The 57,671-nt window shown below is 74.2% G+C and carries 49 protein-coding genes and 1 tRNA gene (2 of these 50 cut by a window edge); 34 read left to right on the plus strand and 16 right to left on the minus strand.

The genetic code is table 11. The annotated features are described in order from the left end of the window. The 3 genes in view from KKR89_RS00515 to hrpA are tightly spaced (at most 56 nt apart) and all read right to left on the minus strand, a layout consistent with a single transcriptional unit that may run on beyond the window. On the minus strand, nt 1-140 hold the 5' end (the start) of the coding sequence (locus KKR89_RS00515; protein WP_208196768.1) for a DUF3090 domain-containing protein. It extends 418 nt beyond the left edge of the window; 140 of the gene's 558 nt are visible here — the first part of the coding sequence; it begins with the start codon at nt 138-140; its stop codon lies beyond the left edge, outside the window. Between the two features lie 19 nt (nt 141-159). Then, nucleotides 160-864, minus strand: a complete 705-nt coding sequence (locus KKR89_RS00520; protein ID WP_208196769.1) for an MSMEG_4193 family putative phosphomutase — start codon at nt 862-864, stop codon at nt 160-162. A gap of 56 nt (nt 865-920) precedes the next feature. Then, the gene (gene hrpA / locus KKR89_RS00525; RefSeq protein WP_208196770.1) at nt 921-5,450 is read right to left on the minus strand and encodes an ATP-dependent RNA helicase HrpA; all 4,530 of its coding nucleotides are present in this window, start codon (nt 5,448-5,450) and stop codon (nt 921-923) included. 113 nt (nt 5,451-5,563) lie between these two features. On the opposite strand from hrpA, the gene KKR89_RS00530 reads away from it, so the two are divergent. Continuing rightward, complete coding sequence (locus KKR89_RS00530; protein ID WP_208196771.1) at nt 5,564-6,046, plus strand: hypothetical protein; 483 nt, start codon at nt 5,564-5,566, stop codon at nt 6,044-6,046. A gap of 331 nt (nt 6,047-6,377) precedes the next feature. Here the strand turns inward: KKR89_RS00530 and KKR89_RS00535 are convergent, their stop codons facing one another. Further along, nucleotides 6,378-7,106, minus strand: coding sequence for a DUF1361 domain-containing protein (locus KKR89_RS00535; protein ID WP_208196772.1), 729 nt, complete (start codon nt 7,104-7,106; stop codon nt 6,378-6,380). A 389-nt stretch (nt 7,107-7,495) separates the two neighbouring features. Between KKR89_RS00535 and KKR89_RS00540 the strand changes: the two genes are divergently transcribed. From KKR89_RS00540 to KKR89_RS00560, 5 genes are all read left to right on the plus strand, one after another. Beyond that, nucleotides 7,496-8,008, plus strand: a complete 513-nt coding sequence (locus tag KKR89_RS00540; protein WP_208196773.1) for a hypothetical protein — start codon at nt 7,496-7,498, stop codon at nt 8,006-8,008. Nucleotides 8,009-8,125: 117 nt separating this feature from the next. After that, nucleotides 8,126-8,599 carry an aminoacyl-tRNA deacylase gene (locus KKR89_RS00545; protein WP_208197269.1) on the plus strand — a complete coding sequence of 158 codons (474 nt, stop codon included), beginning with the start codon at nt 8,126-8,128 and terminating at the stop codon, nt 8,597-8,599. A gap of 153 nt (nt 8,600-8,752) precedes the next feature. Further along, nucleotides 8,753-9,100 carry an STAS domain-containing protein gene (locus KKR89_RS00550; RefSeq protein WP_208196774.1) on the plus strand — a complete coding sequence of 116 codons (348 nt, stop codon included), beginning with the start codon at nt 8,753-8,755 and terminating at the stop codon, nt 9,098-9,100. Between the two features lie 55 nt (nt 9,101-9,155). After that, nucleotides 9,156-10,325: an exonuclease SbcCD subunit D gene (locus KKR89_RS00555; RefSeq protein ID WP_208196775.1), complete on the plus strand. Its 1,170-nt coding sequence runs from the start codon at nt 9,156-9,158 to the stop codon at nt 10,323-10,325. Continuing rightward, nucleotides 10,325-13,474, plus strand: a complete 3,150-nt coding sequence (locus tag KKR89_RS00560) for an AAA family ATPase (RefSeq protein ID WP_208196776.1) — start codon at nt 10,325-10,327, stop codon at nt 13,472-13,474. Before KKR89_RS00555 ends, KKR89_RS00560 begins: the two co-directional genes overlap by 1 nt. Nucleotides 13,475-13,498: 24 nt before the next feature. Here KKR89_RS00560 and KKR89_RS00565 read toward each other — a convergent pair whose 3' ends face one another. After that, nucleotides 13,499-13,915 (minus strand): hypothetical protein, encoded by a 417-nt coding sequence (locus tag KKR89_RS00565; RefSeq protein WP_208196777.1) that lies wholly within the window; start codon nt 13,913-13,915, stop codon nt 13,499-13,501. Nucleotides 13,916-14,066: 151 nt separating this feature from the next. Between KKR89_RS00565 and KKR89_RS00570 the strand changes: the two genes are divergently transcribed. The 3 genes from KKR89_RS00570 (at nt 14,067) to KKR89_RS00580 (ending at nt 16,505) form a co-directional block, all read left to right on the plus strand. Then, nucleotides 14,067-14,750 (plus strand): LmeA family phospholipid-binding protein, encoded by a 684-nt coding sequence (locus tag KKR89_RS00570; protein ID WP_243882977.1) that lies wholly within the window; start codon nt 14,067-14,069, stop codon nt 14,748-14,750. Further along, complete coding sequence (locus KKR89_RS00575; RefSeq protein WP_307802222.1) at nt 14,747-15,541, plus strand: M50 family metallopeptidase; 795 nt, start codon at nt 14,747-14,749, stop codon at nt 15,539-15,541. Before KKR89_RS00570 ends, KKR89_RS00575 begins: the two co-directional genes overlap by 4 nt. Before the next feature lie 109 nt (nt 15,542-15,650). Further along, nucleotides 15,651-16,505 (plus strand): IclR family transcriptional regulator, encoded by an 855-nt coding sequence (locus KKR89_RS00580; protein ID WP_208196778.1) that lies wholly within the window; start codon nt 15,651-15,653, stop codon nt 16,503-16,505. A 1-nt stretch (nt 16,506) separates the two neighbouring features. On the opposite strand, the gene KKR89_RS00585 is transcribed toward KKR89_RS00580, so the two are convergent. Both KKR89_RS00585 and KKR89_RS00590 read right to left on the minus strand, forming a co-directional pair. Next, complete coding sequence (locus tag KKR89_RS00585) at nt 16,507-17,247, minus strand: HNH endonuclease family protein (RefSeq protein ID WP_251140953.1); 741 nt, start codon at nt 17,245-17,247, stop codon at nt 16,507-16,509. A 97-nt stretch (nt 17,248-17,344) separates the two neighbouring features. Further along, on the minus strand, nt 17,345-17,860 hold the full coding sequence (locus KKR89_RS00590) for a hypothetical protein (RefSeq protein ID WP_208196779.1): 516 nt from the start codon (nt 17,858-17,860) through the stop codon (nt 17,345-17,347). 147 nt (nt 17,861-18,007) lie between these two features. Here KKR89_RS00590 and KKR89_RS00595 point away from each other — a divergent pair, with 147 nt between their 5' ends. The 3 genes from KKR89_RS00595 to KKR89_RS00605 all read left to right on the plus strand — a co-directional run bounded on the left by KKR89_RS00595 (nt 18,008) and on the right by KKR89_RS00605 (nt 21,677). Then, nucleotides 18,008-19,546, plus strand: coding sequence for an amino acid permease (locus tag KKR89_RS00595; protein ID WP_208196780.1), 1,539 nt, complete (start codon nt 18,008-18,010; stop codon nt 19,544-19,546). Nucleotides 19,547-19,623: 77 nt separating this feature from the next. Beyond that, on the plus strand, nt 19,624-20,091 hold the full coding sequence (locus tag KKR89_RS00600) for an NfeD family protein (protein WP_208196781.1): 468 nt from the start codon (nt 19,624-19,626) through the stop codon (nt 20,089-20,091). Between the two features lie 122 nt (nt 20,092-20,213). Further along, a complete protein-coding gene (locus KKR89_RS00605; protein ID WP_208196782.1) occupies nt 20,214-21,677 on the plus strand; it encodes a flotillin family protein in 1,464 nt (487 codons plus the stop codon). A 97-nt stretch (nt 21,678-21,774) separates the two neighbouring features. On the opposite strand, the gene KKR89_RS00610 is transcribed toward KKR89_RS00605, so the two are convergent. Beyond that, nucleotides 21,775-22,215 carry a nitroreductase family deazaflavin-dependent oxidoreductase gene (locus tag KKR89_RS00610; RefSeq protein WP_208196783.1) on the minus strand — a complete coding sequence of 147 codons (441 nt, stop codon included), beginning with the start codon at nt 22,213-22,215 and terminating at the stop codon, nt 21,775-21,777. Nucleotides 22,216-22,317: 102 nt separating this feature from the next. On the opposite strand from KKR89_RS00610, the gene KKR89_RS00615 reads away from it, so the two are divergent. Together KKR89_RS00615 and KKR89_RS00620 are read left to right on the plus strand one after the other, a co-directional pair. After that, nucleotides 22,318-24,714: a glycoside hydrolase family 31 protein gene (locus KKR89_RS00615; protein WP_208196784.1), complete on the plus strand. Its 2,397-nt coding sequence runs from the start codon at nt 22,318-22,320 to the stop codon at nt 24,712-24,714. A gap of 240 nt (nt 24,715-24,954) precedes the next feature. Next, nucleotides 24,955-26,670, plus strand: coding sequence for an OmpA family protein (locus KKR89_RS00620; protein WP_208196785.1), 1,716 nt, complete (start codon nt 24,955-24,957; stop codon nt 26,668-26,670). A 133-nt stretch (nt 26,671-26,803) separates the two neighbouring features. On the opposite strand, the gene KKR89_RS18455 is transcribed toward KKR89_RS00620, so the two are convergent. Next, nucleotides 26,804-26,938, minus strand: coding sequence for a hypothetical protein (locus tag KKR89_RS18455; RefSeq protein ID WP_255540148.1), 135 nt, complete (start codon nt 26,936-26,938; stop codon nt 26,804-26,806). Between the two features lie 415 nt (nt 26,939-27,353). Here KKR89_RS18455 and KKR89_RS00625 point away from each other — a divergent pair, with 415 nt between their 5' ends. Beyond that, nucleotides 27,354-28,928 carry a M20/M25/M40 family metallo-hydrolase gene (locus KKR89_RS00625; RefSeq protein ID WP_208196786.1) on the plus strand — a complete coding sequence of 525 codons (1,575 nt, stop codon included), beginning with the start codon at nt 27,354-27,356 and terminating at the stop codon, nt 28,926-28,928. A 420-nt stretch (nt 28,929-29,348) separates the two neighbouring features. Here the strand turns inward: KKR89_RS00625 and KKR89_RS00630 are convergent, their stop codons facing one another. From KKR89_RS00630 to KKR89_RS00645, 4 genes are all read right to left on the minus strand, one after another. Next, complete coding sequence (locus tag KKR89_RS00630; protein ID WP_208196787.1) at nt 29,349-29,561, minus strand: helix-turn-helix transcriptional regulator; 213 nt, start codon at nt 29,559-29,561, stop codon at nt 29,349-29,351. A 43-nt stretch (nt 29,562-29,604) separates the two neighbouring features. Next, on the minus strand, nt 29,605-30,495 hold the full coding sequence (locus tag KKR89_RS00635) for an ABC transporter permease (protein ID WP_208196788.1): 891 nt from the start codon (nt 30,493-30,495) through the stop codon (nt 29,605-29,607). Continuing rightward, a complete protein-coding gene (locus KKR89_RS00640) occupies nt 30,492-31,403 on the minus strand; it encodes an ABC transporter ATP-binding protein (RefSeq protein WP_208196789.1) in 912 nt (303 codons plus the stop codon). The genes KKR89_RS00635 and KKR89_RS00640 overlap by 4 nt, the downstream gene beginning before the upstream one ends. An 80-nt stretch (nt 31,404-31,483) precedes the next feature. Beyond that, nucleotides 31,484-31,912 carry a VOC family protein gene (locus tag KKR89_RS00645; protein ID WP_208196790.1) on the minus strand — a complete coding sequence of 143 codons (429 nt, stop codon included), beginning with the start codon at nt 31,910-31,912 and terminating at the stop codon, nt 31,484-31,486. 288 nt (nt 31,913-32,200) lie between these two features. On the opposite strand from KKR89_RS00645, the gene KKR89_RS00650 reads away from it, so the two are divergent. Next, nucleotides 32,201-34,315, plus strand: coding sequence for a S9 family peptidase (locus KKR89_RS00650; protein WP_208196791.1), 2,115 nt, complete (start codon nt 32,201-32,203; stop codon nt 34,313-34,315). A gap of 118 nt (nt 34,316-34,433) precedes the next feature. Here KKR89_RS00650 and KKR89_RS00655 read toward each other — a convergent pair whose 3' ends face one another. Both KKR89_RS00655 and dcd read right to left on the minus strand, forming a co-directional pair. Next, nucleotides 34,434-35,582, minus strand: coding sequence for a hypothetical protein (locus tag KKR89_RS00655; RefSeq protein WP_208196792.1), 1,149 nt, complete (start codon nt 35,580-35,582; stop codon nt 34,434-34,436). Then, nucleotides 35,582-36,157 carry a dCTP deaminase gene (gene dcd, locus KKR89_RS00660; protein ID WP_208196793.1) on the minus strand — a complete coding sequence of 192 codons (576 nt, stop codon included), beginning with the start codon at nt 36,155-36,157 and terminating at the stop codon, nt 35,582-35,584. The genes KKR89_RS00655 and dcd overlap by 1 nt, the downstream gene beginning before the upstream one ends. 361 nt (nt 36,158-36,518) lie before the next feature. On the opposite strand from dcd, the gene KKR89_RS00665 reads away from it, so the two are divergent. Continuing rightward, on the plus strand, nt 36,519-38,987 hold the full coding sequence (locus tag KKR89_RS00665) for a GH36-type glycosyl hydrolase domain-containing protein (RefSeq protein ID WP_208196794.1): 2,469 nt from the start codon (nt 36,519-36,521) through the stop codon (nt 38,985-38,987). A gap of 46 nt (nt 38,988-39,033) precedes the next feature. Then, on the plus strand, nt 39,034-40,041 hold the full coding sequence (locus KKR89_RS00670) for an aldose epimerase family protein (RefSeq protein WP_208196795.1): 1,008 nt from the start codon (nt 39,034-39,036) through the stop codon (nt 40,039-40,041). 87 nt (nt 40,042-40,128) lie between these two features. Here KKR89_RS00670 and KKR89_RS00675 read toward each other — a convergent pair whose 3' ends face one another. Beyond that, nucleotides 40,129-40,728 (minus strand): GNAT family N-acetyltransferase, encoded by a 600-nt coding sequence (locus KKR89_RS00675; protein ID WP_208196796.1) that lies wholly within the window; start codon nt 40,726-40,728, stop codon nt 40,129-40,131. Between the two features lie 124 nt (nt 40,729-40,852). Between KKR89_RS00675 and KKR89_RS00680 the strand changes: the two genes are divergently transcribed. The 16 genes from KKR89_RS00680 to KKR89_RS00755 form a co-directional block, all read left to right on the plus strand. Continuing rightward, nucleotides 40,853-40,923 (plus strand) — tRNA-Gly (locus tag KKR89_RS00680). Between the two features lie 297 nt (nt 40,924-41,220). Then, complete coding sequence (locus KKR89_RS00685) at nt 41,221-42,714, plus strand: vWA domain-containing protein (RefSeq protein WP_208196797.1); 1,494 nt, start codon at nt 41,221-41,223, stop codon at nt 42,712-42,714. A gap of 248 nt (nt 42,715-42,962) precedes the next feature. After that, entirely contained in the window at nt 42,963-44,156 is a 1,194-nt protein-coding gene (locus KKR89_RS00690) for a multidrug effflux MFS transporter (RefSeq protein ID WP_208196798.1), read from the plus strand. A 17-nt stretch (nt 44,157-44,173) separates the two neighbouring features. After that, nucleotides 44,174-45,664, plus strand: a complete 1,491-nt coding sequence (locus tag KKR89_RS00695; RefSeq protein ID WP_208196799.1) for an MFS transporter — start codon at nt 44,174-44,176, stop codon at nt 45,662-45,664. Further along, nucleotides 45,583-46,869: an NtaA/DmoA family FMN-dependent monooxygenase gene (locus KKR89_RS00700; RefSeq protein ID WP_208196800.1), complete on the plus strand. Its 1,287-nt coding sequence runs from the start codon at nt 45,583-45,585 to the stop codon at nt 46,867-46,869. Before KKR89_RS00695 ends, KKR89_RS00700 begins: the two co-directional genes overlap by 82 nt. Nucleotides 46,870-46,981: 112 nt before the next feature. Further along, nucleotides 46,982-48,280 carry an NtaA/DmoA family FMN-dependent monooxygenase gene (locus KKR89_RS00705; RefSeq protein WP_191783603.1) on the plus strand — a complete coding sequence of 433 codons (1,299 nt, stop codon included), beginning with the start codon at nt 46,982-46,984 and terminating at the stop codon, nt 48,278-48,280. 55 nt (nt 48,281-48,335) lie between these two features. After that, nucleotides 48,336-49,628: an NtaA/DmoA family FMN-dependent monooxygenase gene (locus tag KKR89_RS00710; protein WP_208196801.1), complete on the plus strand. Its 1,293-nt coding sequence runs from the start codon at nt 48,336-48,338 to the stop codon at nt 49,626-49,628. A 113-nt stretch (nt 49,629-49,741) separates the two neighbouring features. Further along, nucleotides 49,742-50,587, plus strand: a complete 846-nt coding sequence (locus KKR89_RS00715) for a GntR family transcriptional regulator (protein WP_208196802.1) — start codon at nt 49,742-49,744, stop codon at nt 50,585-50,587. Nucleotides 50,588-50,780: 193 nt separating this feature from the next. Then, nucleotides 50,781-51,761 (plus strand): ABC transporter ATP-binding protein, encoded by a 981-nt coding sequence (locus KKR89_RS00720; protein ID WP_208196803.1) that lies wholly within the window; start codon nt 50,781-50,783, stop codon nt 51,759-51,761. Beyond that, nucleotides 51,758-52,567 (plus strand): ABC transporter ATP-binding protein, encoded by an 810-nt coding sequence (locus tag KKR89_RS00725; RefSeq protein ID WP_191783607.1) that lies wholly within the window; start codon nt 51,758-51,760, stop codon nt 52,565-52,567. The genes KKR89_RS00720 and KKR89_RS00725 overlap by 4 nt, the downstream gene beginning before the upstream one ends. After that, complete coding sequence (locus KKR89_RS00730) at nt 52,564-53,607, plus strand: ABC transporter permease (protein ID WP_208196804.1); 1,044 nt, start codon at nt 52,564-52,566, stop codon at nt 53,605-53,607. The genes KKR89_RS00725 and KKR89_RS00730 overlap by 4 nt, the downstream gene beginning before the upstream one ends. Next, entirely contained in the window at nt 53,604-54,467 is an 864-nt protein-coding gene (locus KKR89_RS00735) for an ABC transporter permease (protein WP_208196805.1), read from the plus strand. Before KKR89_RS00730 ends, KKR89_RS00735 begins: the two co-directional genes overlap by 4 nt. Before the next feature lie 88 nt (nt 54,468-54,555). Then, nucleotides 54,556-56,244, plus strand: coding sequence for an ABC transporter substrate-binding protein (locus tag KKR89_RS00740; RefSeq protein WP_208196806.1), 1,689 nt, complete (start codon nt 54,556-54,558; stop codon nt 56,242-56,244). Nucleotides 56,245-56,374: 130 nt separating this feature from the next. Further along, complete coding sequence (locus KKR89_RS00745; RefSeq protein ID WP_208196807.1) at nt 56,375-56,935, plus strand: UTRA domain-containing protein; 561 nt, start codon at nt 56,375-56,377, stop codon at nt 56,933-56,935. A gap of 103 nt (nt 56,936-57,038) precedes the next feature. Continuing rightward, nucleotides 57,039-57,548 carry an NADPH-dependent FMN reductase gene (locus tag KKR89_RS00750; RefSeq protein WP_208196808.1) on the plus strand — a complete coding sequence of 170 codons (510 nt, stop codon included), beginning with the start codon at nt 57,039-57,041 and terminating at the stop codon, nt 57,546-57,548. Then, on the plus strand, nt 57,545-57,671 hold the 5' end (the start) of the coding sequence (locus KKR89_RS00755) for a flavin reductase family protein (RefSeq protein ID WP_208196809.1). 416 nt of this gene lie beyond the right edge of the window; 127 of the gene's 543 nt are visible here — the first part of the coding sequence; its start codon is at nt 57,545-57,547; the stop codon falls past the right edge of the window. Before KKR89_RS00750 ends, KKR89_RS00755 begins: the two co-directional genes overlap by 4 nt.

Consider the following 57,671-nt stretch of genomic DNA (forward strand, 5'->3'; position numbering starts at 1 on the left):
GACTGCTGCTTCTCCAGCACGACGCTCGAGGACCGTGCGCCCATGCGGACCTGCAGGTAGAACGTGCGCTCGCCGGGGCGGCCCACGGTGCCCACGACGACGCGGTCCGGCCAGTCGAACTCGTGGACGAGAGCGGTCATGCGTCGAGTGTACGAAGGGTCATGCGGTCCCACCGGTCGCGTCGTGCCCGGCGCCGCCGCCGAGCGGCGCGTCGTCCGCCGGTCGCGCCCCAGCGAGCCACGCGAGGTCGCCACCCTGGGTGTTCAGGGCGATCACGTGCGGTCGCAGGGGCCCGTAGCGGACCAGCGAGACCGACGCGGGGCCGACGTCGAGCCGCTGGAACAGGTCCAGGTGCATGCCGAGCGCGTCGGCCAGGACCGCCTTGATCACGTCGCCGTGGCTCACCGCGGCCCAGACGGCCCCGGGGCCGTGGCGCTCCTCGAACACGGCGTCGTGCCGCCGCACCGCCGCCACGGCCCGGGCCTGCACGGCCGCCAGCGACTCGCCCCCGGGGAAGGTCACGGCCGCGGGGTACGCCTGGACCGTCGACCACAGGGCCTCGCGCGCCAGCTCGGCCAGGGACCGGCCCTGCCAGGCCCCGTAGTCGCACTCGGTCAGTCCGTCGTCGACCGTCAGGCCCGGTGCGCTGCCCTGCCGCGCACGCAGCAGCTCCGACGTCTCGCGGCACCGCTCCAGCGGGCTCGTGACCACGCCGACCAGCGGCACCACGGCCAGACGCTCGGCGGTGCGCTCGGCCTGCCCGCGTCCGACGTCGTCGAGGCGCACCCCGGCGGCGCGCCCCGCCAGGACGCCCTGGACGTTGGCGTCGGTGCGGCCGTGGCGGACGAGCAGGACGGTGGCCATGCCCGCAGCCTAGGCAGCCGCACGGCGGGTCCCCGCCGTGCCGTCACCCGGCGTCGTCAGCCGAGCGCCGCCAGCGCCTTGCGGATCCGCGTCGGCGACACCGGCACCGGCGTGCCCAGCTGCTGCGCGAACAGGCTGACGCGCAGCTCCTCCAGCAGCCAGCGGACGTCGTCGAGCGCGGCGTCGCGGGCCGGGTCGGGCGACGCGGTCGCGGCGCGCTCGCGGGCCGCGGTGTAGAGCTGCTCGACGTCGTGCACCTGCCACGCGAGGTCCGCGTCGCGGGTCGGGTTGTCCGCCGCCTTGGCCAGCCGGTGCTGCGCCGCGCGCAGGTAGCGGACCAGCTGCGGCAGCCGGTCCGCGCCGACGTCCGCCACGAACCCGTCGTGCACGAGCGTCGCGGCCTGCTCGCGGACGTCCTGCGCCGTGGCCAGCAGCGCGAGGCTGCTGGTCCCGCGCACGTCGCCGTCGAGCTCGCGCCACGCCGTCAGGACACCGACGAGGTCCCCGACGACGCGGTGCACGTCGTCCTCGAGGGCGTCGCGCACCGCGCCGCGCAGGGCGGCGTACGCGTCGGCGTCGCGGACGTCGCGCGGCGTGCGTCCCTGCAGGTGGCGGGCCATGAGCCGGTCGATGGCCGCGAGCTGCACGTCGGTGACGAGGGCGTCCGTGGTGGGGTACGGCGACGCAGCCAGGGCGAGCGCCTGCCTGCCGCTCCACCGGCTCGTCACGCGCGGGGTGGCGAGGCCCGCGTCGAGCAGCAGCAGGCGCCGCAGGCCGCGCCGGGCGGCGGCCTGCGCCACGGCACCGTCGGCGAGCACACGCAGGGCGACGGTCGCGCGGGGCCCCGTGCCCTCCTCGACGAGGGTCGGGTAGGCGCGCACGACGCCGCCCGCGGAGGTCACCGCCTCGATCACGTCGGGCAGCGGACCGGGCAGGTCCGGCCAGGTCGTCAGTCCGGTGCGCTCGAGGTCGGGGGTCGCGTCCGATCGCTCTCTCGCGCCCGGGGTGGGGGTGCCCCTGCGGGGGGCGCCGGCGGAGCCGGACTGCTCTCTCGCGCCCTGGGGGGAGGTGCCCTGGGGGGAGGTGGCCTCGAGGGGGGCTGGTGGGGTGGGAGCGGGCTGGGTGGGGAGGCCGGCCTGGGTGGCCGCCTCCTCCATGGCGGCGCGCACGGCCGTGCGCACGGCGGACGCGACCGCGTCCTGCGCGCGGTCCGCGAGCCGGCGCTGCAGCGCGAGCAGGTCCTTGCCCTCGTCGACGACGCCGCCACGGTCCCCGACGATGCGGAACGTCATGCGCAGGTGCGCAGGCAGGCGGTCCTCGTCGACGGCGTCGGCGGGCATCTCGACGTCGCGCAGCGCCCGGACGGCGCGCGCGAACATCTCGCGGAACGACGGCGCCGCGTCGGCGGCGCGCACGGTGTCGGCCCACGACGCCGCGTGCTCGGCGAGCCACCCGTCCACGGCGCGGGCGACGTCCGGTGCCGGCACGAGCTGCACCCGCACGGGCTTGGGCAGGGCGCGGATCGTCGCGGTCAGCAGCTCGGCGCGCATGCCCGGGACCATCCAGTCGAAGCCCTCGGGCCGCACGCGCGGCAGCTGGGAGATCGGGATGTGGACCGTGACGCCGTCGGCCTCGGTGCCGGGCTCGAACTGGTAGGTCAGCGGGAACGACAGCTCGCCCTGCGGCCAGCGCGACGGGAACGCGCTCTCGTCGATCTCGGCCGCGTCGTCGCCCACCAGGAGCTCGCGCGTGAACGACAGCAGGTCCGGGTCGGCACGCTTCGCGGACTTCCACCAGGTGTCGAAGTGGCGTGCGGACACGACCTCGGGCGGGATGCGTGCGTCGTAGAAGTCGAACAGCGCGTCGTCGTCGACGACGAGGTCGCGGCGGCGCGCGCGGGCCTCGAGCGCCTCGGCCTCGTCGAGCAGGCGGCGGTTCTCGTGAAAGAACGTGTGGTGCGTCGTCCACTCGCCCTGCACCAGCGCGTGCCGGATGAACAGCTCGCGCGCCTGCTCGGGGTCGACCTTGGCCAGCAGCGACCGGCGCTGCGCCACGACGGGCACGCCGAAGAGCAGCACCTTCTCGTTGACCGTCGCCGCGCCCTGCCGCGTCGACCACGCGGGCTCGGAGTAGGTGCGCTTCACGAGGTGCGCGGCGGCCTCCTCGACCCAGTCGGGGTCGACGCGCGCGACGTCGCGCGCCCACAGCCGGGACGTCTCGACGAGCTCGGCGGCCATGACCCACGACGGCGGGCGGCGGGCCAGGCCCGACCCGGGGAAGATCGCGAAGCGCGCGCCGCGCGCCCCCAGGTACTCGTTGCGGGCGCGCGCGTCGGGCTTGCGGGGCTTGCCGTCGCGGCCCTTGGGCGGGTTGCCGGCGGCGACGTCGGTGACGATCTGCATGCCGATCTGCGAGAGCAGGCCGGGCAGGATCGCGCGGTGGATCGCGTCGCCGTCCCACGTCCAGCGCGTCTGGACGGCGTCCGGGGCGGTGCCGGCGGTCGCGTCCTGCGTCGGCGCGCCGGTGGGGACGTGCCGCCCGCCGTCGCGCCGGCCGTCGCGCCCGTGCCCGTCGGCCGCGGGGGCGTCGGACGACGTGGGCGTGGGTGCGCCCTTGGCGTCGACGCCGAGGCCCTTGGCCATCTCGCGCAGCTGCGTGACGACGTCCTGCCACTCGCGCACGCGCAGGTGGTGCAGGTGCTCGGCCTTGCACATGCGCCGGAACGCGGACCCGGACAGCTCGCGCTGCCGCTCGCGCAGGTACGTCCACAGGTTGAGGTAGGACAGCAGGTCCGACGACGGGTCGGCGAACCGCCGGTGCAGCGCGTCGGCCGCCTCGCGCGACTCGGCCGGCCGCTCGCGCGGGTCCTGGATGGACAGCGCGGCGGCGATGACGAGCACCTCGCGCGCGACACCGCGACGGCCCGCCTCGACGACCATGCGCGCGAGGCGCGGGTCGATCGGCAGCTGCGCCAGCGCCCGTCCGGTCTCGGTCAGGCGCGCGCGGCCGTGCACCTCCTCGAGCGCGTGGAGCTCGGTGAGCAGCGCGACGCCGTCGCGCACCGAGCGCACGTCCGGCGGGTCGACGAACGGGAAGTCCACGACCTCGTCCGGGGACGTCACGACGCCGACCGCGATCATCTGCAGGATCACCGACGCGAGCGACGTCCGCAGGATCTCCGGCTCGGTGTACAGCGGCCGGGACTCGAAGTCCTCCTGCGAGTACAGCCGGATCGCGATGCCCGGGGCCACGCGCCCCGACCGGCCCGACCGCTGGTTGGCCGACGCCTGCGAGATCGGCTCGATCGGCAGGCGCTGCACCTTCGTCGCCTTGGAGAACCGCGAGATCCGCGCGGTGCCGGGGTCGACGACGTACCGCACGCCCGGCACCGTCAGCGACGTCTCGGCGACGTTGGTCGCGAGGATGACGCGGCGGCGGGTGTGCGCCTCGAAGACGCGGCGCTGCTCGGCGGCCGACAGCCGCGCGTACAGCGGCACGATGTCGACGCCGTTCGGGTGCTTCGGGTCCACGCGCGGCCCGAGCGACCCGCGCAGCGCGTCCTCCGCGTCACGGATCTCCCGTTCGCCGGACAGGAACACGAGGATGTCGCCCGGCCCCTCGCCCATGAGCTCGTCGACGGCCTCGGTGATGCCGGTGACCATGTCGCGGTCCGGGCCGTCCTCGGGGGACAGCGGCTGGTAGCGGATCTCGACCGGGTAGGTGCGGCCGCTGACCTCGACGACCGGGGCCGGGACGCCGTCGGGGTGCTCCGCGGTGGGCGGGCCGGCGAAGTGCCGCGCGAACCGGTCCGAGTCGATCGTCGCCGACGTGATGACGAGCTTGAGGTCCGGCCGCTGCGGCAGCAGCCGCGTGAGGTACCCGAGGATGAAGTCGATGTTGAGGCTGCGCTCGTGCGCCTCGTCGATGATGAGCGTGTCGTACATCCGCAGCATCGGGTCGCGCTGGATCTGCGCCAGCAGGATGCCGTCGGTCATCACCTTGACCAGGGTCGAGTCGGACGACTCGTCGGTGAACCGCACCTGGTACCCGACGACGCCGCCGAGGGGCACGCCCAGCTCGTCCGCGATGCGCTCGGCGACCGTGCGCGCCGCGATCCGGCGGGGCTGCGTGTGGCCGATCTGGCCAGCGCGCCCACGGCCCAGCTCGAGGGCGATCTTCGGGATCTGCGTCGTCTTGCCGGACCCGGTCTCGCCCGCGACGACGATCACCTGGTGGTCGCGCAACGCCGCGGCGATCTCCTCGCGGCGGGCGGAGACGGGGAGCTGCTCGGGGTAGACGATCGGGGGGAGGGTGACCTGCGCGCGGGCCTGCGCGGCGCGGGTCAGGTGGGCGTCGTCGCGGCGGTGACGGCGACGGGTGGCGTCACGTGGCTGGTCCTCGCGCGGGTGGTCCCCCGGCTGGTCCTCTCGTCGTCGCGCCCCGCCTCGCCCGGACCGTCCGCCGCGGCGCCGGCCCCCGCCGCGCGCACCGTCACCGCCGCGCGCACCGTCACCGCCGCGCGCACCGTCACCACCGGCACCCTGGGCGGGTGCGGCGTCGGTGGGGGTGGGGTCGGACGTGCTCACGACCCACCATCCTCCCAGGCGGCGGGACGGGCTTCACGTCCATTCACCGTGGCGCCGGCTCCGAGCGGGCTTCCCGGTGCGGTCGCGGCGGCGGCTACGTCACCATGGCGTCCGTGAGCGCGATGCGGTGGGACGACGTCAGCGACCTGTTCGACCCCGACACCATGGGGACCCTGCCCGACGGCTGGGTCGACGGGACGACGGTCGCCGACTGGCAGGCGCTGTTCGACCTCGTCCGCACGGGCCCCTGGCCGTGGAGGTGCCTCGACGACCGCACCGAGATCGAGCTCCCGGCCGCCGCGGAGCTTCCCCTGCGGCCCGACGACGCCGCGACGGTCGTGCTCCACGTCGAGGTGGCACCCGACGCGTGGGTGGTCTTCTGGTTCCTCGGGCCCGGGAGGATCGACTTCGACCTCGACCTGCGCCTCCTGCAGGGTCAGGAGCGCCTCGACCGGTTCTGCGAGCTCCTCCGGTCGCTGTCGCACGCGCTCGGGAAGTCGGTCTGGCTGGGTCCCGAGGGTGCGTCGGACGATCCCGTGCTCGGCTTCGACGTCACGGCCGACCGGATGGTGCGCCTCGCGGCGCGCGTGTCCTGACCCGTGAGGCGGATCCGGCGCCCGCGCGGGTGCGGGCCGAGCGCCGGACCGGGCACGGAGTGGTCACGACCCCCGCAGCCCCGGCAGCAGCTCCTCCGGCAGCTCGTCGACGGGCCGTCCGGGACCGGCACGGTCCACGGCTCGTGGGGCGAGACCCCGATGCGCAGCTCACCGCCGCGGACCCGGTCGAGCGCGCCGTCGGGGTCGGTGGGGACCGTCACGCCGCACCCGGCGATCACACCCAGGGCCAGGGCCGCTGCGGCCGTCGCGGTCGGCCGCCGCGTGGTCGTCGTCATCGCAACATTGGACGCGACCGCGTGCGTCCTGCACGTCAGGAGGAGATGGTCGCCCGGAGCGCCTCGAGGTCCACGAGCCCGCGCACCACGGGCCCGACCATCACGAGGTACATGAGGCCGAAGAACAGCGCGCCCAGCAGCGTGAAGCCGATCGCGTTGCCCACGGCGCCGGGCGAGCGCAGGTGGTCCACGACCTTGCGGACCAGGTGGTGCGGGTGCTTCACGTCCCAGGAGTTCAGGCGCACGTGCCGCCCGAGGTAGATGCCGAACGCCACGAGCAGCAGCAGCACCCCCTCCAGGACGCGCGCGGGGGTGCTGTCCAGCGGTGCCGCGGAGTCCTCGCTGCCGACGACGAGCGCGACCAGGACGACGAGGAACACGTTGAGCACGGTCGTCAGGACGCCGGACATCGCGAGGACCAGCACGAGCAGCACGTCGTACCACTCCGGGACGCGCTCGCCCTCGCGGCGGTGGTTGAGGTTGAGCTCGGTGATGAGGTACCCGGAGTTCGGCAGCAGCAGCAGCCACACGAGCCCGAGCACCACGCCGACCGCCCACACCAGGGGCCGGGGCGTCCCGACGACGAGGAGCGGCAGCACCACGACCACCGCCAGCCCCAGCACCACCAGCGGCGCCGCCGACAGCACGAGGTTGAGCAGCATCGGCCGGTACAGCCGCGTCCCGTAGACGGGTGCCCGTGCGACGACGAGCGCCGCGGCGAACACGTTCATCAGCAGGACCCCCACGACGAGGCTGGTCAGCACACGCGCTCCCTCGACTAGAAGGCGCCCATCATGTCGCCCCCGCCCCCCGGGGAGCCGCGCTCCTACCGGCGCGTCCGCGAGAAGTGGTCGACGAAGTGCCCACTTCCCGAGTCCGAGAGGGGCAGGTGTGACCACTTCTGCGCACCCGGTCTCAGGCGCAGCCGTCCAGCGGGGGTGCGCCAGCGAAGCGGTCGGCGGTTCGGGCCAGGAGGTCCGGGATCAGGGGGAGTCCGCTCCACCAGGGCGACGTGGTCCAGGCGGCTGGACCCGCTCGATGAGAAGGTCCTCACACCTTGGGGTGAACGACGTCACGCGGACGGTTGCGGCAGGGCAGGATGGGCGCCTGGGCGATTCGTCCGGATCGACCGACGCCGACGACGGGAGAACGCGTGCTCGAGCAGCCGTGGCCGCCCCCCGGTGCCGGTCCGCGCCAGCCGCGTGACGCGCACGGCCTGCAGTGGGCCAACGACGTCCGTCGCGCGCTCGTCCGCCCCGCTCCGTCGTCCGGCTCGGACCCGTGGGCCGACGTGACCGGGCGGCAGCCTGCGGCACGCCGCCGCGGCGCCGAGGAGCTGGGTCGGCACGAGGGTCCGGAGCGTGCCGGCCGGGACCACGGCGACCCGGAGGACCACGCGTCCGCGCCCCGGGACGCCGGCGTGCGAGGCGCACGCCCGCTGCCCGCGCGGTGGGTGCCGCAGGAGGCCTGGATCCCCGACCCGGCGCCGGCGCCGGAGCAGCGTTGGACCCCCGAGCAGGACTGGCTGAACGCCTTCGCCGCACGCCGCGAGGCCGCCTCCCAGGAACCGGCCGTGAGCCCCGCGGCCCGGCGGTGGTGGGTGCTCGCCGGGGTCGCGGTGCCTTCCCTGGGGTCGGTCGTCGCACTGGTCGTCGCGCTCGTCTGACGCGCGGGGCCTCGCGCGCAGGGCCGCTCGGCGGACGCCGGGCGCGCCGGTGGCTACCGTGGACGCGTGAGCGACGCGAACCCCGGACCCGCACCCACAGCCGCCCCCGACGCCGAGCTGCGCACCGACGGCGAGCGCCGGACGGTGGAGGCGCTCGAGGCGTCGGGCGTCCCCTACGTGCGGACGCGGCACGGGCGCGTCGGGTCGCTCGCGGAGGCCGCCGCCGCACGGGGCATCGAGCCCGCCGACCTCGTCAAGACGATCGTGGTGCGGCGCGGCGACGACGACTTCCTGCTCGTCCTGCTGCCGGGCGACCGGACCATCTCGTGGCCGCGGCTGCGCGCGCTGCTCGGCGTGAGCCGCCTGTCGATGCCGGACGCGACGGTCGCCAAGGACGTCACGGGCTTCGAGCGCGGCACCATCACGCCGTTCGGGACGACGCGCACGTGGCCGGTCGTGGTGGACGCCCGGGCGGCCGGACGCCGCGTGTCGATCGGCGGCGGTGGGCACGGTGTCGGGATCGAGCTGGCCACCGACGACCTCGTGCGCGCGCTGGGAGCGACCGTCGCGGACGTCAGCGAGGCCGGCTGACGCGACCGGGAACACGCGCACGGGGGCGCGCGTTGTACGACCGCACGAGCTCGCTCGCCGCGCCGATGTCGGCAGCGGTGGGTAGTTTCGTCTCGCCCGTCGCACCCCGGTACGACGACGTACCGGCCCGAGGCACGAGGAGCACGAACGCCCATGACCGAGCTCACCGCTGCGATCGAGCGCACCCCGGAGCCCGTGGACCACGAGATCCGCGTCGAGCACCGTGACGGTCGGGCCGTCGTCTGCCTGGTCGGCGAGATCGACGCGTCCCTGCGGCAGTCCGCGTCGGCGTCGATGGGGATCGCTCTCATGAGCGGCCTGCCCCTGCTCGTCGACGCGAGCGAGGCGACGTTCATCGACTCCTCGGGCGTGGCGTTCGTGCTGCAGCTGCACCTGGCGGCCTCCGAGGCGGGCATCGACCTGACGCTGCACGACCCGCACAGCGTCCTGCGGGACCTGCTCGACATGGTCGGCATGGGCGGTGTCATCCCCGACGACTGAGGCCCGGCCGCGGGTCGACCGTGGCGATGTCGGTGGGCTCGGTTACGTTCCGGGCATGCGGTTGCTGCACACGTCGGACTGGCACCTGGGCCGGACCCTGCACGGGGTCGACCTGCTGGACCACCAGGCGTCCTACCTGGACCACCTGGTCGACGTCGCGCGCTCCGAGCAGGTCGACGCGGTCGTCGTCGCCGGTGACGTGTACGACCGGGCGATCCCGCCGGTCGAGGCGGTGACGCTGCTGTCGGACACGCTCGCGCGGCTCGCGGAGCACACGACCGTCGTCGTGACGTCGGGCAACCACGACTCGGCCACGCGCCTCGGGTTCGGGTCCGCGCTCATGCGCGAGCGGGTGCGGCTGCGCACGCGCGTCGCGTCGCTGGCCGAGCCGGTCGAGGTGGCGGGTGCGCTGGTCTACGGGCTGCCCTACCTGGACCCCGACGTGTGCCGGGCGGAGCTCGCGCCCGTCGCCCCCGACGGTGCCCGCGGCCTGCTGGCCCGGTCGCACCAGGCGGTGACGGACGCCGCGATGACGCGGGTGCGGGCGGACGTCGCGGCGCGTCGGGGCGGCGCACGGCCGCGCGTCGTGGTCGCCGCGCACGCCTTCGTCGTCGGGGGGCGGGCCAGCGAGTCGGAGCGCGACATCCGCGTGGGTGGCGTCGACCACGTGGCGGCCGACGTGTTCGCGGGCGCGGACTACGTCGCGCTCGGCCACCTGCACGGCCCGCAGGTCGTCAACGGGCCCGCCGGGACGGTGCTGCGGTACTCGGGCTCGCCGCTGGCCTACTCGTTCTCCGAGCAGCACCACGCCAAGTCCTCGGTGCTGGTGGACCTGTCGGGCGACGCGCCGACGACGACCCTGCTGCCGGCGCCCGTCCCGCGGCGCCTGACGGACGTGACGGGCACGCTCGACGACCTGCTGGGTGCGGCCGGCGAGCCGCACGTCGAGGACTGGGTGCGCGTGACCGTCACCGACGCCGTGCGGCCCGCGGACCTCTTCCGCCGCGTCCGGCAGCGGTTCGCGCACGCGCTGGTCGTGCAGCACCGGCCCGAGCGTCCGGACGAGGAGCGCACGCGGCCCGTCCTGGTGACCGCCGCCGCCGACCCGGTCGTGGTCGCGGCCGACTTCGTGGCGCACGTGACGGGCGCGCGCCCCACGGCCGCCGAGGCGCAGGTGCTGCGTGCCGCGCACGAGCACGTCGCCGCCGCCGAGCGGAGCGCCTGATGCACCTGCGCTCGCTCACCCTCCAGGCCATCGGGCCGTTCGCCGCCCGGCACACCGTCGACCTGGACGCGCTCGGCGCGTCGGGCCTGTTCCTGCTCGAGGGCCCCACGGGGTCCGGCAAGTCCACGCTCATCGACGCGATCGTCTTCGCGCTGTACGGCAAGGTCGCGGGAGCCGACGCGTCGGACGAGCGGCTGCGCTCCGCCTACGCGGCCGACGACGTGGAGAGCGTCGTCGACCTCGTCTTCGAGGTGCCCTCCGGGGTGTACCGGGTGCGCCGCACGCCCGCCTACCAGCGGGCCAAGCGTCGCGGCACCGGCACGACGACCGCGCAGGCGAGCGTGAAGGCGTGGCGGCTGCCGGCCGATGTCGACCTGACCGGGGCACCCGAGGGCCTCGACGGCGTCGGCGTGCTGCTCGGCACTCGGCTGGACGAGGTCGGGGCCGAGCTGCAGCGGGCCGTCGGGCTGGACCGTCTGCAGTTCGTCCAGACCGTCGTGCTGCCGCAGGGCGAGTTCGCGCGGTTCCTGCGCGCGGGCGGCGAGGAGCGGCGCGTCCTGCTGCAGAAGATCTTCGGCACGGAGGTCTACGAGCAGATGCAGCAGCGCCTCGCCGCGCTGCGCGCCGAGGCCGCCCGGACGGTCGAGGCGTCCCGCACCCGGCTGGGGCAGGCGGTCGCGCACCTGCTCGGTGCGTGCGCGCTGGGGCCCGACGAGCAGACCGCGGTCCGCGTCGCGCTCGACGAGGCGGTCGTGGGGGCGCCGGTCGCGGAGCGCGTCGCGCAGGTGGTCCTCGCGACCACCGCGGCGCTGGACGCCGCGGCCGACGCGCTCGCGCACGAGGCCGCCGCCGCGCGCACGACGTGGGACGCCGCGCGGGCCGACCTCGAGCACGCGCGCGCGACGGCCGCACTCGCCGCGCGTCGGGACGCGCTGCGCAACGAGCGGACGGCGCTCGAGGCCGCGGCGGCGCAGCACGAGGACGACGTCCGACGCCTCGCACGGGGGCGTGCCGCGGCGGCCGTGCGTCCGCTGCTCACGGGGTGGCAGGATGCCTGGGCGGCGCACGAGGCCGCGGCCAAGGCGCTCGTCGCGGCGTCGGACGCCTCCCCGGCGGACCTGCTGCCGGCGGGGCCGGACCTCGCGGAGCTGGTCGAGGCGCGGGTGTCCGGGCGGGGTGCCGCGCCCGGCGGGGACGGGGGCGGGCGTGACGACCTCGCGGGCGTCCTCGACGCCTGGCGCCCCCACCTGCGGGCGCAGCGGACGGCCGCGGCGGACGCGGCGGCCGAGCTGCGCCGGACCGTGGACGCCGAGGCCGGGCTGAACGGGCGCCGGCGCGCGGTGCGTGAGCTCGCGGCGGCGCTCGACGACCTGCGCACCGAGCTCGACGCGGCCGCCGTGTGGCTGGCCGGGCGGCCCGCGGAGCGTGCGGCCCTCGAGCAGCAGCGGGACGACGCGCGCCTGCGCGCGGGGCAGGGTGACGCCGCCGAGACGGCGTGCGCCGCGGCACGGGTCCTCGTCGCGGACGTCGCGGCACTGACCGCGGCGCGCGCGGAGCTCGCCGAGGCGCAGTCGGAGGTCGCCGCGGCGGCGGGTGCGGCGCAGGCGGCGGTCACGGCCGAGGCCGCGCTGCGCACCGCGCGGGTCGCGGGTCTCGCCGGCGAGCTGGCCGCGGGGCTCGTCGACGGCGCCGCGTGCCCCGTGTGCGGTGCGTGCGAGCACCCGGCGCCCGCGTCCGTCGGCGCCGACCACGTGACGGCCGAGCGGGTGCTGGAGGCGGAGCAGGTGCGCGCCACGGCCGAGGCAGCGGTCGCCGCGGTGGGTGCCCGCCGCGCGCGGCTGGCGGAGCGGGTCGACGGCCTCGCCGCCCGCACGGGCGACCACGACGCCACCACCGCGGTCGACGCGCTGCGGACCGCGCAGGACGCGGTCGCCGCCGTTGCCGCCGCGACCGCGCAGGTCGCGGACCTGGACGCGCGGATCGCGGCCCACGACGCTGCGACCCGACGCCGCGAGCAGCTGCGTGACGAGGTCCAGGCGCAGGTGCACGGTGCCGAGCTGACCCTGGAGGCGGAGCGCGACGCGCTGGGCCGCACCGAGGCCGAGGTCGTCGAGGCCCGCGCCGGGCACCCGACGGTCGCGGCCCGGCACGCCACGCTGGACGCCCGTGCCCGTCAGGCCGCCGCGCTGCTCGACTGCCTCGACGTCGAGCGCGCGGCGGCCGCTGACGCGGGCCGCCGACGCCACGAGCTGGACCTGGCGCTCGCCGAGCACGGCTTCGACGACGACGACGCGGCCCGTGACGGGTGGTGCCCGCCCCACGTCCTGACCGACCTCGACCGCCGGGTCCTGGCGCACACGGCCGACGCCGCCCGCGTCGCGGCGGGCCTGAGCGACCCCGAGGTCGTCGCGCTGCCGGAGGACGTCGCCGCCGACGTCACGGCGACGCAGGCCGCGGAGAGCGCCGCGCGCCGCGCCGCCGACGACGTCGAGGGCCGCGCCCGCGTCGCCGCGTCACGCGCGGAGTCCGCCGGGGAGGCCGCCGCCCGTGTGCGGCACGCCGCCGACGCGCTGGACGCGGCGGTCGCCGCGGCCGCTCCCGTGACCCGCATGGCCAACCTCGCGTCAGGCACAGGCAGCGACAACGCCCACGCGCTGTCGCTGGCGACGTACGTGCTCGGCCGCCGGTTCGAGGACGTCGTCGCGGCCGCCAACGAGCGGCTCGCGGTCATGTCCGACGGCCGGTACGAGCTCGTGCGGTCCGACGAGAAGGAGGACGTCCGCACGCGGGCCGTCGGCCTGGCGATGCGCGTCGTCGACCACCGCACCGAGCGGGCGCGCGACCCGCGGACCCTGTCCGGCGGCGAGACGTTCTACGTGTCGCTGTGCCTCGCGCTCGGCATGGCGGACGTCGTGACGGCCGAGGCCGGCGGCGTCGAGCTGGGCACGCTCTTCGTCGACGAGGGCTTCGGTGCCCTCGACCCGCACGTCCTCGACCAGGTCCTGGGAGAGCTCGGGCGGCTGCGGCAGGGCGGCCGCGTCGTCGGCATCGTGTCCCACGTCGAGGCGCTCAAGCAGGCCGTCGCCGACCGCATCGAGGTCCGTCCCACGCCCGCGGGTCCCAGCACGCTGACCGTCCTCGCCGGCTGACCCCGCCGCCCGGCGGGACACGCCTCACCAGGTCCAGCCGCGCGCGGCCAGCTCGACCTCCTCGCGGAACCGCTCCTGCGCGTCGCCCGCCGCGGCGGGGCGCACCTCGACGCCCGCCATGCGGCACGCCTCGGCGAGCAGCTGGTCGTACGCGAGCTGCGACGCGATGATCCGCTCCGCCCGGGCGAACAGCCGCTCGTCGCCCTCGAGATGCCGCACGTGGTCCGCGACCGCGCCGAGCCGCTCCTGCACGGCCAGCGTGCGGAACGGGTCGTACGGCTCGACGTGCCGGTGCCGCAGGCGGTGCGCGACCGCCTCCAGGGCGTCGGCCAGCGCCACGCGCCAGCGCGGCGGCTCTTCCGGCGAGGGGATCAGTGCCCAGACGGCGCACAGCAGCGCGGTCGGGGCCACCGAGGTGATCAAGAGGAGAGCCCAGGTCATCGCGCGTCCTCCGTCGAACGTGACACGAGCCTAGACAGTCGGTGTGACGCACGCCACAGGGCGGCCGGGACGCGCAGGCGGTCGACGCGGGCGTCCCGTGGGCCGGACCCCTACGGTGGGCGCGGACGACGGGGACGACGGAGGGGAGCGCATGGGCGCCAAGGGACTGGTGAGCGGCGTCGTGGCGCTCGGGCTCGTCGCGGTCGGCGTGCTCGTGGCCGACGGGTTCGCACGCGGCAGCGCCGAGGAGACCGCGGCGGACGTGCTGTCCCAGCAGCTGCAGGTCACCGGCGACCCGGACGTGCAGATCCGGGGGTTGCTGTTCCTGCCCCAGCTCCTCGCCGGCTCGCTGGACGACGTGCGGGCGACCGCCGCGGGGGTCGCGCTCGAGGGTGTCGAGGCGACGGACGTCGTCGTCGACGCCGCGGGGGTCTCCCTCGACGCGCCGTACCGCGTCGGCTCGGTGCGGCTCGAGGCGACCGTCCCCACGTCGTCCCTGCAGCAGGTCGTCGCGGAGCGCGCCCAGATGGACGTCGCCGTGGACGGCGGGGTGCTGCGCGCCTCGGGCGAGCTGTTCGGCATCCCCCTGACGGCGGGCCTCCTGCCGCGCGTGAGCGACGGTCGCCTCCTGGTCGACGTGCAGGACGTCACGCTGGGCGCCGGCACGCTGCAGCTCGACGACCTGCCCGGTGACGTCGCCGAGCGGCTCGTCGGGATCGAGGTGCCGCTCGACGGGCTGCCCCCCGGGGTGCTGCTCGAGCAGGCGGTCGTGGTGCCCGAGGGCGTCAGGTTCACCGCCGGCGGCACCGACGTCGCCCTGGAGGAGCTGCCGTGAGCGCAGGTGGACCGGGCGGGGCCGTCGCGGCGCTGCTCGTGACGTCGACGCCCTCCGGTGCCGACGGCCTCGCGGGCCTGTGGGAGCAGGTCACCACCCCGCAGCCCGCGCCGGGCCGCGTCACCGTGCTCGTGGTCGGTGGTGCCGTGCTGCTCGCCCTCACGGTCCCGTTCGTCTGGCACCTCCTGCGCCACGGCCTGACGATCGTCCACGAGGCCGCGCACGCCGCGGTCGCGGTGCTGGCCGGGCGGCGGCTGTCGGGCATCCGGGTGCACTCCGACACCTCGGGTCTCACGGTCTCGCGCGGGCGTCCCCGCGGTCCGGGCATGGTCGCGACGGTCGCCGCCGGCTACCCCGGCCCGGCCGTGCTCGGCGTGGCGGCCGCGTGGCTGCTGTCCCGCGGCTACGCGCTCGGCGTGCTGTGGCTGCTGCTGGTGGTGGTCGTCCTCGTGCTGCTGCAGATCCGCAACTGGTACGGGCTGTGGGCGGTCCTCGTGAGCGGGCTCGCGCTGGTGGCGGTGACCCTGTGGGCGCCGGCGCAGGTGCAGACGGTGGTGGCCGCGGGCCTCACCTGGTTCTTCCTGCTGGGCGCGCCGCGCGCCGTCCTGGAGATGCAGGTGCAGCGCAGCCGGCTGCGCCGGCGGGGCGGCCGCGACGAGTCCGACGCGGGACTGCTCGCGGGGCTCACGCACGTGCCGGCGATCCTCTGGGTGGGGGTGTTCCTGCTCGTCTGCGGTGCGCTGCTCGCGCTCGGCGGGGCATGGCTGCTGGCGGTCTGGCCAGTGGCCTGAATCACCCACCCGCCTTGGCACGTTCTGCACCCGTGTGCCCCGGTGTGCCCCTCTGGCCTGCGGTGATACGTCACCCGGACGGACGTCCAGCGTCTGCGATAGTGAAGCGGTGAGCACAACTCCCGACGTCGAAGCGCGCCCGGGCCGCAACGAGTCGCTCTCCCTGCGTCGGGCACTCGCACTGCTCGACGTGTGCGCGGCGGAGACGGACCCCGCCGGTCTGACCGCCGCAGAGATCGGCCGCCGGCTCGACGTCCACAAGTCCACCGTCCTGCGACTGGCCGCCCCTCTGCTCGAGTCCGAGCTGCTGCGCCGCGACGCCGTGAGCGGTCGCTTCCGGCTCGGCCCCGGCGCCCTGCGCCTGGGGCACGCGTACCTCGCGAGCCTCGACATCGAGTCGGTCGCCGCGAGCGCGCTCGACGACCTCGCACGCACGAGCGGCTGCACGTCGGTCCTCGCCGTGCCCGACGGCCTGCAGGTCCGCCTCGCGGGCCACCGGTCGGCGCCCGGGTCCGCCGGCCGCACCGCGGGCCGCCTGCCGGCCACCGTCCCGCTGCACTGCTCCGCGAGCGGCAAGGCGATCCTGTCGGTCTCCGGCGCCGCGCTCGTCGAGCGTGCCGTCGCCGGTGGGCTGCGGTCGGTGACGACCCGCTCGATCACGGACCCCGGCGAGCTGCGCGCCGAGCTCCTGCGCACGCGCCGCCGCGGGTTCGCCGTCGACGACCGCGAGCTCGACCCCGACATCCGGGCGGTGGCCGCACCCGTCCTCGACCACACCGGCGACGTCGTCGGCGCGCTGACGCTCGTCGCGCCGGCCGCGCGGATGCCCGCCGCCGCCGTGCAGGAGCACGCGCGCAGCGTCGTCCTCGCAGCCCGTGCCGTCTCACGGCGGCTGGGCGGCGCGATCGGGCCGCGCAACGTCGGTGGGTCGGGCGAGGACCTGCAGGCCCGCCGGGGCGCGTGACTCAGCCCGCGACGACGCACCGGTCGATCGCGCGTGCGAGCGCGTCGTGCTCGGCCTGCGTGACCCACAGGCCGTAGCCGGCCTTCACGGCGGTCTGCCGCAGCGCGTACGCGCAGCGGTACCCGCGGTTCGGGGGCAGCCACGTCGCGGCGTCGCCCGCGCCCTTGCTCTGGTTGGCGCCGCCGTCGACGGCCAGGAGGTTCGCGGGGTCGTTGGCGAACTGGCGGCGCTTCTCGTCGGTCCAGCCCTGCGCGCCCTTCTGCCACGCGTCCGCCAGCGCGACGACGTGGTCGATCTGCACGTCGGCCGAGCGCTCGCCGCGCGTGAACGCGATCGTCTCGCCCGTGTACGGGTCGGTGAGCGTGCCGCGCAGGACGACGCAGTCCTGCGTCCCCGGCTTGACGGTGAGGTCGACGAGGTCCCGCCGCAGGACGTCGTTGCGCGTGTCGCAGCCGTTGCGGTCCACGTCCGCCCAGGAGGGCCCGAACTCGTCGCGGTCGTACCCGGTGCGGGGGGCGCGACCCTTGACGGCGAGCGTGCCCAGCGCGGCGCGTCCCGCGGCCAGGTCACCGGCGCTGACGGGGTGCTGCGCGGCCGCCTGGGCGTCGAGCACCACGGGCGTGCCGAGCCCGGCGGCGAGTCCGAGCAGCAGCACGAGCACCCAGGGCCAGCGGGGACGGCCGCGGCGCGGGAGGGACCGACGCGCGCCGGCGGCCCGCACGGAGGTGAGGAGGTCGGTCACGGGGGCAGCATGCCCGTGCTCGTCCGGTGGCCGGGGCCGCCTCGCCGGGGACGGTGGAACCTCGCGACCTGCGGCGGGGCTGGGGTCGGCCCGCGGGTCAGCCGGCGGGTGGGACGCGGCCGGCGTCGGCACGCGTCCCGCCGTCCGGCGGTGGCACGTCGACCGGCAGGGCCTCGTGCCCGCGCCGCCCGTGCGTGCGCTCCCGCTCCTTGAGCTGCGCCTCGTACACGTGACGCCGCCCGGCGGTCAGCTCGTCCCGCACACGGCGCTCGGCGTCGGCGAACGCCCGGTGGTAGCCGTCGTCGAAGTCCTCGACGACCTGGAACGTCCACCTCCCGGAGATGACGTTGCGTCCGACGACGTCGGCCCGCACCCGGTCGGCGAGCTCACCGTGACCCGCCGCCTCGAGGTCGTCGAGCGCCTCCTGCAGCTCGAGGTCGGCGCGCCCGACCAGGCGGTGGAAGGCGTACAGCATGCCGCGCGCGTGCTCCACGACCTCGAACGCCGCCGTCACCGCGCCGACGGCGGCGACGGTCGCGTCGTCGACGCCGGCGGGGGGCACGTGCCGGTCGTCGGGTCCGTCGTCGCGGGAGCGTCCTGCCGTGTCGTCCATGCGCCCACGATGCCGAGGGCCGGTGCGCCCCGCACGCCGGCAGCCGCGGGGGCGGCGGCCCGCGGACCGGGACGAAGGTCCGGTGGTCCCCGGTGCCCGTGGACGCCATGCTCACGGGTGGCACGCAGTCGCACCCGAGGGGGAACCATGACGTCGACGGACGCACGGCGCGCAGGCGGACCGCGCGGGATCCTGCGTCGCAGGTCGGTCGAGGACGCGATGGCGGTGGTCGGCGACCCGGACCGCCGGCTGCGGCGCACGCTCGGCGCGTGGGACCTGGCGGTCATGGGGGTCGCGGTCGCCGTGGGCGCGGGGATCTTCTCCGTCGGCGCGACGGCCGCCGCCCGGTACGCCGGGCCGTCGGTGATCGTCTCGTTCGTCATCGCCTCGGTCGTGTGCGCGCTGGCGATCATGTGCTACGCCGAGTTCGCGTCGACGATGCCCGTGGCCGGCTCGGCGTACACGTACTCCTACACGACGATGGGCGAGTTCATCGCCTGGATCATCGGGTGGGACCTCATCCTCGAGATGCTGCTGGCGTCGGCCGTCATCGCGAAGTTCTGGGGCGTGTACCTGTCGGACGCGTTCGCGCTGTTCGGCGTCGACCTGCCGCCGACCGTCGCGGTCGGGGGTGCCGACGTCGCCTGGGGGCCGGTCCTCATCGTCGCCGTCTTCACGACGCTGCTCGCGATCGGCACACGCCTGAGCTCGCGCGTGAACAGCGTCTTCACGATCCTCAAGGTGGGCATCACGCTGTTCGTGATCGTCGCCGGCTTCTTCTACGTCAAGGCCGAGAACTGGTCGCCGTTCGTGCCGCCGTCGCAGCCCGCGCCCGAGGGCACGGGCGCGCTGCACCAGCCCCTCACGGGCTTCCTGCTCGGCCTCGAGCCGAGCATGTACGGCGTCATGGGCATCCTGTCCGGTGCCGCCCTGGTGTTCTTCGCGTTCATCGGCTTCGACGTCGTCGCGACCACGGCCGAGGAGACGAGGAACCCGCAGCGCGCGGTGCCGCGCGGCATCCTCGGCGGCCTCGCGCTCGTCACCGTGCTGTACGTCCTGGTGACGGTCGTCGTCACGGGCATGGTCAGCTACACCGAGCTCGCCGCGTCGGACTCCCCGTCGCTGACGACCGCCTTCGTGCTCGTCGGCGCCGACTGGGCCGGGCGCGTGATCTCCGTGGGCATCGTCCTGGGCCTGACGAGCGTCCTCATGGTGCTGCTGCTGGGCCTGACGCGCGTGGTCTTCGCGATGAGCCGTGACGGGCTGCTGCCGCGCGCGATGTCCCGCACGTCGCGCCGCTTCGGGACGCCGCTGTGGCTGCAGGTGGGCGCCGGCGTGATCGTCGCGCTCATCGCCGGGCTCTCGGAGGTCGAGCTGCTCGAGGAGATGATCAACATCGGGACGCTGTCGGCGTTCGTGCTCGTCAGCTTCGGGGTCCCGCTGCTGCGCCGCTCGCGGCCCGACCTCCCGCGCGGCTTCCGGGTGCCGTTCTCGCCGGTCCTGCCGATCATCTCGGGGCTGGCGTGCATCTGGCTGATGCTCAACCTGACGACGCTGACCTGGCTGCGGTTCCTCGTGTGGGTCGTGGTCGGGGCCGTCATCTACTTCGGGTACTCCTACCGCCACTCGATGCTGGGCCGCGGCGTGCCCGCGCCGGCCCTGGCCGAGGACGTCGAGCGCCCCTGACGCGCCGGGAGGCCCGCCCCGGGCGGGGTGCTGCGGCATACTGACCGCGCACACCCACCGAAGGGACCCCCACGGCCGTGACCGTCTTCCTCGTCATCGGCGGCATCGGCCTCGTCCTGCTGCTCGCGTCGCTCGTCTTCGGCGACGTCTTCGAGTCGTTCGACATCGGTGAGGGTGGCTTCTCCGGCATCGCCGCGGGTGTCGGTGCCGTGGTCTTCGGTGCGAGCGGCGTCATCGCGCTCGCCGCGGACCTGCCCCTGGTGTGGGCGTACGTCATCGGTGTCGGCTTCGCGGTGCTCGCCTTCGCGGTCGCGCAGCGCGTGATCAAGCAGCTGTCCGATACCGAGGACGGGCCGCCGCCGCCGCTCGACGGCGCCTTCGGCATGACGACCGCCACCACGGGGCCGTCCGGGGGTGAGGTGCGGCTGGAGGGCGTGCGCGACCTCGAGGCGCGGCTCGCGTGGGCCGAGGAGGAGATCGCGGCGGGCACGCGTGTCGTCGTGGTCGCCGTCTCGGGCTCGCGCGTGCAGGTCCGCCCCGCGTGACCCGCACCCCCGGCTCCCGCCGCACGTCGACCTGAGCCGCACCCGCGGCTCGACCGGAGCCGCGGCCCAGCACCACCCACGCAGGACCTCAGAGGAAAGGGGCCCGGCTCAGCCGGGACACCATGGTCGACTTCTTTCAGGACGGTGCCACGATCCTGGCCGTCGGTGCGCTCGTCATCGCGTTCGTCGCGGTCATCGCGCTCATCACCAAGCGCATCCGGCGGGTGCCGCCCAACGAGGCGCTCGTCATCGTCGGGCGCGGGGCCGGCCGCAACGCAGCCGTCGACGGCGGGCAGCGCGTCGTCGTCGGTGGGCGTGTGTTCGTGTGGCCCGTGCTCCAGCAGGGCTTCCCGATCTCGCTCGAGCAGCGCCAGATCGGCATCACCGTCGAGGGCGTCGACAAGAACCGCATCAAGCTCGCCATCAAGGCGTCGATCAACTTCAAGGTCCGCGGCGACGAGGAGGGCGTGCGGCGCGCCGCGCAGCGCTTCCTGTCCCAGCAGGCGACGCTCAACGACGTCATCAAGGAGTCCCTCGAGGGCTCCCTGCGCGCGATCATCGGCGACATGACGATCGAGCAGATCATCAGCGACCGCAAGTCGCTGCAGGACGCCGTCGTCAGCTCCACCAAGTCCGACCTCGCCGAGCAGGGTCTGCAGGTCGACCTGCTCAACATCTCCGACATCTCGACGCCCGGCTCCGACTACCTGTCCAACCTGGGCCGCGCGGAGGCCGCGCGTGCCCGGCAGGTCGCCGAGGTCAAGGAGGCCGAGGCGCAGCAGGTCTCCGAGTTCGCGAAGATCCAGGCGATGGAGTCGATCGCCGAGCGCCAGCGCGACCTCGCGCTGAAGCAGGCGGGGATCAAGGCGGAGACCGACCGCGCCAACGCCGAGGCCAACGCGGCCGGGCAGCTCGCGCGTGCCGAGCAGGACAAGCTCGTGGCCCTGCAGGAGCGTGACGCGCTGGCCGAGAAGGCGAAGGTCACCGAGGAGCAGCTCGACATCGACATCCGCAAGCCGGCCGAGGCGTCCGCGTACGCCGCGGTGCAGCACGCCAACGCCGAGCGTGACGCCGCCAACGCGGCCGCCGAGGCGGACGCGTACCGCCGCATGAAGGTCGCCGAGGCGAACAAGATCGCCACGGTCCAGGACGCCGAGGCCGCGGCCGAGGCGACCATCCGCGCGGGCAACGCCGAGCGCGACCGTCAGCTCGCCGAGGCCAAGGCGCTCGAGGCGCTGGGTGCGGCCCGCGCGTCCGCCACCCGCGCCGAGGGTCTCGCGCAGGCCGACGCGACCCGCGCGCAGGCCGAGGCGCTGCGGGAGCAGGGCCAGGCCGTCCTCGCGCAGCAGGTCATCGCGCTGCTGCCGGAGATCGTCCGGGCCGCGGCCGAGCCCATCGGCTCGATCGACCAGCTCACGGTCGTCTCGACCGACGGGGCGTCGGCCATGACGCGGACCGTCGGCCAGGTGCTCGGCGAGGGCCAGGAGGTCATCAAGTCCCTCACGGGCCTGGACCTCCACGCGCTCATCGCCGGCATCGCGGACACGACGGTCGGGGCGAACGGGACGTCGAACCACTCGGCCTGACGCCGGCGTCCGCACGCGGGCACCACGACGACGCGCCCGGTCCCTCGCGGGGGACCGGGCGCGTCGTGCGTGGTGCGTCGTGCGTGGGGGAGCGGGCTCAGTCCTCGACGGGCGTGAGCACGAAGACGGGGATCTCGCGGTCCGTCTTCGCCTGGTACTCGTCGTACGCGGGCCACGTCGCGACCGCGCGCTGCCACCACACGGCGCGCTCGTCGCCCGTGGCGAGGTGCGCGTCGTAGTCCTTCTTCACGGGGCCGTCCTGCAGCTCGACGCGCGGGTTCGCCGTGAGGTTGTGAAACCACGTGGGGTGCTCCGGGGCGCCGCCCTTGGAGGCGACGACCGCGTACTCGCCCTCGTGCTCGACGCGCATGAGCGGCGTCTTGCGCAGCTTGCCGCTCTTCGCGCCGAGCGTGGTCAGGACGATGACGGGACGGCCGTTGAGCGTCGTGCCCTCGGTCCCTGCGGAGGACTCGTAGAGCTCGGCCTGCTGGCGGGCCCAGTCGTCGGGGCTGGGGGCGTACTCACCGGTGAGGGGCATGCAGGTCGCAACGCACGCCGTCCGCGTCCGATTCCCGCGCCCGCCGGCACGCGTGCGGGGCACGGGGTGCGGGGCCGCCGCCGGCCACGAAGGATGGACGGCATGGCACTCCCGACGCTGCCCACGCACCCCGTCGCCGACCCCGCCGCCGTCGTGCAGGGCGACCGCTACCGGATCACGGTCCTCACCGACGGCCTGCTGCGCCTCGAGCACTCCCCGGACGGGGTGTTCGAGGACCGCCCGTCGACGTTCGCGCTGCACCGCCGCCAGCCGGTCCCCGAGTTCCGGGTGGTCGACCGGGGCACGCACCTCGAGGTCGTCACGCGCCGGCTGCGGCTGACCTACGACAAGGGACCGTTCACCACCAGCGGCCTGTCGGTCGCGGTGCTGGGCGCGGTGACGACCTGGCACTCGGTGTGGCGCTACGGGCAGGACGACGACGGTCGCAACCTCGGCGGCACGGCGCGGACCCTCGACGAGGCGGACGGCGCGGTGCCGCTCGAGCCGGGCGTCGTCGGGCGCAACGGCTACGCGGTGATCGACGACTCGACGTCCCTGCTGCTCACGGACGACGGCTGGGTGGCCCCGCGGGACGACGCGCGCACCGACCTGTACGTCTTCGCGTACGGCCACGACCACGCCGAGGCCGTCCGGGCGCTGTACGCGGTCTCGGGCGCGCAGCCGGTCGTGCCGCGCTGGGCGCTCGGCAACTGGTGGAGCCGCTACCACCGCTACACCGCGGACGAGTACCTCGCGCTGCTGACCCGCTTCCGCGCCGCGGGCGTGCCGTTCTCGGTCGCGGTGCTCGACATGGACTGGCACGTGACGGACGTCGACGCCGCGATCGGCAGCGGCTGGACCGGGTACACGTGGGACCGCGAGCTGTTCCCCGACCCGGCCGCGTTCCTCGCCGACGTGCACGCGCGCGGGCTGCGCGTGACGCTCAACGTGCACCCCGCGGACGGCGTCGGCCCGCACGAAGAGGTGTACGAGGCGATGTGCGCGGCGCTCGGCCTGGATCCCTCGACGCGTGACCCGATCGCGTTCGACGTCACGGACGAGGCCTTCCTCACCGCGTACCTCGACGTGATGCACCGCGGGCTCGAGGCGGACGGCGTCGACTTCTGGTGGATCGACTGGCAGCAGGGCGCCCACTCGCGCGTCGCGGGCATCGACCCGCTGTGGATGCTCAACCACTTCCACTTCCTCGACAACGCGCGCGACGGTCGGCGCCCGCTGACCTTCTCGCGGTACGCCGGGCCCGGGTCGCACCGCTACCCGGTGGGGTTCTCGGGCGACGCGGTCATCTCGTGGGCGTCGCTGGCGTTCCAGCCGCACTTCACGGCGGCGGCCGCCAACATCGGCTACGGCTGGTGGAGCCACGACGTCGGCGGGCACATGTTCGGCGCCAAGGACGACGAGCTCGCGACCCGGTGGGTGCAGCTCGGGACGTTCTCGCCGGTGCTGCGGCTGCACTCGTCGCACAACCCGTTCCTGACCAAGGAGCCGTGGTCGTTCGGCCCCGAGCACGCCGCGGCGCAGACGGACTTCCTGCGCCTGCGCCACCGCCTCGTGCCGTACCTGCACACCATGAACCACCGCGCCGCGCGCGAGGGCGTGCCGCTCGTGACGCCGATGTACCACCGCTGGTCGCGGCACGCGGAGGCGTACCGCGTGCCCGGGCAGCTCGCGTTCGGGTCGCAGCTGCTGGTCGCGCCGGTGACGGCACCGCGCGACCCCGCGTCGGTGACGGCGGCCGTGCGCGCGTGGCTGCCCGAGGGCACGTGGGTCGACGTGCTGACGGGTCTGGTCTACGACGGCGGTCGCGAGCTCGTCCTGCACCGGGACCTGACGTCGGTCCCCGTCCTCGCCCCGGCGGGTGCCCTCGTGCCGCTCGACGCCGCCGACGTGCCCGGCGACGACCCGGTCGAGCCCGAGGCGCTCGAGGTGCTCGTGGTGGTCGGCGCCGACGGCGCGTTCACGCTCGTGGAGGACGACGGCACGGGCGACGGCCTCGACGAGTCGCGCGTCGCCCGCACGCCGCTGGTCTGGGACCAGGCGGCGGGCGTGCTGACGGTCGGGCCGGTCACGGGTGCGCACGGCTTCCTGCCCGCGACGCGGACGTGGACGGCGACGTTCCTGTCCGTGGCCGACGACGTCCGGCCCGGGACGACCGTCGAGGGTGGGGCGGTCGAGCCGGTCGTCGCGCGGACGGCCGACGGCCGCCTGCGCGTGACGGTGGCCGACGTGCCCGTCGACGCCACGCTGCGCGTCGGGCTGGGCGCGGCGCCTGCGCTGCGGCCCAACGACGTCGCGAGCCGGCTGCACGGGATCCTGGACGCCGCCCAGGTCGGGTACGAGCTCAAGAGCCGCGTGCTCGACGTGCTCACGTCGGCGCGTCCGCTGCACGTGCGGCTCTCGCACCTCGCGGCCCTCGACGTGCCGCCGGCCCTGCGCGCGGCGGTCGAGGAGGTCGTGCTGGCGCGCGCGACGGCGTGACGGGCGCCGCGCTCGTCCGTTGCCCCCGCACGCCGCCGCCGCGTCGACCCCCCACCCCGTTGGTGAGAGAGCAATCCGGTCGTGCCGGATCGCTCTCTCGCGGATGGGGGAGGGGATGTGGGGGCGGGTCCGGCTCGGGGGACGTGGTGTGCGCTGAACGGGTGAGCCTGTGGACGGTGAAATGCCCGGTCCGGACCTCTCGGGCATCATGGCGGCACCCCTCACCGCCTGGAGACCTACGTGCCCGCTGCCCGACGCCTCCGCCCGGTGCGCGCCGCCCTCGCCGTCGCGCTCGGTCTCGCGCTCGTCGCCTGCACAGGCGGTCACCCGGCCCCCGGTCCCGGCACCCCGACACCGACCGTCGACCCGGGCCCGCAGCCGGACGACGTCGTCGCGACGGCCGTGATCCCCGAGGGCGGCGTGGATCTCGAGCTGCGCGTGCACCCGCTCGTGCGCGCGGGTGAGCACGTGGTCCTGACGCTCGACCTCGTCCCCCTCGAGGAGATCGACGACAACGTCCACATCTTCGGCTTCGACGTGACGTCCTTCATCGCGGAGGGGAGGGCGCCGGTCAACGTCCGGCTCTTCGACCTCGCCGGCGACGTGGTCCACCACGTCGGCGCAGACGCCGAGGGTGAGCCCGTCGTCGCACCCGAGCACTGGGACCGGATCAGTACGGCGCACGGCACGCGCCTCCAGATGCCGTTCGCCGCACCGGCGGACGACGTAGAGGTGCTGTCCCTGCTGGTGCCCGGCGCCCCGCTGTTCGCGGAGGTGCCGATCATCGAGGGCGAGATCCCCCCGGCCGCGCACCCGGACGACGTGGCCGCCGCCGCGGACGCCGCCGCGACGGCGGCCGCGCTGGCCTCCGCGAGCCCGTCGGCCACCCCGGACGTCGAGGAGGTCGAGCCGCCCGAGGAGCTCGACCTCGACGCCGTCGTCAGCGCGCCGACGTTCCCGCTGGAGTCGACGAGCGCCGAGCTCCACGGTGCCGTGCGGACCGTCGAGTCCACGGAGCGGGTCGAGGTCACGCTCGGGTCCGACGTGCTGTTCGCGTTCGACTCGGCCGACCTGACGCCGGAGTCCGCGCAGGCCGTGACGCTGGTCGCGGAGCGGCTCGCGGAGCGGGAGTCGGGCACGGTCGAGGTCGTCGGCCACACCGACGACCAGGCGGACGACGCGTACAACCGCGACCTGTCGCGGCGACGCGCGCAGGCCGTCGCGGACGCGCTCGCGGCGCAGGTCAGCGGTTCGGGGCACCGCATGAAGGTCGACGGTCGCGGCGAGTCGGAACCGGTCGCGGACAACATGTCGGACGAGGGGCGGGCCCTCAACCGCCGGGTGACGGTGTCGCTCACGTCGAAGGTCGTCACGCGCACCGACGTCACGACGGAGGGGGAGCTGCCGCCCTTCGGCGCGCACGTCGGTACTGCGGGCACGCCGCTGCGCGTCGAGACGTACGCCCGCGTGTGGGAGGTCGACGCGACGGCCCGTCGGGTGCACGGCCACGTGGTCGTCGACCTGACCGTGCACGCCGCGGACGACGAGGACGGGCTGGGCTGGGCGGTGGGCTTCCTGCGCGGGTTCTCCTCGCACCGCGCCGGCGACACCGTCACGCCGCACGACATCACCGCCCGCGGCACGGTCCTGCAGGGCGCGTCCCGGTTGTTCCCGCTGGACTACCGCGTCGCGGAGAACGAGACGTGGCCGGACGGCGAGTGGTTCACCGCGTCGGACCTCGACGCCGGCCACTGGATCGACGGCCGCCAGACCCGGACGTACTCGTTCGTGTACCCGCGTCTCGACGTCGACACCGTGGTGTTCCAGGCAGGGACGGGCGTCACGTTCGACGACGACTTCCGCCTCGTCGACATCCCGGTCGCGCGCGAGGCCTCGGCACCCCGCGCCCCGAGCGCACACACCCCGAGTGCCACCACGCAGGACGCGACCCCCTGAGCGGCCCCGGGCGGGCTCACGTCAGCAGCGGGTGGACCGCGTAGACCAGCCCCACGAGGGCAGCCAGCCCGACGGTGACGCCCGACCAGACCAGCAGCCGGGCGATCCGGCGCGTGCGCCCCTCGTCCACGGCTCAGCCGACCAGCTGCACGACGAGCACGACGACGACCGCGACGACGAGCACGACGGTGAGGCCGACCAGGACGCGACGCAGCTGCTGGCGGCGGGACTCGTCGCCCCAGGGTTCGTGGTGACCGCTGCCCCGCATCGCGCACCTCGCCGGTCGTCGGGCTCGCGCTCCACTCTGCCCGCCGTCCCGCGGGTCCGCACCCGGTCGCGGCGGTCCGGCCGTCGGTGGCGGAGCCCCCCGACGCCGCCCGCCGCCCGCACGGGCACCTCGACCACCACGGTGCTGCGGGCGAGCGCGGACAGAGCGTCCTGCGCCGTCCTCGCGACGACGACGACCATGCCCTCGCGCTCGCCGGACGCGGGGCCGCCCGGCGACCAGCTCGACGGCTGCTGACGCGTGCTCGCCGCAGGACACGGCAGGTGCAAAGTCATGGGATGTCGTGACTTATCGGGCGTGATCGTTCACCGTGGGTCGTCGACGTCGTCCGGGCATCCCGCGGGCGGCGTCCCCCCACGGCCGACCAGCCGCGGACCCGCGACGAAGGGACACCACAGTGACAGCTCGACGCACCACCACCCTCGCCGGAGCGCTCGCCGTGCTCGTGCTCGGGACGAGCGCACTGCTCGCACCGCCCGCCACGGCCCACGGGCCAGGCGGCAAGCCCGGGCCCGGCCACGGGCCGGTGCACACGATCGACGCCGAGCGCTTCGCCCGTCAGGTCACGACGCGCGGCGTGTGGCGGCACCTCGAGGAGCTCCAGCGCATCGCGGACCGGAACGACGGCAACCGCGCCGCCCTCACCGAGGGCTACGAGGCGAGCGCCCGGTACGTCGAGCGCACCCTGCAGCGTGCCGGGTACACGACGACGCGCGACCCGTTCACGTTCGGCCTGGAGGTCGTCGACGCCGCGAGCCTGGCCCTCGGCACCGGTGAGACGTACGAGGTCGACCAGATGCTCTACGCACCCAGCTCGCCCGAGGGTGGCGTCACCGCGCCGGGCTCGTTGCCGACCGACACGACCGGCTGCACGGCCGACTCGTGGGCGGGCGTCGAGGTGACCGGCACGATCGCCGTCGTCAGCCGCGGGGTGTGCGCGTTCGCGGACAAGGCCGTGGCCGCCGAGGCTGCCGGCGCCGTGGGCGTCGTGGTCTACAACAACGTCGAGGAGCTGCTGTTCGGCACCCTCGGTGCGGAGGGCCTCGTGAGCGTGCCCGTCGCCGGCATGGGCCAGGCCGACGGGCTCGCCGTCGTCGAGGCCGTGGCGGCAGGCGTGACGCTGACCCTCGACACCCGGTTCCACACCGAGGAGCGCGAGAGCTTCAACGTCGTCGCCGAGACGCGCGCGGGCCGCGACGACAACGTCGTCATGCTCGGTGCGCACCTCGACGGTGTCGAGGAGGGCCCGGGGATGAACGACAACGGCAGCGGCTCGGCCGTCCTGCTCGAGGTCGCCGTGCAGCTCGCGAAGCAGAAGAAGCTGAACAACACCGTGCGGTTCGCGTGGTGGGGCGCCGAGGAGCTGGGGCTCATCGGCTCGACGGCGTACGTCGACGAGCTCGCGGGCCAGGAGGGTGAGCTCGACCGCATCGCCACGTACCTGAACTTCGACATGGTGGGCTCGCCCAACTACATCATCGGCGTGTACGACGCCGACCAGTCCACCTACGAGGCCCCGGTCGAGGTGCCGGAGGGTTCGGCGCAGACGGAGGCGGTCCTCACGGGGTGGTTCGACCGCACGGGCCAGCCGTGGGTCGACACGGAGTTCTCGGGCCGTTCGGACTACCAGGCGTTCATCCTCAACGGCGTCCCGGCGTCCGGCCTGTTCACCGGTGCGGACGACATCAAGACCGAGGAGGAGGTCGCGCTGTTCGGCGGGACCGCGGGCATCCGCCACGACCCGAACTACCACACGGTGGGCGACGACCTGTCGAACGTCAGCCGTGAGGCGATCGGCATCATGGCGCCGGCCGTCGCGTTCGCGACCGCGAGCCTCGCCACGGACACCTCGGCGATCAACGGGGTGTCGGGCCCTGGCGACCAGGGGCACCACCACGGCCCGTGGAAGCCGGGCAAGGGGCACGGTCACGGCCGCGGCCACGAGCACGGCACCCTGCAGCGGGCGTCCTGACGGCCGCTCGTCGTGACGCGCTGACGCGCGGGTGACCGGCGGCCCGGGTCCTCCAGGGGGCCCGGGTCGCCGCGCGTCCGGACGTCGGTGCGGCGTGACGGGCTGCCGCGGCGCGAGGCCGCCGGCAGGTGCCGCGGCGCGAGGCCGCGGTGGTGCGTCGTCGTTGGCGTGGCCGCCCAGCCCCGCAGGAGACGGGCGACATCTTGCTCCTTCGGGTGGGGTCTTGCCAAGCCCCTTCGTGACCTTTTCTTGACCTGCGGACGCCCGAGCGTCAAGTCGAGGTTCACGAGATGGTGGGAGATGATCCATTTGTAACAAAGATGTGAAGATCCTCACCCAAGCGAGACACGGCTCCGGGTCACGGAGCACTATCGAGGAGGCCGCCCAGCCTCGCGCCCAAGCCGGCGCTCCCCTCTCGCCTCACGCGCCGATGCGGGGGAACGGGTCCAGGGAGAACGCGACCTCGACAGGGACGTCGAAGAACGCAGCGATGCGCAGCGCCAGGTGCAGCGACGGGCTGTACTCGCCCCGCTCGAGGTACCCGACGGTCTGGTAGTGCACCCCCAGTGCGTCCGCGAGCTCGCGGCGGCTCACGCCGCGCTCGGCACGCAGCACCGCGATCCGGTTGTGCACGGACTCCCCGCCCGGTGACCGTCGGCGCGCCTCCTCGGTCACCTCAGCCGCGCAGGAGGGTCTCGAGGCGGTCCGCGAGCGCGCTCGCGGTCTGCCGGGCGGTCGACCGGCGCAGGACGACGGGCGCGGCGACGAGCCCGACGACGGCCCAGGCGACGAGCACGAGGGCGGCGACCTCGGGGTGCCACGCACCGCCGAGCTCGAGCGCCTCGGCGCCCGCCGGCAACGTCGTCGACCGCAGCCCGTGGGCGAGCCAGTACAGCGGGAACGCCTGGACGGCGCCGGACGCCCAGGGCGGCACGGTCTGGGCGCCGAAGACGCCGGAGAGGAACGCCAGGGCGACGACGGGTGCCATGACGAAGAGCATGACGCGTGTCGGGCGCGCGGCGAGGGCGCCGCCCACGATGCCGATCGGCAGCATCGCGAGGGTGCCCAGCAGCAGCCAGCCCGCGACGGCGACCCATCCGCCCGGTCCCTGGTGCATCGGGTCGCCGAGCAGGAACGGCCACGGCGCCAGCAGGATCACCAGCATGGGGACGGCGCCCAGCACCTGGCTGACGACGACGCCGACCGTGTACGTGGTCGTGCCGCGGGGTGTGGTGCGCATGCGGAGCACCGTGCCCTCCTCGACCTCGGTGGCGAGGGCGAAGGCGGGGCCCATGACCATGCCGAACAGGACGGTGGCGGCCAGGATGCCGGGCAGCGCGACGTCGGGGAGCGTCAGGCCGCCGCTCCCGGGGACGGTCGTGCCGCGCTGCGTCACGAGGTACACCAGGATCCCGATCCCGATCACGACGTTCCACCCCACGTCCTCGGGGTTGCGCAGCATGTGCCGGAACTCCGTGACGCCGCGGCGCAGCCCCAGGCGCACGGCCCAGGCGCGGGGGGACGGCGCGGTGCGGGCGGGCGGCGCCGTGCGTGCGGGCGTGCTCATCGCGTGACCTCCAGGTCCCGGTCCGCGGCGGCGGCCTCGTGCCGGCGGACGATGTCGAGGTACGCGTCCTCGAGGCTGGCGCGCACCACCTCGAGGTCGTCCACGCGGACGGTCGCGAGCAGCTGGCGCGTGAACGCGACCGGGTCGTGCGTGCTGTGCACGTGCCGGGCCCCGTCGGCGCTCCAGCGCACCTCGGACGGTCCGGCGACCTCCCGCGCGACGGCGGCGGGGCTGCCCGCGGCGACGATGCGACCGCCGGCGAGCAGCAGGATCCGGTCGGCGACCGTCTCGGCCTCCGTCAGGTCGTGCGTGGTGAGCAGGACGACGGTGCCGTCACGGTCCACGACCTCGTGGACGAGCTCGTGGAACTCGCGGCGCGCGGCGGGGTCGAGCCCGGCGGTCGGCTCGTCGAGGACGAGGAGGTCGGGCCGGCCGACAAGCCCGACGGCGACGTCGAGGCGGCGGCGCTGGCCGCCGGAGAGCGTCGACATGCGTTGGTCGGCCGCGTCGGTGAGCCCGACGCGCGCGAGCAGGTCGTCGACGTCCCGCGGTCGGGCGGACCGGTCGGTCGCGTACGGACGGTAGGTGTCGGCGAGCTGGCCGAGCAGCTCGCGCACCCGCCACCGGCGGTGGTCGCGCCACGACTGCAGGACGACGCCGATGCGTGCGCGCCAGGCGTCGTCGCCGTGCTCGGGGTCGGTGCCCAGCACGGTGACGTCGCCCGCGTCGCGGTGCCGGAATCCCTCGACGATCTCGACGGTGGTGGTCTTGCCGGCGCCGTTGGGTCCCAGCAGCGCGACGACCTCGCCGGGCGCGACGTCGAAGTCGATGCCGTCGAGGACGGTGTGCTCGCCGTACGCCATGCGCAGCCCCGCGACGTGCACGGCGGCACTCTCGAACCTGTTCATGTAGTAGATGTACTACGTGACGTCGTAGGTGCGCTATGGCGTTGGAGCGGTTTCACCCGGGTTCCGCGAGTGCGCGCCGGTCACCCCTGGCCCGGACCGGCGACGTTGACCATCCAGCCGACGCCGAACCTGTCCGTGCACATCCCGAACTCGTCGCCCCACGGAGCGACCTCCATCGGCACGCCCGGCGTCCCGCCCTCCGAGAGCCGCGCGAACACCGCCCGCAGCGCCTCGGCGTCCTGCGGACCGCCGAACAGCGCGACGGACGCCGAGGACTCGTCCGGGACGGGCATCCCCGCGGGTGTGTCCGACGCCATGAGGACGCCGCCGTCCGCAGGCAGCTCCAGCTGGGAGTGCATGATCTTGCCCGCGTCCGCGGTGTCCTGCGCCATGCCGTACTCGTCGAACGTGCTGAACGTCGGCTCGGCGCCGAAGACCTCGCCGTAGAACTCCATCGCGGCGCGGGCCTCGGTGCGGAAGTTCAGGTAGGGGCTGATGCGGGCGGTCATGTGGTCCTCCGGTTGCTCGGGCTGACACCAGGTACCGACCGCGTCGGCGGCCGTGAGTCACCGGGTGCGCCCGGCCCGCGTGTGGCGCGGTTAGGGTGATCGGGACCCCCTCGGAGGACCCCCATGTGCTACCCCACCCCCTGCCCGACGTGCGGCCTGGTCACCTGGGCCGGCTGCGGTGAGCACGTCGACTCCGTGCGCGCCCAGGTGCCCGACGCCCAGTGGTGCACCTGCGACGCCGAGGCTGTGACACCGACGCCTGTGGGTTGAGGGTGGTAGGACGGGGGCATGACGACACCTCCCGGCGGCGACGTCCCGGCCGCCACGCCCTTCCACGACCTCGACGCGTACGTCGCGCTGCCGCGCCTGTCCGGCCTCGTGCTGTCGCCCGACGGCACGCGCCTCGTCACGGCCGTCCAGACCCTCGACCGCAAGCGCACCGGCTACGTCACTGCGCTGTGGGAGGTCGACCCCGCGGGTGAGCGTCCGGCGCGACGCCTGACGCGCTCCGCCAAGAGCGAGTCGTCCGCGGCGTTCACGCCCGCCGGCGACCTGCTGTTCACCAGCGCGCGCCCGGACCCCGACGCGCAGGACCCCGACGCCGAGCCGACTCCGGCGCTGTGGCTGCTGCCCGCGGACGGTGCCGAGGCCCGCGTCGTCGCCGACCGTCGTGCGGGCGTCGGCGGTGTGCAGGTCGCGACCGGCGCGCCGACGGTCCTCGTCGTGTCCGACGTCCTGCCGTCGGCGAGCGACCCGGCCGACGACGACCGCCGTCACCAGGAGCGCAAGGACGCCAAGGTCGCGGCGATCCTGCACACGGGCTACCCGGTGCGCTACTGGGACCACGACCTGGGCCCCGGGTCGCCGCACGCACTGGTCGCGACGGTCGGCACCGACGTCGCCGCGCCCCGCGCCGGCGAGGGCGACCCCCGGCTCGACCTGCGCGACGTCACGCCCGACGCGCGCATCGAGCTGCTGGAGCAGTCGCCCGCGCTCAGCCCCGACGGCCGCACGGTCGTCACGCCGTGGAACCGCGGGGGAGCGCGCGGCGAGCTGCGCACCCACCTGGTGGCCGTCGACGTCGCGACGGGGGAGCGTCGCGTGCTCGTCGAGGACGAGGCCGGGGACATCGGCCACCCCGTCGTGTCACCCGACGGGCGGTGGGTCGCCTACGCCCGCGAGACGATCTCGACGCCCCACCGCGCACCGGCCGTCGAGCTGTGCGTCGTGCCGTTCGCAGGCGGTGAGCCGCGCCGCCTCGCCGCCGGGTGGGACCGCTGGCCGTCGAGCCCGGTCTGGCTGCCCTCGTCCGACGCGCTCCTGGTGGTGGCGGACGACGACGGCCGCGCCCCGGTGTTCCACGTGGAACTGAGCTCCGACACCGTGACGCGCGTGACCAGCGACGACGCGGCGTTCTCCGACGTGCGCGTCAGCCCCGACGGACGGACCGCCTACGCACTGCGCACGTCCTACGAGGCGCCTGCGCACCCGGTGCGCATCGACCTCGCGGCCGCGCTCGCGGGTGCGCCCGTCGCTGCCGAGGCGCTGCTCTCGCCCGCCGCCGACGTCCCGCTCCCCGGGCGCCTGGAGGAGGTCGTGACGACGGCCGCCGACGGCACGCGCGTGCGCGCCTGGCTCGCCCTGCCCGACGGCGCCGGCCCCGACGCGAAGGCGCCGCTGCTGCTGTGGATCCACGGCGGACCCCTCGCCTCGTGGAACGCGTGGTCGTGGCGGTGGAACCCGTGGCTGATGGTCGCGCGCGGCTACGCCGTGCTGCTGCCGGACCCCGCGCTGTCGACCGGCTACGGCCAGGACTTCGTGCAGCGCGGCTGGGGGTCGTGGGGCGCCGCGCCGTACACCGACCTGCTCGCCGCGACCGACGCCGCGCTCGAGCGCGACGACCTCGACCCGGAGCGCACGGCCGCCATGGGCGGGTCGTTCGGCGGGTACATGGCCAACTGGGTGGCCGGGCACACCGACCGCTTCCGCGCGATCGTCACGCACGCGAGCCTGTGGGCCCTCGACCAGTTCGGTCCCACGACGGACGCGGCGTACTACTGGCAGCGCGAGATGACGCCCGAGATGGCGCTGGAGAACTCGCCGCACCGGTTCGTCGCCGACATCGTCACGCCGATGCTCGTCGTCCACGGCGACAAGGACTACCGCGTGCCCATCGGCGAGGGCCTGCGCCTGTGGTACGAGCTGCTCTCGGCCTCCGGCCTGCCCGCCGACGAGCAGGGGCGCAGCCCGCACCGGTTCCTCTACTACCCGGACGAGAACCACTGGATCCTGCAGCCGCAGCACGCCAAGGTCTGGTACGGCACGGTCGAGGCGTTCCTCGCCGAGCACGTCCTGCGCCGCACTGGCGACGACGCGCCCCGCTACCCGGACCTCCTGGGCTGACGCCCCGGGCGCACCAGCACCGGGAAGTGGTCGCCCAGGTGACCACTTCCCGGTGCCCGCCGCGCAGATGCGACCACTCCCGCCGGGAGAGGGTCGCAGGGGCCCGCCCGCACCGAGCTCAGAGGTCGGCCGGGTCCACCAGGAATTCGGCCTCGTCGGCGATCTCGCCGCCCGTCACGGCCTGGAGCGCCTTCGTCACCGTCGCGATGAGCGGTGTCGACCGGCTGCGCGCGACACGGTGCTCCAACGACGGCTTCTCGCGCTCGATCTGCTCGATCTCGAACGGCTCCCACCGCACGCGGTAGGCCACGACCCCGTCCTTCGTCCAGGGCAGGTTCTCCATGAGCGGCGGCAGCTGCTCGCACGCGGCGACCTCGACGGCGAGCATGCCGTCGACGCCCAGGTCGACGAGGACGCCGAACGCCTCGGCCGGCGGCGGGTCGGCGAGCATGAGCTGGTCGTAGGCGTCGGCCTCGGCCATGAGCCGGCGACGCTCGTCGGCGTCCGCGACGCCGTGCTCCTCGAGCGCCGCGCGCAGACCCGCACCGCCGGGCTCGCGGGCTCCGCCCACCGATCCCTGCGAGCCGCGTCCGGCCAGGACCGTCGGCCCCGACCAGGTGCCCGGCGTCGCGACCGACAGGTAGGCGCGCGGCTGCACGCCCTGCACGACCGCGAGCACGTGCTCCGGCTCGAGCCACCGGTCGGTGAGCACGGTCAGGTCGGTGGCGGCGTCCGGGTCGGGCGTCAGGACGACGCCCGTCTGCGTGCGCACCGACCCGCCGAGCCGTCGCGCGGCCGCGACGAGCCACTGCAGCACGCGCTCCTCCTCACGGATCGGCAGACCGTCCGGGAACGCGCGCTTGAAGCCGTCGCGGTCGCCACCCGGCCAGGGGCGCTCACCCCGCTCGCGCGGCGCGTCGAGCACCCAGACCATGACGGTCGTGGCCGGCAGGCCCAGGGCGATCGCGTCGTGCGCGCCGATCCCGTAGGGGCCGGCGAGGGACGACAGGCGCGCGAGCCGCAGGACGCGGGAGGGCCGGGCGCTCCGGCGGGCGACCGAGCGCATGCCGAAGGCCGCGGTCACGGCCGGCAGCACGCCCGTGCGGGCCGGGGCCTCCGCGGCGCGCGCGTCCTCCCAGCGGGAGTTGCGGAACCTGCTGGCGGCGAGGACCTCGATCTCCTCGGGCTCGACGCCGGCGGGCAGCGCGAGCAGGTGACGCCCGGCGAGCGTCGGGTCGGTGACGACGAGCGGCGGGTACGCGGCCATCAGACCTCCGTCCGGTGGAACCCCTGCCAGGACCGCGACGCCGTGGGCCCGCGCTGCCCCTGGTACCGCGAGCCGGAGGCCGCCGAGCCGTAGGGGTTCTCCGTGGGCGACGTCAGGCGGAAGAAGCAGAGCTGGCCGATCTTCATGCCGGGCCACAGCAGGATCGGCAGCGTCGCGACGTTCGAGAGCTCGAGCGTGACGTGCCCCGTGAAGCCGGGGTCGATGAACCCCGCGGTCGAGTGCGTCAGGAGCCCCAGACGCCCGAGCGACGACTTGCCCTCGAGGCGCGCCGCGACGTCGTCGGGCAGCGTGACCTGCTCGTAGGTCGAGCCGAGGACGAACTCGCCGGGGTGCAGGACGAACGGCTCGCTGCCGTCGACCTCGACCAGACGCGTGAGGTCGGGCTGCTCGGCAGCCGGGTCGATGAACGGGTACTTGTGGTTGTCGAACAGCCGAAAGTACCGGTCGAGGCGCACGTCGACGCTCGACGGCTGGACCATCGCGGGCTCGTAGGGCTTGAGCGCGACCCTGCCCGTCTCGAGCTCGGCACGGATGTCGCGGTCGGAGAGCAGCACGGGGACACCGTAGTGCCGAACCGGTGGGAACCGACCCGCGCCGCGTGGCTGTCACACGTTCCTCACACGGACGGCGGGTCGCCGCGGGGTGCGCCGGGCGGCGCGGGACCGGTGGATCGCGTCGGTGAAAGGTCACGGACCATTCCGGGCGGATCAGCCTTCGGGTTATGCTGTGCCCGCTTCGCGTGTGGGAGCGCTCTCGCCCCGTCCGGCGAGGCGCTGCGACGTCGAGCGCGCGGGCGTACCCGCGATGTAGTTCCGTAGGACGACCAGGTACCTGAGCAGGGTCGCTGACACCTGGCGTGCACCTCCCGGTGACGCCGCGGTCCTCGGCCGTGCGACGAGGCACGAGAGGCATGCGATGCGGTTCGGCCACTTCGACGACTCGGCGCGCGAGTACGTCGTCACCACGCCCCACACCCCCTACCCGTGGATCAACTACCTCGGGTCGGAGCGGTTCTTCTCGCTGCTCTCGCACCAGGCCGGTGGGTACTCGTTCTACCGCGACGCCAAGATGCGGCGTCTGACGCGGTACCGCTACAACAACGTCCCCGCCGACACCGGTGGCCGCTACCTGTACGTCAACGACGGCGGCGACGTGTGGACCCCGTCATGGCTGCCGGTCAAGGCGGACCTGGACCACTTCGAGGCGCGGCACGGTCTCGGCTACTCCCGCATCACGGGTGAGCGCGGGGGCCTGCGGGTCGCCACGACGTTCTTCGTCCCGCTCGGCGAGGACGCCGAGGTGCAGCGCGTCGCGGTGACCAACACCTCCGACGCTGAGAAGACCGTCACCCTGTTCTCGTTCGTCGAGTTCTGCCTGTGGAACGCGCAGGACGACCAGACGAACTACCAGCGCAACCTGTCGATCGGCGAGGTCGAGGTCGAGCAGGACGGCCCGCACGGGTCCGCGATCTTCCACAAGACCGAGTACCGCGAGCGGCGCGACCACTACGCCGTGTTCGGCGTGAACACCCGCGCGGACGGCTTCGACACCGACCGCGACACGTTCGTCGGTGCGTACAACTCCCTGGGCGAGGCGGCCGTGCCGCGCGCGGGGGCGTCGAGCGACTCGGTCGCCTCGGGCTGGTACCCGATCGGCTCGCACTCGGTGCGCGTGACCCTCGCCCCGGGCGAGACGCGCGACCTCGTGTACGTCCTGGGCTACCTGGAGAACGCGCAGGACGAGAAGTGGGCCGACGACGCCCACCAGGTCGTCAACAAGGAGAAGGCGCACGCGCTGCTGGGGCGCTTCGCGACGGCCGAGCAGGCCGACGCCGCGGTCGAGGCGCTGCAGACGTACTGGACCGAGCTGCTCTCGACGTACTCGGTGCGCTCGGGGGACGAGAAGCTCGACCGGATGGTCAACATCTGGAACCAGTACCAGTGCATGGTCACGTTCAACATGTCGCGCTCGGCGTCGTACTTCGAGACCGGCATCGGCCGTGGCATGGGCTTCCGCGACTCCAACCAGGACCTGCTGGGCTTCGTGCACCTGGTCCCCGAGCGCGCACGCGAGCGGATCATCGACATCGCGTCGACGCAGTTCGAGGACGGGTCGGCGTACCACCAGTACCAGCCGCTGACGAAGCGCGGGAACAACGACATCGGGTCGGGCTTCAACGACGACCCGCTGTGGCTGATCGCGGGTGTCGCCGGGTACGTCAAGGAGACCGGGGACTTCTCGATCCTCGACGAGCCCGTGCCGTTCGACAACGCGGCCGGCTCCGAGGTCCCGCTGTTCGAGCACCTGACGCGCTCGTTCGACTTCACGGTCAACAACCGCGGTCCGCACGGCCTGCCGCTCATCGGCCGCGCCGACTGGAACGACTGCCTCAACCTCAACTGCTTCTCCACCGAGCCCGGCGAGTCGTTCCAGACCACCGAGAACCAGGTCGGCGGCCACGCCGAGTCCGTGTTCATCGCCGCCCAGTTCGTGCTCTACGGCGAGCAGTACGCCGAGCTCGCGGAGCGCCGCGGCCTCACCGAGGTCGCGTCGCAGGCCCGCAAGGTCGTCGGCGAGGTCCGCGAGGCCGTGCTCGAGCACGCGTGGGACGGCCGCTGGTTCCTGCGGGCGTACGACTTCTACGGCAACCCGGTCGGCACCGACGCCACGCCCGAGGGCAAGATCTGGATCGAGCCGCAGGGCTTCGCCGTCATGGCCGGCATCGGCGTGGGCGACGGTCCCGACGACGTGGAGGCGCCCGCGATCCAGGCTCTCGACGCGGTCGACGAGATGCTCGGCACGCCGCACGGCCTCGTGCTGCAGTACCCGGCGTACACGACGTACCAGATCGAGCTCGGCGAGGTCTCCACGTACCCGCCCGGGTACAAGGAGAACGGTGGCATCTTCTGCCACAACAACCCGTGGGTGATCATCGCCGAGACGGTCGTCGGCCGTGGCGACAAGGCGTTCGACTACTACAAGCGGATCACCCCGGCGTACCGCGAGGAGATCAGCGACGTCCACAGGCTCGAGCCGTACGTGTACGCGCAGATGATCGCCGGCAAGCAGGCGCCGCGCGCCGGCGAGGCCAAGAACTCGTGGCTCACCGGCACCGCGGCGTGGAACTTCGTGGCGGTCTCGCAGTACCTGCTGGGCGTCCGGCCCGACTACGACGGCCTCGTCGTCGACCCGCAGATCGGCCCGGACGTCCCGTCGTTCACCGTCACGCGCGTCGCCCGCGGTGCGACGTACGAGATCACGGTGACCAACTCCGGTGCCCGCGGCTCGCGCGGCACGCTCGTCGTCGACGGCTCGCCGGTCGAGGGCAACCACGTCCCGTACGCCCCCGCGGGCAGCACCGTCCGCGTCGAGGTCACGCTCTGACCGGGGCCGCTGGGCGCCCGGCGCCGACAGCAGGGGGCTGCCGCCGATGACGATCACCGCACAGATCACCGAGCCCACGCCCGCCCCGGTCACCACGGCCGTCGCGGCACCTCCGGGCGCCGTCACGCTGCGCAACGCCCGCTGGGAGGTCGACGTGCTGCCCGGCACCGGCGCGGCGCTCGGCGCCGGGCGCATCCGCACGGCGGACGGGGTGTGGCGCGACCTGCTGCGCCCGACCCGCCGGACGTCGTCGGGCGACCCGGAGAAGTGCGCGAGCTTCCCGATGGTGCCGTGGTCCAACCGCATCCGCGGCGGCGTGCTGCCGTTCGCGGGGCGGCGGTGGCAGCTGCAGCGCAACGCCGCCGACGGCACCGCGATCCACGGTGCCGTGCGGTACGCGCACTGGGAGGTCGTCGAGCGCAGCGGCACGGCCGTGACGCTCGCCGTCGACACGGCCGAGCAGGTCGGCATCAACTTCCCGTGGCAGTTCGGTGCGACGGTCCGCTACGCGCTCGACGGTGACGGCCTGGTCGTGACGACGTCGGTGCGCAACACGGACGTCGAGCCGTTCCCGGCCGGCTTCGGCCACCACCCGTACCTCAGCCGCGCGCTGCTGCCCGTCGGTGCGCCCGTCCGTGAGTACCCGCCGACCGCGGGACCGCTCCTGCACGTGCCCGCCGAGGCGGGGTACCGGCTGTCGCGGGCCCTCCCGGACGGCCCCGCCGGCCCGGTGCCGCCGCGCGCGGACTTCCGGTCCCGCCGCCCCCTGGGCTCGGGGTTCGTGGACGACGTGCTCACGGCGCTCGACCCGACGCAGCCCGTGCGCGTCGAGTACGCCGACGAGGGCGTCACCGTCGACCTCACCGTCGACCCGGTCTACCGGCACCTCGTCCTGTACGCCCCGCGCCGCCGCTGCTACTTCGCGCTGGAGCCCGCGACCAACGTCAACGACGGCTTCCGGCTGCACGACCAGGGCGTGCCCGGGACGGGCGTGTTCGTCCTGGACCCCGGCGAGGAGCGCTCGGGCAGCTTCCGCCTCTCCGTCACGGCCTGACCCCACCCACCCGCCCGGCCGTGAGAGTGCAATCGAGTACCGGGCGGTGCGGCCGCCCGTGCCTGGCCACCTTGCTGGGCCCGACCTTCACCGCAGGTCGAGCACCATCCGGTGCCCGTCACCGTAGGCGGTGTCGCGGACGAGGCCCATGTGCTCGTAGAACGCGATGGCCCGGGTGTTGCGCGGGTCGACCCCCAGGTGCACGCCGGGCACGCCGCGGTCCCGCAGCGCGTCCGCCAGGGTCTCGATGAGACGGCGGCCCCAGCCGTGACCCTGCAGCCGCGGCAACAGGTCGATGTGCAGGTGGGCGGGTGCCGAGGCCGGCACCGACGGCGACCCGGGGTCGTGGATCTGCGCGCGCAGCACGTGGTCCGCCGTGCCGTCGCGCGGGTCGGCGAGCCGCGGGTAGCGGGCGCGCAGGACCGGCCACCACGCGCGCTCGCACCACGTGGCGAACGCCGCGGTGTCGGCCGTGGCCACGACGTACCCGGCGATGCCCTGCTCGTCGACGACCACGAACGACAGGCCCGGGTCGGCCGTCGGGTACGGCCCGCAGTAGACGTGCCCCAGCAGCTCCGGATCGCGGTAGAGGGCCGTCGCGTCCTCGCCCGCGGCGCCCGTCAGCAGGCACACCCGGTACATGCCGGGCAGGTCGGAGGCGTGGAACGGGCGCATCGACGCGGTCACCGTCCCGACCCTGCCACCCGCCGGGCGTCACGACCAGGCGCGACCGGTCGCGGCGCGGTCCGGGTTGGAGGACCACACCGGGTAGCGGGTAGGATCGTTGCCGCAGCGTCCGTGAGGGCGCCGCGCGGGTGTAGTTCAGTGGCAGAACTTCAGCTTCCCAAGCTGATAGCGCGAGTTCGATTCTCGTCACCCGCTCCCTTCGCCGCCGGGTCTCGTCCCCGGCCCCACGGCTCCGGTGCCCGGCCGTCGTCGCCCTGCGACCCGCAGCAGGACCGCCGCCGCGCGCGGCATCCGCATGTCCACGAGGCACCCGGCGACCCGCGTCACCGCATCTCGATCCGCACAAGGTGAGGTCACGGTCCGGCCACGCGGCGGGGGTCGTGGACACGGAAGCCCATCGTTCGGGTCACGAGCCCGCAACTCCCGTCCGGGACGCCCCGCCCGCGCCCTAGCGTCTGGCCCCACGCCACGACCACGGAGACGGGGACAGCGATGAGGACGAACCACGGCAGGGTGACGCGACTGGCCGGAGCCGCGCTCGTGGCGGCCGTCGCGCTGGTGGGCTGCTCGGCGGGCGACGGCTACTCGGACGCGACGGGGGCCGTCGAGCCCGGGCCGGAGGGCTGGGGGATGCCCGCGCCGGACCCCGTCCCGACGGGTTCGGCGGCCACGTCGGGGATGACGGACCCCGCGCACGACGCCCTGTCCACGTTCGCCCTCGACATCGACACCGGCTCCTACACGCGGTTCCGGGACGCGGTCTCCCAGGGGGCGTCGATCGACGCGCGCGAGGTCCGCACCGAGGAGTTCGTCAACTACTTCGAGCAGGACTACCCCGCCCCGCGGGACGGGCTGGGGGTCAGCATCGACGCCGTCGAGCTGCCGTTCCGGGCCGACCACCGGCTCGTCCGCGTGGGCATCAGCAGCGCGCCCGCGTCGAGCGTGTCCCGCGACGACGTCGACCTCGTGCTCGTCGTCGACTGCTCGGGGTCGATGGACGAGGCCGGGAAGATGGCGACGACCCAGGCCGCGCTGCGCACCCTGGTCTCGGCGCTGCGGCCGACCGACCGCGTGGCCATGGTCTGCTACTCCGACGAGGCCGAGGTGGTGCTCGACCCGACGCCGGTGTCCGAGCGTCAGGGCGTCCTGGCGGCGGTCGACGCGCTCACCCCCCAGGCCTCGACGAACGCCGCGGCGGGCCTCGCGCTCGGCTACGACGTGGCCATGGACATGCGCACCGAGGGTCGGATGACGCGGGTCGTCCTCATCAGCGACGGCGTCGCGAACGTCGGTGAGACCGACCCCGACGGGATCCTGTCGCGCATCAGCACCGAGGCCAGGGCCGGGATCAACCTCGTCTCGGTCGGCGTCGGCATCACCACCTACGACGACCACCTGCTCGAGCAGCTCGCCGACCAGGGCGACGGCTGGCACGTCTACATCGACACCGCGGCCGAGGCCGAGCGCGTGTTCGGCACCGGGCTGACCGGCTCGCTCGTCGTCGCGGCGCGGGACGCGAAGGCGCAGGTGCAGTTCGACCCGGCCCAGGTCGCCGGCTACCGGCTGCTGGGCTACGAGAACCGCGCGGTCGCCGACGGCGACTTCCGCAACGACGCCGTCGACGGCGGGGAGGTCTTCGCCGGTCACGCGACGACGGCGCTCTACGAGGTCGCCCTCCGTGAGGGGGTGTCTTTCGAGCCGTTCGTGACGGCGACCGTGCGCTACCTCGACGACGCGGGCGAGCCCGTCGAGCGCTCCGGCAGCCTCGACGGGTCCGCGAGCGCGACCTCCCCGCGCGAGGCGTCCCCGCGCCTGCGCCAGGACCTCGTCGTCGCGCTGCTGACCGACCACCTCGTCGGCGGGCCGTGGTCCACGGTCGTCGGTGCCGCCGACCTCCGCGCTGAGGCGGCGGCCCTGCCCGCGGTCCTCGACGGGGACCGCGACGTGGCGCAGCTCGTGGACCTCGTCGACCGGGCGACCGGCTGACCGGCTGACCCCGGGCACGGCCCCCCGCCGGGCACTGCGCCACGGCGTTGCGCGGCGGGCAGCGCAATGCGCCCGTCATGCGCGCCGCGCGGGCACGAAATACGCCCCCTGCACGCTCGTCGGACAGCGCGGACGTCCCGGAGCCGCGCCCTCGCCGATGGGGTGTCGTGGTCGAGACCGTCACTGCCGCAGCACGCGACCGGCGCGCGCGCGTCCGCGCCGCCGGACCGCCAGGAGGCGTCGGTCCCGTGCGAGCGCTGCTCGTGCTGGGCCTGGTGACCTGGCTCGGGCCGCTGTCCCTCGACGCCTACGGACCCGCGCTGCCGGCCATCGCCGTCGACCTCGACGCGGGGCCGACGGCGGTCCAGCTGACGCTGTCCGCGCTGGTCGTGGGGCTCGCCGTCGGGCACCTGTTCGCGGGGTCGCTGAGCGACCGGTTCGGCCGCCGGCCGGTCCTGCTGACGGGGCTGGCGGCCTTCGTCGTCACCACGACGATGTGTGCGCTGGCACCCGGCATCGGGACCCTGGTGGCGGCGCGTCTGCTGCAAGGGCTGGCCGCCGCCACGGCGCTCGTCATCACCAAGGCCGCGGCGCGGGACCTGTATGACGGCGTCACGCTCGCGAGGTTCCTGTCGCACCTCGCGGCGATCATGCCGGTCGCCCCCGCGCTGGGGCCCCTCCTGGCGGCCGTGCTGCTCGAGGCGTTCTCGTGGCGGGCCATCTTCGTGCTGGTGGCCGCCGTGGGCGCGGCCGCGCTCGTCGTGGTGCACCGCAGCTGGCCGGAGACCTCGCCCGCGCACGTCGGGGCGGCGCCGGCAGGAGGACGCACGCCCGGGCCACCCGGTCGGCAGGTCGTCGTGGAGCTGCTGAGGGACCGCGGCTTCCTCACGTGCGTCATCACGTTCGCGCTGGGCAGCGCGGTCGGCCTGGTCCTCGTCGCCGGCGCCCCCTTCGTGCTGCAGGAGGGCTACGGCCTGAGTCCGCAGGCCTACAGCCTGCTGTTCGTGGCGAACGCGGTCGTGCTGGTCGGTGCGGCCCAGCTGAACGCGCGCCTGCTGCGGCGGCTGCGGCCCGGGCGGGTCGTGGCGCTCAGCCTGACGTGCCAGCTCGCGGTCGCCGGTGCGCTCACGGTGGCCCTGTCCACGTCGGTGCCGGTCGGGCCGATCCTGGTCGGTCTGGTCGTGATCGTGTTCTTCCACGGCTTCCTCATGCCCAACCTCGTGGCGATCGGCATGCACGGTGTGCCGCAGCAGCGCGCGGGCACGGCTGCGGCGCTCATCGGCGCCGGGCAGTACCTCGTCGGAGGGCTCGCGGCGCCGGTGGTCGGGCTGCTCGGGGCACGGCCGGCAGCGCTGGGCGCGACCATGGTGGCGCTCGCGGCGGCGGCCCTGGTCGTGCACGTGGGCGGGGAGCGCCGGCGTCGCGCACGGGGGACGCTGTGAGGCCCCGGCCGGGTGAGGTGACCACGAGGGCGCTGCTGCCGGCGCTCGCGGTCTGCGTGCTGCCGTTCTCGATCATGCAGTCGGCGGTGTCACCGCTGCTCGGCACCTTCGGCGAGCGCCTGGGCGTCGACCAGGCGGGCACGATGTGGATCTTCACCGCGTTCCTGCTCAGCGCCACGGTGACGACCCCCGTCCTCGGACGACTCGGTGACCTGCACGGCAAGCGGCGGTGGATGCTGATCGTCGTCGTCGTCCAGGTCGTCGGCACGGTGGCGTGCGCCGTGGCGGGCGACCTCGCCACGATGCTCCTGGGACGTGCGCTGCAGGGCACCGGTGGCGCCCTCTTCCCGCTCGCCTACGGACTGCTCCGCGACCACCTTCCACCGTCCCGGGTGGCGCTGGGCATCGGCGTGCTGAGCTCGGTGCTGGGTGCCGGCGGTTCGATCGGCGTGGTCACGGCCGGGCCGGTCGAGCGCCTGCTGGGACCGGCGTGGGTGTTCGGGCTGCCCGGTGTGCTGATGGCGGGTTCCCTGCTGCTCATCGTCGGCCTCGTCCCCGAGAGCCCGCAGCGCAGCGTCGGGGGTCTGTCGTGGCCCTCCGCGGTCCTCCTGGGCGCCGGCCTGCTGGCGTCGATGCTCGTGCTCAGCACCCTCGGGGCCTGGCCGGCCGCGGTGGTCGGGACGATCGCCGTCCTCGGCGTGGTGACGATGCTGGCGTGGGCGAGGGTCGAGGCCCGTGCGACGTGGCCCCTGATCGACGTCCGGCTGCTCCGGGCGCGCGGCATGTGGACGACGAACCTCTGCTCGATGCTGGTCGGGTTCGCGCTGATCCAGAGCTTCCTGGTCGTCCCGCAGCTGCTGCTGCTGCCCGCCGACAGCGGCTTCGGCTTCGGCGTCGACGTCGTGCACGTCGGCCTCTACGTGCTGCCGTCCAGCCTGGCCATGCTGGCGTTCAGCCCCGTGTCGGGCTGGCTCGGCGGACGCGCCGGCGCCCGCGCCCCGCTCATCGTGGGGGCCCTGCTGTGCGCGACCGCCTACGCGGCCCTCGCCTTCGGCCACCGTGAGATCTGGGCCGTGGTCGGCGCGAACGCCCTCAACGGGATCGGCGCCGCCCTGGCCTTCTCCGCGCTGCCCAACCTCACCGTGCGGGCGGCACCCGTGGACCGCACCGGGGTCGCCACCGCGATCACCACGGTCGCGCGCACGGCGGGCGGCGCGCTGGGGACCCAGGTCGCGGCGGTCGTGCTCGCGACCGCGACGCCCGTCGGGGCGAGCCACCCCGACGAGATCGGGTTCACCGCGGTCTTCGCCGTCATGGTCGTCGCGATGGTCGGGTGCCTGGCCGTCGCGATGGCCGTTCCGCGAAACCCCCACCCCCCATGCCCTCCTCGTCCGCCCCTCGTCGTCACCCCGAGAAGGAGCACCACATGCACATGGCCTGGTTCCTCAGCTATGCCGTCCAGGCGTGGGGTCAGCCCTGGGCCGGCCGCGCCGGCACCGAATGGGTGACACCCGACCTGTACGTCGACGCCGCGCGGTCCCTGGAGCGCGCCGGGTTCGACTACCTGATGTTCGAGGACGGCTCGTTCGTCCCGGACGCCTACGGCTCCAGCATGGAGTGGTCGCTCGCACACGCCGCCGCGGCCCCGAAGCACGACCCGCTGCCGTTGGTCTCGTTGATCGCCCAGGAGACCGAGCGCATCGGCCTGATCGCCACGATCACCACGTCGTTCTACCCGCCGTACCTCGCGGCGCGGCTGCTGGCCACGCTGGACCACCTGAGCAGGGGACGGATCGGCGTGAACGTCGTGACCTCGCACAACGACCGCACGGCCCAGAACTACGGGCAGCCCGCGCAGCTCGACCACGACCTGCGCTACGAGATCGCCGCCGACTGGCTGGAGGCGGTCCGGGCGCTGTGGGACACCTGGGAGCCGGGCGCGCTGGCGCTCGACGAGACGACCGGCACGTTCGCGGACCCACAGAAGGTGCACTACGCGGACTACGTCGGCACCCACCACCGCACCCGCGGACCGCTCAACACGCCAGCCGGGCCCCAGCACCACCCGGTGGTCTGCCAGGCCGGCGGCTCCCCGGCCGGGCGCGACCTGGCGGCGCGGTACGCCGACACGGTGGTCGCGCAGGCACGGGACGTCGCGGAGATGACCGAGTACAAGGCCGACCTCGCGGCACGTGCGGCGGCGGCCGGGCGCGACCCGGACGACGTCAAGGTCCTGTTCCTGGCCGGTTTCACGTTCGGGGACACCGACGACGAGGCGCGCACCGCACTGCGGCGCAAGCAGGCGTACGCCGCCGCCCACCCGGAGGTCGCGCTGGCGTCGCTGTCCTTCGCGAGCGGGATCGACTTCGCGCGGTTCGACCTGGACGCGCCGCTGCCGCCCGTCGAGACGAACGCCGCGCAGAGCGTCGTCGGGCTGCACCTCAGGGACACCGAGGGGATGACGCTCCGCGAGATCGCCGCACGTCGCAGCACCGGTGCCGTCGAGTTCACCGGGACTCCCGCGAGCATCGCCGACGCCATGGCCGAGGCGGCGGCGGCGTCCGGCGCCGACGGGTTCATGGTGCAGGCGCCCATCACGCGTCGCAACGTCACGATGATCGCCGACGGCCTGGCCCCCGAGCTGCGCCGTCGCGGCCTGATCCGCGACGGGTACGACTACCCGACGCTGCGCGAGAACCTGCTCGCCGGGTGAGCGCGCGACAGGCCCCCCGCCGCACCCGCGCAATACCCGTGGAACGTCACCGTCGCGGCGATGTCACGTCCGCAGGGTGCACTTGGCCACGACCCCACGACAGGAGGCACTGATGTTCCACCTCGGTTGGTTCCTCGGCACCGGCTTCGGTGTGTACGGCTGGAACACCCCGTGGGCGGGGAACGTCGCCCAGGACGTCGGCAACCCGGGGCTCTTCGCGGACATGGCCGCCGCGCTCGAGCGCGCGGGCTTCGACTACATGATGCTCGAGGACTCCTCGGTGCTCCCCGACATCTACGAGGGCAGCTTCCGGCACTCGCTGAAGGTCGCCACCGTACGGTTCGACCCGCTGCCGCTGGTGCCGCACCTGACCCGCCGGACGCGGCACATCGGCATCATCGCCACGGCCGCGACGACGTTCTACCCGCCCTTCCTGGCGGCGCGGCTCTACCAGTCGCTCGACCACCTGACCGGTGGTCGGGTCGGGCTGAACCTCGTCACCGCCAGTCCTCACGCGGCCGCGCAGAACTACGGCCTCGAGCAGCACGTCGAGCACGACCTGCGGTACGAGATGGCGGACGAGTGGACGCGCACGGTCACGGCGCTGTGGGAGTCGTGGGAGCCCGACGCCGTCGTGCTCGACGAGAGCACGGGCGTCTTCGCCGACCACACGAAGGTGCACGCGGTCCACCAGCAGGGGCGCTGGCACTCCTCCCGGGGGCCGCTCAACACGATCCCGGGGCCGCAGCGGCGCCCGGTCCTGTGCCAGGCCGGCGGGTCCCCGGCGGGGCGGGACCTCGCGGCCGCGCACGCCGACACCATCGTCTCGGCCGTCGTCGGGGTGGAGGCGATGAGGGAGTTCCGGGAGGACATCTCGCGCCGTCTCGTCGCGCACGGGCGCCGGCCGGAGGACGCCAAGGTGCTGTTCCTGGTGGACCCGGTGCTCGGCGACACCGACCGGGCGGCGCAGGACCGCGCGGAGCGCAAGACCGCGGCCATGGCCGCGAGCCTGGAGAACGCCCTGGCCGGCCTGTCGTACGTCAGCGGCATCGACTTCTCCCGCTTCGACCCGGACGAGCCGTTCCCCGACGTCGCGTCGAGGACCAACGGCCACCAGAGCACCGTGGCCGACTACCAGAAGGCCGGTGCCGGCAAGACGCTGCGCGAGGTGGCCCTGACGCGGCGGGTGGCCGAGTCGATCCCGCTGGTGGGCAGCCCGGACACCGTCGCCGACCAGATGGCCGAGGCCATGGACCACGCCGGCGGGGACGGGTTCCTGATCGCCTCACCCGTGACGCGGCGCGGCATCTCCGAGGTCGCGGACGGACTCGCGCCCGTCCTGCGCCGGCGCGGGCTGATCCGTGACGGCTACGAGCACGCCACGTTCCGCGAGAACCTCCTCGCCTTCTGACGCCCTGGTGGCGCCCCCGTGACGCCCCGCCCCCACCTCCAAGGAGATCGCAGACATGTTCCACATGGGTTGGTTTCTCACCACCGGTTTCGGCGTGTACGGCTGGAACCAGCCGTGGTCGGGCAACGTCCGGTCGGACGTCGGTCGACCCGACCTGTTCGTCGACACCGCGACCTCGCTCGAGCGAGCCGGCTTCGACTACCTGATGTTCGAGGACTCCTCCGTGCTGCCGGACGTCTTCCGCGGCTCGTTCGAGAGCTCGGTCCGCGGCGGCCAGGCCGTGCGGTTCGACCCCATGCCGCTGATGCCGCTGGTCGCCCAGGCCACGTCGCGCATCGGCATCGTCGCGACCGCCGCCACCACGTTCTACCCGCCGTTCCTCGCGGCGCGGCTCTACCAGACCCTCGACCACCTGACCGACGGGCGCATCGGCATCAACCTGGTCACGGCCAGCCCGCACGCCGCCGCGCAGAACTACGGCCTCGAGAAGCACGTGGAGCACGACCTGCGGTACGAGATGGCCGACGAGTGGATGCAGGCGGTGGACGCGCTGTGGGGCAGCTGGGAGACCGGTGCGCTGCAGATGGACGAGTCGACCGGCGTGTTCGCCGATCACACGAAGATCCACCACGTCGACTTCGAGGGCGGCTTCTACCGCACGCGCGGCCCCCTCAACACTCCGCCCGGCCCCCAGGGGCGTCCCGTGATCTGCCAGGCCGGGGGGTCACCCGCGGGCCGCAACCTCGGGGCCACGCACGCCGACACCATCATCTCGGCCGTGGTCGGGGTGGACGCGATGAAGGCCTACCGGGACGACATCAGCGAGCGCCTGCTGGCCGTGGGCCGCAAGCCGTCGGACGTCAAGGTGCTGTTCCTCGTCGCGCCCATCCTGGCCGACACCGACGCGGAGGCGCAGGAGAAGCGCGACCGGATGCGCGCGGCGCAGGCGGCGAACATCGACGGCAACCTCGCCGCGATGTCGTACTTCACCAGCATGGACTTCTCGAAGTTCGACCTCGACGCGCCCCTGCCGGACCTGAGCGAGAACAACGGCCACCAGTCCACGATGGCGGACTTCGCGAGGTCCGGGAAGACGCTGCGGGAGATCGCGGCCAACCACCGGACCATCGAGTCGATCGAGCTGTGCGGCACCACCGAGACGGTGGCCGGCCAGATGGCCGAGGCGATGGAGCACGCCGGTGGTGACGGCTTCCTCATCGCGTCCCCCGTCACCAGGAAGAACGTGGCCGAGATCGCGGACGGCCTCGCGCCCGTCCTGCGCCGCAAGGGCCTGATCCGGTCGGGCTACGACTACGCGCACTTCCGGGACAACCTCCTGGCCTTCTGAGGCCGCATGTGCGGGGAGCGGGCCGGACCCCGCTCCCGGACCGACGCGTCGATGGGGCCGCACCTCGCCCGGGAACCGGGCGAGCCTGCACCGACCCATCCTGGGAGGTCACCGTGCCGCCACGCAGTTTCGAAGAGCTCGAGCGGGAACGTCTCGTCCACAGCCGCGCACGACGACGGACGGTCGCGGACCGGCACACCTCGCCGCGCCGCGCCTACGAGCAGCTCCGGTCCGCCATCCGGTCCGGGAGGCTGCTCGACGGGCGGGCGTTCGACGAGCAGCGGCTGGTGGACGAGCTCGGTGCGAGCCGCAACTCGGTCCGCTCGGCGCTGCAGCACCTGACCCGTGAGGGTCTGCTGGAGCGGCGCACCAAGACGGGGACGCAGGTCCGCCACCCGTTCATGCGGATCCCGATCGGTGAGCTGCTGCCGAGCGACGTCACCGTCCCGGGCCGTTACCCGCAGGTCGTGGTGCACGATCTCGGCAGCCGCGTCTCCACCCCGGACCCCGAGGTGGAGACCGAGCTGGAGACGGGGCGCGACGTCCTCGTCATGGAGCACGTCGGGCTGTTCGGGGGCACGCCCGCGTACCACCGCATCGCCTACCTGCCGCTGCACGACCCGCCCGAGGTGGTGCTCGCGCGCGTGGCCGCGCTCCACGAGCAGCTGCTGTGCTTCGCCGCGTCGTTCCGGAGCATCTTCGGCTGCCCCGCGGGGGAGTGGAAGGCGTCGGTCGAGGCCGTCGCGGCCGACGCCGTCCTGGCGGCGCACCTCACGGTGCCGGAGCGCTCACCGGTGCTGCTCCGGGAGCTGGTGCTGCGCGACTCCGCGGGACGGGTGCGCGACCTGAGCTTCACCCACTTCCGGGGCGACATGGTCGCGATCGGCTCGACCTCGCACGCCCGCCCGGTGGCCCGTCGGCGCAATCTGGACGTCACAAGCAGAGCCACCGGTTCGTAACACGGTTCCCGCAGTGTTGCGCCACGACAGGACGCAGCCCCGCACCCCTGGTGCAGGCCCTGATCAGCACGAGGATCACCGGCCGACACCGGGATCACCTCCACCGTCACGACGCCGTGGGCTCCGCTCCGGAGTCGCGCGCGCCGCCCCGCTCCAGACCTGATCTCGTCCGCGACATCCATGAGGTGGTGCCATGTTCAGCACGACGCTTCGCGATCGAAGCCCGGCCGGCTCCCCGGCGCAACGACCCCGGCTGCGTGCGGAGGAGCCCGCACCGGGCGCGGACCTCCTGCGGGTGCAGGACCTGACCGTGCGGTACGGCGGACCCGACGGTGCGACCGCGGTGCGCGACGTCTCCTTCGACATCGGGCGGGGCGAGCGCATCGCCCTGGTCGGCGAGTCCGGGTCGGGCAAGACGACCCTGGCGATGGCCGTCGCCGGCTTCCTGCCCCCCGAGGCGCACGTCACCACGACCGCCATGGAGTTCGCCGGCCGCTCCATCTCCGACCGTCGACCGGGCCGCCTCCCGCGGCGCACGCCCGGCATGGCGATGGTCTTCCAGGACGCGATGACGTCCCTCGACCCGGTGTGGTCGGTGGGTAGCCAGCTGCTCGCCGTCCTGCGGGCGGACGGGCGGGCGTCCCGCTCGGACGACGACGCGCGCGCTCGTGACTGGCTGCGACGTGTGGGTCTGACGGACCTGGATCGCGTGATGCGGGCCCGGCCGTACGAGCTGTCCGGGGGCATGCGCCAGCGCGTCATGATGGCGCTCGCGCTGTGCGGTCAGCCGCGGCTGCTGATCGCGGACGAGCCGACGAGCGCGCTGGACGCGTCGTTGGCGCGCGCCACCATGGACCTGCTGCTGGAGCTGACCAGCACCACCCAGACGTCGCTGCTCATCGTCAGCCACGACATCCACCTCTGCCTGGACTACTCCGACCGGACCTTCGTCATGTACCAGGGGGACCTGGTGGAGCAGGCGGCGTCGGCGGACCTCGCATCACGGGCACGCCACCCCTACACGCAGGGCCTGCTGCGGTGCATCCCGACGCTCGCCGACGTGGGACGCGACTACCTCCCGACGCTGGACGCGGTGATGGCCGAGAGCCGGCTCGCCGTGGCCGCGGGGGGCGAGCTCGACGACGGCGCGGACCTCGCTCGGGGTGCGGCATGAGAGCGTCCGTGACCCTGACGGCCGACAAGGTCACCAAGTTCTTCGGCTCCCGCGCCCACCGGCACGCGGCCGTCAGCGAGGTCGACCTGACCGTGACCGACGTCAGCCGGATCGGTCTGGTCGGTGAGTCCGGGTCCGGCAAGTCCACGCTGGGCAGGATGCTCGTCGGGCTGGAGGTGCCGAGCGAGGGGGCGGTGTACCTCGACGGTCAGCGCCTCGACGTCCTCCTGCGGTTCCGCGGGCAGCGCGCCGAGGTCCGCCGAACCGTCCAGTACATCGCGCAGGACACCACGTCGTCCTTCGACCCGCGGCGCACCCTGCTGGACTCGGTGATGCAGCCCCTGCTGCACCTGTTCGGACTGCCGCGGACCACCGCGCGCGCACGGGCCCTCGAGACGATCGAGTCGCTCGGCCTGCCGCCGGCGATGGCCGAGCGCTACCCCCGGTACGTCTCGGGAGGTCAGCGCCAGCGGTTCGCGATCGCCCGGGCCCTGGTCGTCGAGCCGAAGATCCTCGTCTGCGACGAGGTCGTCTCCGCGCTCGACGTCTCCGTCCAGGGCGCGATCCTCAACCTGCTCAAGCGGGCGTGCCTCGAGCGCGGGGCGGGGCTCGTGTTCGTGTCGCACGGCCTGCCGGCGACGGGGTTCGTCTGTGACGAGCTCGCGGTGATGCACCGCGGGCAGATCGTCGAGCGGGGCGGCTCCGCGGACGTACTGACGGACCCCCGGCACGAGTACACGCGGGGCCTGGTCCGAGCCCACGAGACCCGCCGCCCCGTCGGGGCCGGCACCGCGGTGCTGCCGTGAGGGCCTGGGTGGTCCGTCAGCGCTGGTGGGCCACGCGCGTGGCGATGCTGCCGGCGCACCTGCTGGTCTTCGTGGTCCTCACGTTCGTCCTGGTGCGTGCCATGCCGGGGGACCCGGTGCTGGTGCTGCTGGGTCAGAACTACACGCCCCAGGCGTACGCGGCCCTGCAGGCGGACCTCGGCCTGGCCGGGAGCCTGCCGGAGCAGCTCGTCGGCTACGTGGTGAACCTCGTGCAGCTGGACCTGGGGCAGTCGCTCATGACGGGACGTGAGGTGGTCGCGGAGTTCGCGCAGCGACTGCCCGGCACCCTCGAGCTGGCGATGTGCGCCCTGGCGATCTCGGCGCTCGTCAGCTGCCTCGTCGCCTACGTCGTGGTGCTCCACCCGCGCAACCCGGTGTCCGCGACGGTCCGTGCCTACGCCCGGGCCGCCGGGGCGATCCCGGAGTACGTCCTGGCGGTCGCCGGGCTGATCGTCTTCTACGCGGCCCTCGGGTGGGCTCCGGCGCCCGTCGGACGCCTCGACATCCAGATCCTGCCGCCGCCGCGCGTGACCGGGTTCCCGCTGCTGGACGCCGTGCTGGCCGGCAACGTCGAGGCGGCGGGGTCGATCGTGTCCCACCTCGTGCTCCCCGTCGGCGTGATGGTCCTCGCGCAGTCGGCGCTGCTCATCAAGCTGTGGGTGGCCGGCCTGGAGGACGCGATCGACGACCCCGTGACCCGGTTCCGGGTCGCCTCCGGGGCGTCCCGCGCGGCGGTGGTGCTCAGCGTGTACCGCCGTGCGGCACCACCGGTGATCACCATGACCGGCACGCTGTTCGGCTACCTGATCGGCGGCGCCGTGGTGATGGAGGGCCTCTTCGGGTTCAACGGCATGGGCCAGTACGCGGTGGACGCCGTGAACTCGGGCGACTTCATCGCCTTGCAGGGGTTCCTGCTGGTCGTCGCCGCGATGTCCCTGGTCGTCTTCCTCGTCGTCGACATCGTCAACATGCTGCTGGACCCCCGGCGGCGTCCCGGAGTCCGGGTGGAGGAGTCATGAGCGCGTCGACCGTCACCGTTCCCGCCGTCGAGGCCCCCGCGCGCGACCGCACCGACCGCACGGGCTGGTGGAAGGTCGTGCCGTTCGTCGTGATCGCGCTGGTCGCGGTCGTCGGGCCGTTCCTGCTGCCCTACGACCCGACGCGCGTGGTCGCGTCGGCATCGGTCCCGCCGGGTGGCGACCACTGGTTCGGCACGGACTCCGCCGGCCTGGACGTGTTCTCCCGCGTCGTGGCCGCCACGCGCCTGAACCTCGTCATCGCGGGGCTCGTCACCGTGCTCGCCACGTTGATCGGGGCGCTGGTCGGCATCCTGATCGGCATGAACGAGTCCCGGCGGGGGCCGCTGGGCCTGGCGGCGCGTGGTCTGAGCCGCCTCGTCGACCTGGCCGACGCCGTCCCGGCCATCGTGCTGGGCCTCGTCGTCATCAGCTTCTTCGGGGCCAGCGCACCCACCATCGTGGTGTGCCTGGCGGTGATCCTCTCGCCGATCCAGATCCGTCTGATCCGCACCGAGGTGCTGCGCGTGCGAGCCGAGGCGTACCTCGACGCCGCGCGGATCGCGGGCGTCGGTGAGCTGCGGCTGACGTTCCGGCACGTCATGCCGAACTCGGTGAGCGCCGCGTGGGAGAACACGTCCGTCGTGTTCGCGGTCTCCATCATCGTCACGGCTGCCCTCGGCTTCGTCGGCGTGGGGATGCCGCCGCCGACGCCGGAGTGGGGAGCGATGCTGAGCCGCGGCGCACCCGACGCCGTCGCCGGCCGGTGGTGGTCCGCGACCTTCCCGGCCGCCGCCCTGGCCCTCGCGGTCGGCGCGTTCGCCCTGGCCGCGAGCGAGGTCCTGCGCCGCAGGCGCCGTTGACCCTCCGGCCGACGCCTCCAGCTCGGCCACCCCGACGCCCCCGCCTCCCGCGGTGGCCGATGCCCGCTCCGACCCCCGAGGAGTCCCCATGCCCCTGCCCTCCCGACCCGACCGCAGACCCCCCGGACCGGCCGCGCACCGCACCGGGACGGTCGTCCTGCTGGGCGTCCTGCCCCTGCTCCTGGTCGCGTGCGCCGGCTCCGACGGGTCCGGCGGCAGCGCCGACAGCCCGTCGTCCACCGGGGACGTCCTGGTGGAGGCCGTCGCGGCCGTGCCCGGCGGCCTCGCGTTCGACAGCAAGCCCGGCGGGTACGAGGCGTTCGAGTACACGCTGCTCACCGGGGCGACGCTGATCCGCAACCCCTACGTCCAGGCGGAGGACGACCCGAACGCCCTGACGCAGGACCTGTACGACTTCGAGGGCGTGCTCGCGGAGTCCTACGACGTCAGCGAGGACGGGCTGACCTACACCTTCCACCTGCGGGAGGGTGTCCTGAGCCAGGCCGGCAACCCGTTCGACGCCGACGACGTCCTGTACAGCTATGAGCGCAAGTGGAACTCGACGAGCATCGCGCCGGCGATCTCGCTGCCGGCGATCACCGACCCTGCGACCCAGCTGCGCAAGATCGACGACCACACGGTGTCGTGGACGGTGGCGGAGGCCGGTCACGGCTTCCCCCTGCTGGCGGTCATCTCGAAGATCTCCGGTGAGATCTACGACAAGGAGCTGCTCGAGGAGCACGCCACGGCCGCGGACCCGTACGCGGTCGAGTGGTCGAACACGAACGGCAACTTCGGCTTCGGGCCCTACGTCATGACCGACTACCAGGACGGTCAGCAGATCTCGTTCGAGGCGAACCCGGAGTACCCGCTGGGCGAGCCGGCCATCAAGCGCATCATCCAGCGTGTGGTGCCCGACGCGGCGAACCGTGCCCAGCTGCTGCGGGCCGGGGACGTCGACGTGGCGGTCCAGCTGCGCGCGGCGGACGTGGCTGCGATGACCGGGACCGAGGGCCTGCAGACGTTCTCGGTCGACACGAACAACTTCGCCTGGGCCTTCATGCAGACCCGGACGCCGCCCTTCGACGACCCCCTGGTGCGCCAGGCCGTCTTCTACGCCATCCCGTACGAGCAGATCATCGAGCAGGTCTACGGGGGCCGGGCGAACCCGGTGGTCGGCCTGCTGAACCCCGAGGCGCCCCACCACGTGGCGGACGGTCTGCTCGAGCAGGAGTACGACCCGCAGCGCTCGCTCGCGCTGCTCGAGGAGGCCGGGGTCCGGACCCCGGTGTCGTACACGATCACCGTCAGCAACGCCGTCCCCGACATGGAGGCCATCGCGGTGCAGATCCAGTCGTTCGCGGGCGACGCGGGGTTCGACGTCGACATCGAGGTGCTGCCGCCGGCCGCGTTCCAGGAGCAGGCCCTCACCAAGGCGTTCCAGATGCGGCTCTACCGCGACATGTCGGTGTCCTACGAGTCCCCGCCCTACAGCTTGCTGCTCGCCTTCCCCGAGGACAACGAGGAGCGCAACTCCAGCAGCTGGGAGGACCCGCGGTTCTACGAGGCCGTCGCGGCCGGTGTCGCCGCCGGGGACGCGCTGTCGCCCGAAGCGGCGGTGCACTGGAACCGGGCGGAGCTGGTGTGGCAGGAGGGTCGCGCGCAGATCCAGATGGCGAAGGTGCAGCCGCTCATGGTCTTCCGTGAGGGACTGACGGGGTTCGCCCACCGCACCGACAACGTCATCGACTTCAGCATCGTCGAGCCGGGCTCCTGACGTCCTGCGCCCCCACGGCACCCGGCTGCCGCCCCGCTCACGAGCAGGGCGGCAGCCGCGTGCCGGTTACCCGTTCCCACCTCGGAGGACCGATGCGCCCCTCGCCCCGACCCACCACCGGAGCCGGCACGTGATCCGCCGCCGGCACGACCACCGCCCCACCGGTGTCGAGCTCATCCAGTGCCTGCCCAGCGAGCTGCGGGGTGCCCCCTCCGGCGCCGTGACGATCCACGAGCTGGAGCACCGGGTGGTCGCGTCCACGGCGTACGTGCGAGAGCGGCTGCGACGCGACGACGAGACCGTGATCCTCATCGAGCAGGAGGTGCGAGCCGCCGGGAGGCCGCTGTACGTGCGCGTCGGCTACCACCCGGTCGAGCTCGGGCTGGAGCGCCTGAGCGCGGCGGTCCGGGACCTCGACACCCGTGCCTCGATCCCCGACGCCCGGGCCGCGTTCCGCCTCCTGTTCGGGCGTGAGCTCGGCTCCAGCGACACCGTGCTCGAGGCGGCCGCGGCGGACGTCGCGACGGCGCGCGTGCTGGGCCTGGAGCCAGGGGACCCGGTGCTGCTCCGCGAGCAGCTGCTCTGCGACGTCGACGGGGTGCCGTGGTCGCTGAGCTGGGTGCACTACCGGTCCGACGTGGTGATGGCGACCACCGCACGCGGGAGCCTCACGGCGCTGTCGTCGTCCTGACGCATCGGCGCAATGGTCGGGTAACAGCGGCAGGCCGCGGCGGAAACAGGCTGCGCCCACGATGGACGACGTCAGCCCGTCCGACGCCCGCCCAGGAGGACCCGTGACCGTCGCGATCGTCGTCGGCAACCCGAAGCCGGCCTCCCGGACCGCCGGCGCCGCGCACGCCCTCGTGCGGCGACTGACCGGCTCCCCGCCGGACGTCGTCGTCGACGTCGTCGACCTGGGTCCGGGGGTCCTGGGCTGGGGCGACGCGGGCGTCGAGGCCGCCGTCAAGGCGGTCGCCGGTGCCGACCTCGTGGTGGTCGCCAGCCCCACGTACAAGGCCAGCTACACCGGCCTGCTCAAGTGCTTCCTCGACCAGTTCGCCACGGGGGACGGCCTGCGGGGGGTCACCGCCGTGCCGCTCATGCTGGGCGCCGGCCCGGCGCACGCGATGGCCCCCGACCTCCTGCTCAAGCCGGTGCTCGTCGAGCTCGGCGCGACCTGCCCGGCGCCCGGTCTGTACGCCCGCGACGCGACCGCCGCCGAGCTGCCCGAGGCCGAGGCCTGGGTGCAGGTCTGGGGGCACGTCCTGCTCACCACCGCACACCTTCGCAAGGAGCCGTCATGACCGTGCCCACGACCACAGCCGACGTCTCGACGCCCGCGCCGGAGCAGCCGGGCGAACCCGTCGACCCCGCACTGCTGCGCAGGACGTTCGGCAGCTTCCCCAGCGGCGTCGTGGCGGTGTGCG

The organism is Cellulomonas dongxiuzhuiae, from assembly GCF_018623035.1.
GTDB classification, from domain to species: domain Bacteria; phylum Actinomycetota; class Actinomycetes; order Actinomycetales; family Cellulomonadaceae; genus Cellulomonas; species Cellulomonas dongxiuzhuiae.

Coding starts and splice junctions, on each gene's coding strand:
- KKR89_RS00610 (WP_208196783.1), bottom strand. CDS start 22,215: ATGCCCCTCACCGGTGAGTACGCCCCCAGCCCCGACGACTGGGCCCGC.
- KKR89_RS00735 (WP_208196805.1), top strand. CDS start 53,604: ATGAGCGCGTCGACCGTCACCGTTCCCGCCGTCGAGGCCCCCGCGCGC.
- KKR89_RS00655 (WP_208196792.1), bottom strand. CDS start 35,582: ATGGCCGCGTACCCGCCGCTCGTCGTCACCGACCCGACGCTCGCCGGG.
- KKR89_RS00640 (WP_208196789.1), bottom strand. CDS start 31,403: ATGAACAGGTTCGAGAGTGCCGCCGTGCACGTCGCGGGGCTGCGCATG.
- KKR89_RS00605 (WP_208196782.1), top strand. CDS start 20,214: ATGGTCGACTTCTTTCAGGACGGTGCCACGATCCTGGCCGTCGGTGCG.
- KKR89_RS00705 (WP_191783603.1), top strand. CDS start 46,982: ATGTTCCACCTCGGTTGGTTCCTCGGCACCGGCTTCGGTGTGTACGGC.
- KKR89_RS18455 (WP_255540148.1), bottom strand. CDS start 26,938: ATGCGGGGCAGCGGTCACCACGAACCCTGGGGCGACGAGTCCCGCCGC.
- KKR89_RS00635 (WP_208196788.1), bottom strand. CDS start 30,495: ATGAGCACGCCCGCACGCACGGCGCCGCCCGCCCGCACCGCGCCGTCC.
- KKR89_RS00550 (WP_208196774.1), top strand. CDS start 8,753: ATGACCGAGCTCACCGCTGCGATCGAGCGCACCCCGGAGCCCGTGGAC.
- KKR89_RS00560 (WP_208196776.1), top strand. CDS start 10,325: ATGCACCTGCGCTCGCTCACCCTCCAGGCCATCGGGCCGTTCGCCGCC.
- KKR89_RS00670 (WP_208196795.1), top strand. CDS start 39,034: ATGACGATCACCGCACAGATCACCGAGCCCACGCCCGCCCCGGTCACC.
- KKR89_RS00700 (WP_208196800.1), top strand. CDS start 45,583: ATGCACATGGCCTGGTTCCTCAGCTATGCCGTCCAGGCGTGGGGTCAG.
- KKR89_RS00565 (WP_208196777.1), bottom strand. CDS start 13,915: ATGACCTGGGCTCTCCTCTTGATCACCTCGGTGGCCCCGACCGCGCTG.
- KKR89_RS00595 (WP_208196780.1), top strand. CDS start 18,008: ATGACGTCGACGGACGCACGGCGCGCAGGCGGACCGCGCGGGATCCTG.
- KKR89_RS00590 (WP_208196779.1), bottom strand. CDS start 17,860: ATGGACGACACGGCAGGACGCTCCCGCGACGACGGACCCGACGACCGG.
- KKR89_RS00615 (WP_208196784.1), top strand. CDS start 22,318: ATGGCACTCCCGACGCTGCCCACGCACCCCGTCGCCGACCCCGCCGCC.
- KKR89_RS00685 (WP_208196797.1), top strand. CDS start 41,221: ATGAGGACGAACCACGGCAGGGTGACGCGACTGGCCGGAGCCGCGCTC.
- KKR89_RS00740 (WP_208196806.1), top strand. CDS start 54,556: ATGCCCCTGCCCTCCCGACCCGACCGCAGACCCCCCGGACCGGCCGCG.
- KKR89_RS00645 (WP_208196790.1), bottom strand. CDS start 31,912: ATGACCGCCCGCATCAGCCCCTACCTGAACTTCCGCACCGAGGCCCGC.
- KKR89_RS00570 (WP_243882977.1), top strand. CDS start 14,067: ATGGGCGCCAAGGGACTGGTGAGCGGCGTCGTGGCGCTCGGGCTCGTC.
- KKR89_RS00650 (WP_208196791.1), top strand. CDS start 32,201: ATGACGACACCTCCCGGCGGCGACGTCCCGGCCGCCACGCCCTTCCAC.
- KKR89_RS00520 (WP_208196769.1), bottom strand. CDS start 864: ATGGCCACCGTCCTGCTCGTCCGCCACGGCCGCACCGACGCCAACGTC.
- KKR89_RS00555 (WP_208196775.1), top strand. CDS start 9,156: ATGCGGTTGCTGCACACGTCGGACTGGCACCTGGGCCGGACCCTGCAC.
- KKR89_RS00710 (WP_208196801.1), top strand. CDS start 48,336: ATGTTCCACATGGGTTGGTTTCTCACCACCGGTTTCGGCGTGTACGGC.
- KKR89_RS00665 (WP_208196794.1), top strand. CDS start 36,519: ATGCGGTTCGGCCACTTCGACGACTCGGCGCGCGAGTACGTCGTCACC.
- KKR89_RS00720 (WP_208196803.1), top strand. CDS start 50,781: ATGTTCAGCACGACGCTTCGCGATCGAAGCCCGGCCGGCTCCCCGGCG.
- KKR89_RS00725 (WP_191783607.1), top strand. CDS start 51,758: ATGAGAGCGTCCGTGACCCTGACGGCCGACAAGGTCACCAAGTTCTTC.